This window comes from Burkholderia sp. IMCC1007 (genome assembly GCF_027257875.1).
GTDB lineage: Bacteria > Pseudomonadota > Gammaproteobacteria > Burkholderiales > Burkholderiaceae > Burkholderia.
Map to the genome: position 1 here is coordinate 1 of NZ_JAPVQY010000039.1, position 55,391 is coordinate 55,391.

The window sequence follows — 55,391 nt, forward strand, 5'->3', positions numbered from 1 at the left end:
CACCCGCGCCGCCACCGCCGCCACTGCGGCGGCCACCGCACCCGGCGCCGTCGCGCCCGCGCCGACCTGCACGGCCGACGGCGGCCCGGCCGGACGCCCGTCGGTCGGCCTCGTGCTGTCCGGCGGCGGCGCACGCGGCTATGCGCACCTCGGGGTGCTGAAGGTGCTGGAAGAGAATCGCATTCCCATCGACTGCATCGCGGGTACCAGCATGGGCGCCGTGGTCGGCGGGCTGTATGCGAGCGGGATGGCCGCCGACGAGATGCAGAAGCAGCTGTCGGAAGTGAACCTCGCGGATATCGCGTTCGACGTGACCGATCGCGCGGACCTCCCGCAAAGCAGCCGCGAGGACCAACGCCTGTACGTCAACGGGCTCACGCTCGGCTTCGGCAAGAAAGGCGTGAAGGCGCCGGTCGGCCTCGTGCAGGGCAACCGGCTGCAGGCGCTGCTCGCGAACTGGACGGCCGCCGTGCCGACCAACCAGCCGTTCGACCGGTTGCCGATTCCGTACCGCGCGGTTGCGACCGATCTGCAGACCGGCCAGATGGTCGTGCTGGATCGCGGCTCGCTGCCGCTCGCGATCCGCGCGAGCATGGCGATGCCCGGCCTGTTCGCACCGGCCGAGATCAACGGGCGCGCGCTCGTCGACGGCGGCCTCGTCAGCAACCTGCCCGTCGACACCGCGCGGCAGATGGGCGCGAACGTCGTGATCGCCGTCGACATCGGCTCGCAGCTGCGCCCGCTCGACGCGCTCGCGTCGCCGGCCGACGTGATGCAGCAGATGGTCGGCATCCTGATCCGCCAGAACGTGACGTCGCAGCGCAAGCAGCTCGACGCGCAGGACATCCTGCTCACGCCCGACCTCGGCCCGCTCGCCTTCACCGATTTCCAGAACGCGACGCAGGCGATCGCCGCCGGCGCGGCCGCCGCGACCGCGGCGCTGCCGCGGCTCAGGCACCTCGCGCTCACGCCGGAGCAGTACGCCGTGTACCGGGCCGCGCATGCGCAGCCGCTGCCGCCGCCGATCCGCATCACGCGCATCGACATCAAGACGGCCGGCGGCGTGCCGAAGCGCGTCGTCGCCGACGCGCTGCACGTGAAGCCCGGCGATACCTATGATCCGGCGACCGTCAGCCAGGACCTGCTCGGGCTGACGACCGGCGGCAATTTCGAGAGCGTGACGCAGCAGATCGTGAGCCACGGCGACGACAACGTGCTCGAGATCGACGCGCGCGAGAAATACTGGGGGCCGAATTTCCTGCTGTTCGGCGTCGGGATGTCGAGCAGCTCGACCGACGAAGGCGGCTTCCGCCTGCACGTCGGCTACCGGCGGCCGTGGCTCACCGAATCGGGCCTCGAGTTCCGCGCGGACACGACGATCGGCAGCGACCTGCAGTCCGCGCGCGTCGAGTTGCGCCAGCCGTTGTCGTCGACGTACGGCTACTACCTGTCGCCGTACGCCGAATATCAGCGCCGCTACGCGAACCTGTACGACGACAGCGGCGACGTGAAACTGAACCAGTACCTGATGCAGACGGCGCGCGCCGGGATCGACTTCGGCCTGCCGCTCGCCCGGCTCGGCGACTTCCGGATCGGCCTCGGCTACGCGACCGGCCACGGCTCGCCGAACTACAACCTGCCGTCCGCCGGCGCCGAAGACGGCGGCTCGACGCTGCTGTGGCCGAGCTTCACGTCGCAGGCGCTGACCGCCCGCGCGCGGCTCGTCATCGATCAGCTCGACGATCCGATGTTCCCGCGCCGCGGGTATTACACGGAGTTTCGCGTCGAGCGTTCGCTGCTGTCGCACAACAGCGAGTCGGCCATGCTGTTCGGCGGCGACGACAGGCCGTACACCGAGCTGTACGGCAAGGCGATGATCGCGCAGAAGTTCGGAGCGCACAGCATCAGCGCGACGATCGAGGGCGGCAAGAGCATCGGCGGCACCAACCTGATCAACGCGTTCAACTTCACGCTCGGCGGCTTCCAGCATCTGTCCGCCTATGCGGCCGACCAGCTGAACGGCAACGCGCTCGCGTACGGCAACGTCACCTACATGAACCAGCTGATGACGTTCAATGCGTCGCCGGTCAAGGCGCTGTCGATCGGCGCCAGCGCGGAACTCGGCAACGTGTGGTCGAGCGGCGAACAGATCGGCGGCGGCACGCTCAAGCAGAGCTATACGTTCTTCACGAGCCTGTCGACCGCGTTCGGCCCCGTGTACATGGGCGTCGCGCTCGCGCCGGGCGGGCGGCGCAACATCTACCTGCAGCTCGGCCGCACGTATTGAGCGATCGCGGATGCCGCCGCGGGCTGGTCACGCGTGCGGCGTATCGCTAGATCGGCCAGCTGATTTCGAACCGCGCGCCGCAGAGTTCGACCGGATCGACGACCGCGATCCGGCCGTTGTGCGCATGAAGCACCTGCCGCGTGATCGCGAGGCCGAGCCCGTAGCCGCCGGTGCGGCGATCCAGGCGCACGAATGCGTCGAAGATTCGCTCGCGTTCGCTCTCCGGCACGCCGGGGCCGTCGTCCTCGACGAAAATCGCGATGTTGCCGTGAACGATCGAGATCCCGACCACGATCCGCGACGCCGCATACTTGCTCGCGTTGCGCAGCAGGTTACGCATCGCGTACGACATCAGCCGCCGGTCCATCTTCACGCGCAGGTCGGACTCGAGCGCGATGCGCGACTCGATCGCGCGCTCCGGATACAGCAGTTGCGCGTCGTTGACCTGGTGCTCGAACCATGCGACGGGTGCGGTCATTTCGAGGTTCGACTGCAGCGAGCTGTACTCGAGACGCGCATACGTGAGGCTCATGTCGATCAGCTCTTCGAGCTCGGTCACGTCCTGCGCGATGCTTTCCAGCGCACCGTGGTATTCGGCCGCGGAGCCCGGCTCGCGCAGCATTTCGAGTGCGAAGCGCACGCGCGCGAGCGGCGTGCGCAGCTCGTGCGAAATCCCGTTGGTCAAATCGCGCTGCGCGGCGATCAGGCGTTCCATGCGCATCGCGAGTGCATTGAGCGTGCGAGCGAGCGGCCCGATGATCACGCTGTGCGATTCCCGCGCGCGCGTGTTGAAGCGCCCGCCCGTGAAGTCGATCGCGCGCTCGCGCACCATCACGAGATCCGACCACACCGGCCGCATCCACCGATACGCGGCCAGCGCCGGCGCGGTGAACACGAACGCGAGCACGATCCAGATGTCGCCCGGCAGCGCGTCGAATGCATGCCATACGACCTCCGGCGACAACACGACGCACAGCGCGAGCGCCGGCACGAGCGCGGTCAGCAGCACGAGGCTCAGCAGATGCAGGTAGGTGCGCACGTACAGGCGCGACCAGCTCGGAATGCGGTCGGCGCGCGTGTCCGTCCACGCGCGACGGAAATGCAGCCAGCGCCATTTCACATAGCGCAGCGTCGGGAGCGGCGGTGCATCGGGGTGCGAACGGGTGCGTCGGATCATCGCGGCTTCCGAATAGGGCTATTGGGCAACGCGGGCGCAGCGGCTGACGGCGCAGCACGCGGGCGGCGTCATTCCCACGCGTGCTTGCTGAACTGGTAACCCTTGCTGCGGATCGTCTTGATCCGCTGCGGGTTGCTCGCATCGTCGCGCAGCTTGCGGCGCAGCTTCGAGATGCGGCCGTCGATCGTGCGGTCGAGGCCGTCGAATTCGACTCCGCGCAGTTGCAGCATCAGATCGTCGCGGCTGACGACTTCGCCCGCATGGCAGACCAGCACCCACAGCAGGTCGAACTCGGCCGACGTGAGATCCGGCGATTCGCCGCCGGGCAGCACGACCGAGCGGTCGGTGCGGTCGATCGAGAACTGGCCGAACGTGTAGCGCTCCGGCTGCGGCGCCGCGCCCTCCGCCGCGCGGGCCGGCGCGCGGCGCAGCTGCGCCTTGATCCGCGCGAGCAGGATGCGCGGCTCGACCGGCTTGTGTACGTAGTCGTCCGCGCCGAATTCGAGGCCGAGCAGCTCGTCGAACGGCTCGTCGCGGGCCGTCACCATGATGATCACGCCGTCGTACTGCTTGCGCGCCTCGCGGCAGATCTCGAAGCCGTCCTTGCCCGGCAGGTTCACGTCGAGAATGACGAGATCCGGGCGCGTGGACAGGATCGCCGGCACGGCGGCGTCGCCATGCAGCACAGTGTCGACTTCATAGTCGTGCTTGCGCAGGTAGCCGGCGATCAGCGTGGACAGGCGGGTGTCGTCTTCGACGAGCAGGATGCGAAAAGACATGGGCAACGATCTGATCATACGGGGAGACCGCGGCGGCGGCGCCCTGCGCCGGCTGCCGGCCATCGGCCGAAACGTACCGCATGATACTGCGCCCGCCGCTCGCCTGTTCGGAGATCTGAAAAAATAAGGGCGCGATTTCTGCCGTGCTCCGCCGCGCTTGACGAATCCGCGCCGAAACGGTTCCATACGGGCTCCCTGAAATCCGGGCCGCGCGCCCACCCTGCCTCACGTGATGAACTACCAGCCGATCCTCGAACGCATCCACACCGAACTCGCCCCCTGGATCGGCCAGGGCCGCGTCGCCGACTACATTCCCGAACTCGCGAAAGTGCCCGCCGACAAGTTCGGCATGGCCGTCGTGACGCTCGACGGAAACGTTTACACGGTCGGCGATGCACACGAGCGCTTCTCGATCCAGAGCATCTCGAAGCTGTTCGCGTGCACGCTCGCGTTCCAGATGCTCGGCGACGCGCTGTGGGAGCGGGTCGGCCGCGAGCCGTCCGGCAACGCGTTCAACTCGCTGGTGCAGCTCGAAAGCGAGCGCGGCAAGCCGCGCAACCCGTTCATCAACGCCGGCGCGCTGGTGGTCACCGACGTGCTGTGCCGCCGGTTCGTGAGAGCCGAGACCGCGCTCGTCGAGTTCGTGCGGCGGCTGATCGGCGCGGTCGATATCGACTACGATTCGCGCGTCGCGCTGTCGGAGCTTCAGCACGCGGAACGCAACCGTGCGATGGCGCATTTCATGGCGAGCTTCGGCAACATGCAGATGCCGCCCGATACGGTGGTCGATGCGTACTGCCGGCAGTGCGCGATCACGATGAACTGCGTCGAGCTCGCGCAGGCCGCACTGTTTCTCGCGAACGGTGGTGTCGCGCCGGTTACCGGCGAGCGGATCGTGGACGCGAGTTCGGCGAAGCGGCTGTCGGCGCTGATGCTGACCTGCGGCACTTATGATGCGGCGGGCGACTTCGTTTATCGCGTGGGCCTGCCTGCCAAGAGCGGCGTCGGCGGCGGGATTGTCGCGGTGCTGCCGGGGGAAATGGCCGTGTGCGTGTGGGCGCCGGGGCTTGATGCGAACGGGAACTCGCTGGCGGGGACGTTGGCACTGGAATGGTTGACGACTTATACGGAGCGGTCGATTTTTTGAGGCGGCGGAGTTGGGCGCGAGTCGTCTGGCGCAGCGGTGGCCAATTCGTCTCGGGCGCGCTCAATCGGGAAATTCGGCCATCGGCGGAAACGCTCATGACGAAACGATCCGCCTTCCCGTTAGCGGACGATCAAAAACAACGATCCGGATCGATCGTTCGAGACGCGTCGACCATTGGGCTTAAATTTCCACAACGGCACATTGCTCGATGGTGGCGCTTCCGCCGGCCATCAACCGCGCAACCTTCGCGTCCTCGATATCGAGCATCACCTTGATGATGCTCGGAGACGCAGGTTGCATCATCCGCCCCTGCTCGATGAGCATGTCGGGATCCCTGGCATCCATGCGCTCATAAATGAAGCATGCCAATGGGCCGGCGGCCGTTCCAGTCGCGGATTCCTCCGCAATGCCAAATCGTGGTGCGAACATGATGTATAAACCGGCGAGCGCTGCTCCATCAGGACGCATCCGCGGTCAACCAGAATAGTCCTGCATCCGTCGACCGTTTCCTTCGTTACTTTCCCGTCACCTACCCGACCGAGCTGCCGGAGAAGTGAAAAGGTCGCAATCGTCGCATGTCCGCAATGGGCTATCTGCCGAGTCGGCGTGAAAAATTCCAGCTTGATTGTCGCGACATTCGATTTCGACACGAACGCCGTTTCAGACAAACCCACTTTCCGCGCGACCTCAAGCTTTTGTTCCGTGTCGAGCGTATCCGCGTCAATCACTACGCCAGCCGGATTACCGCCGATCTCGCCATCCGTCAGCGAATTCACGATGTGCACATCTACCTTCGTTGCCTGTCCCGCTCCAGATATCATCGCTACGTAATACTATTGAAGTTCGTGCCTGATGGACGGCAAGATACATCGACGCGAGCTATTCGACCACTTTTCCGTTCTATCCGGGGCCATCAAATCAGCCATGAAAACCATCACGCAGGAATTCGCACAAGCGTTCAGCCAGGAATGGATCGACGCATGGAATTCGCACGACCTCGATCGCATTCTCTCTCACTACGCCGACGGGTTCGAGATGTCGTCCCCGCTGATTACACAGATCATGGGTGGGCCCAGTGGAACGCTTCAGGGCAAGGACAGCGTGAGAGCCTATTGGGAAAAGGCGCTGAAAATGGTCCCCGACCTCCGCTTCGAAAGCATAGCGACGCTGATTGGAGCAGGCAGTATCGTCATTCACTATCGAGGCGCCAATGGACGGCTCGCTGCGGAAGTATTTCTCTTTGGGCCTGACAACCTGGTCCAGAAGGCGTTCGCCAATTACGCTTCCTGAGCGCGTTGCTGCGCTACTCACTCTGCCGGCGAGCGCCTTCCAGCACACTCGCGCGCGAATGGTCGACGACGTACCCGCAGCGGTCGATTTTCTGAAAACACCGAAGTGACTCATGGGAGAGCATCAGTCATGCAACCGGAACACGCTTCAGGTTTCGCAACGAACGACCACACCGGCGCGGATGGCCGCACACCCGCGCCGCTTCCACCGATCGTGCCAGCCCAAACCGCACTGATCGTGATGCACTACCAGACCGACATCCTCGGCCTCTTCCCGTCAGTCGCGCCCACACTGCTCGCCAACACACGCAAGCTGTGCGACGCGGCGCGCGCCGCCGGTATCCACGTCTGTTTCGCGAATCTCCACTTCAGCCCCGGCTATCCGGAAGTCAGCCCGCGCAACAAGAACGGTCAAGGGATCAAGCAGCTCGGCCTGTTCGTCGACGACGGCCCGTGTCCTGAACTCGGGCGCCTCGACGGCGAGCCGCTGATCGCCGCGCATCGCGCCAGCGTGTTTTACCGCACCGATCTGCAGCCGCGGCTCATTGCGCAGGGCATCGACACGCTGATCCTGGTCGGGATCGCATCGACCGGCGTCGTGCTGTCGTCGGTTGCGCACGCAAGCGATGCGGATTTCCGGCTTTATACGGTGAAGGACTGCTGCTACGACCCGGACGAGGTCGTGCACGAGCATCTATTCGCCACCGCGTTCGAGACACGCACGATAGTGCTGTCGCTCGCGGACGCACTGCGGCTGCTCGCGTAGCCGCATCACACTCACGCTGCGCCGGCCGGCGCACCGCGCATCACTTCGCGATATACACGCCCGACGTCGGGCACGTCCCCTGCGTATTGGCGTCGGCCATGAGCGACGCCGCGCTCGGAAATTGCGCGGTCTTGTTCGTCTTCACCGCGATCCATGCCGCTCACGCCCCGCTGCCGAGCTGCGTACACGCGTGCGCAGCCGACTCGGCGCGTTCGAGCGCGAGGATCTGCCACACGCCGATGCTCACGCTGTGGCGCGCCGCCGTCGACGTATCGGCCAGGAACGCCTCGACGCGTGGCGCCGCATCCGGCGCCACGTGATTATTTCATCGACGCGGCTTCCGATTCACCCGGCGACAACGCCGCACTGTCCTGCTCGCGCCACGCACGGCGCGACGCCATGATCGCCGTCACGGCCGAGCGCGCGACCTTCCACCACGCGAATGGCCGCGGATCGGCCAGCATGCTGAGCGCGCGCGCATAGTCGAGCGTGAGCCCGGGCGTCCATGCCATCGTCACCGCGCGCTTGCGGATCTGCGCGGCGACCCACAGCTCGGGCGTGAGCAGCAGCCGCACGAACGCGCCCCACCCGGCCCGCGCGCCCTTGAGCCGCCACACCGCGCCGTCGAGCGCGGCTTCGAGCGCGTTCGACACGGAGCTCGAGCAGTTCCGGTGCGTGAGGTTGTACGTCTTCGTCTGCCGATACGACGACCAGAAGGCGTCGAGCTTCGCCGGATCGTAGTTGCGGATCCGCACGCGCACGGTCGACGGGCACCACGCGTTCGACTCGGTCGCGTAGTCGGGCTGGAACAGGCCCGGCACGTCGTTTTCGCGCGTCGCGCGCAGGATCCGCGTGAACTCGTCGGGAGAACGATCGATTTCGACGGCCGGATACAGGCTGATGTAGATGCCCTCGGGCGACTCCAGCGCCGCATGGCCGGTCGAGATCACGCCGTTGACGTCCACCGCCGCGATGTAGCGGTCGATCACCGGATAGCGCTGCGCTTCGGCCTTCGACGTGCCGGTCGGCGTCCACACGTGCACGATGAGCGCACGCTCGTGATCGGCCGGCGGGCCGTCCCATTCGGATTGCGTGAAGCGCGGAACGTCGGGTGCTGCGTCGATGTCGGGCACGATCGCCGGCGCAGGCGACGTGACGAACGCCGGGTTGCGCGTGAGCCGCCGCACGCGCGCGGCAAGGCTCAGCATGTGCATCCCGCCGAACATCAGCAGCAGTCCGAGACAATACGGCACGGTGCCCGCATAGTGAGTCGGATACGGCTGGTAGAAGAAGATCGCGAGCAGGATCTCGACGACGCCCCATGCGAACGCGACGTTCCAGCGCCGGTAACGCACCATCCATGCCGACGTGCATTGCAGCAACCCGTCGACCAGGAACAGCGTGCCGAAGATCATCGAAAGCAGGAAGTGGCCGTGATGTTGCCCCGCGAACACGAGCGCGGCCGCCACCACGACGACGATCCCCTTCACGTAGCGCAGGATGCGCTGCCCGCCCACGCCGCTGCCGGCCACCGCGAGCGTCGCGAGCCCTTCGATCAGGAACAGCCACGCGAACAGCTCGATTGGAAAATGGAGCGCGCCGTCGAGCGCGTCGACGAAGATGCCCACGCCCGCGCCAACCCACAGCCAGCCCAGCACGGTCAGCCCGCGCCAGCGCGTTCGCAGATATTCGATGCCCAGCAGCAGCAAGACCAGTCGTACCATCGCGCCCTCGCATTTTTTTGGGATACGCGCTGGTCACGCGTTCCGTGTCTTGTCTCCCGCGCATCGTACGGCGCAGAAATCGGAAGGCGGCAATGCTCGCCGGCGTCATGCGTCGCATGATCGACCGCGGCCGGCGCGCGCCGCTCTGGCCGAATAATAAGATATGGAGGAGCCGGTTGAAAGGCTGCCGAACACAACGCCGACGTGCCCCGATCGTCCACGCACACGGCCGAATTCGCGGTTCGCACCACGCGCCGTTCGCTGCCGCAGCAGATTTCCCGTTCGACAACGCGCGCCGGATACGCGAGAATCGCCGCTCCGAGGGCGAAAGCCGCTTCAAACCGCAAAGACGGGACAACAAGAAATGCGTACATCGATCACGCGCCGGCGCCTGCTGGCCGCCGGCATGGCTGCGGCCTGCCTCCCGCTGTCCGGCTGCTTCACGCCGAAGCTGTACAAGGACACCCACTACCAGGAACAGGTATCCGGGTTCATGATCACCGAAGACGGCAAGAAGCTCGTCGTCCTCGGCACGGGTTACCACTACATTTTCGATCTGCCGGCGTCACTGCGGCCCGTGCTGACGTCCGGCTACCGGAAGGCGCTGCACACCGCGTTCACCGGTTTTCACGCGAGCGGCAACAGCGTGACCGGCCACTACCGGATCGTGTTGCCGAAGGAAGCATCGGCGGACGACCAGCAGGCCGCGACCGCCGACGGCTTCACCGCTGCGCAAGCCGGTCTCGTGCTTGAAGGCGACATCAGCGGCAAGCGCTACTCGACCGACGGCTTCGCCGCCAGGGGCAAGGTCAACGACCAGACGGCGCAGGCGTTCAATCAGCGCTACGTCGTGTACATCACCGAATCGCCATCCGCCGTCGGCATGGGCGTGCGGATTCTCGCGACGCCGGTTACGGTCGCGGCCGACGGCGTGCTCGTCCTGGGCGGCATCGTGCTCGTGCCGATCGCGTTCGTCGCAATCCAGGCGAGCGGCGGCCTGCGGATCATGTAACGGCCACCGGCGACGGTCGCCCGCCATGCCCGCACTCGCACCACGCACGCCAGCCGGAGCATCGCCATGACGCCGTCGCCGCTTCACACCCCGCCGCTCGGCCCGCAGCTGAAGCGCTGGCGCACGCTGCACCGCGTGAAGCAAAGCCATGCGGCCGAACTGTTCGGCGTCGCGCAATCGACGATCTCGCGCTGGGAAGCCGGTATCCAGCAGATGTCGCCCGACGAGCGCGCGACCGCCGAGCGGCTGCTTGCCGCGCGGCTCGATTCCGCGGGCGACCAGGCGCTCGCGCGGCTCATCGCGGGCAGCACGGCGCGCGTGCACCTCGTGTGCGACCTCACGCACCGGCTGCTCGCGTGCTCGCCGGCGCGCGCGGCCGAGTTCTCGCAGCCGCTGCCGATGCTGCTCGGCACGTCGCTGTGGCGCTATGCGTCGCCGGAGATCGTCCGCATGGAGGCCGCGCTCGAACCGCTCGGCTGGCACGATCGCGCCGGGCCGCCGAGCGTCGAATTCGCGACCGGCGCCAATGCGTCGCGCGTCGTGCCGATCCGCGGCAGCACCTGCCGGTGGACGCGCATGATGCTGTCGGACGGTTCCGCCGCGCGGCTCGTCGAGACGCTGTAACGCACACGCCAGCCGGGGCGGTTGGCACGCGGTACTCGGCACGCGGCACGCATATTTCATGCGTGGACGGATCGCGTCGGCACGGCGTACGCTTGGCGGCTCCGTTCAAGCAATCCTCCGGCCATGATCCTCGACACCCTCCACGCGCGGCTCGATTTCCTGCGCGAAGCCGAACGCCTGAAAGACGTGCTGCGCAGCGGCCACACGTCGTCGGGCCGGCCCGAAAGCACGGCCGAACACAGCTGGCGGCTGTGCCTGATGGCGCTCGTGTTCGCCGACGCACTGCCGAACGTCGACACGCTGAAACTGCTGAAGCTGTGCGTCGTGCACGACCTCGGTGAAGCGCTGCACGGCGACATCCCTGCGATCGAGCAAGCTGCGCATCCGGACAAGAGCACGCAGGAACGCGACGACCTGCTGACGCTGACGGCCGGCCTCGATCGCGCGCTGCGCGACGAGATCGTCGCGCTGTGGGACGAATACGAGGCGGCCGTGTCGCGGGAAGCGCGTGCCGCGAAGGCGCTCGACAAGCTCGAGACGATCCTGCAGCACAACCAGGGCAGCAACCCGCCCGACTTCGACTACGCGTTCAATCTCGGCTACGGCCGGCGCTACACCGACGCCGCGCCGCTGTTCGCCGCGATCCGCACGATCGTCGATGCGGACACCCAACGCAGGATCGACGCACGTAACGACGGCGCGTAAGCTCGCGCGGATGACGCGGAAGATTTATGACGATCGCGTCTTCTTCGAGTCGTGGGCCCGCACCGGAACGGTCAGCGCGATGCCGTCACCGCCTTTTCGAGAACATAAGCCTATAGATCTACATCGACCGCGGTTTAAAGAAATCTCAAAAATGATAGTTCGCAACAATTCTCTTTTTTAAGATACCCACCGACATCCATATTGCGCACAACATGAAACATTGATTCATCAAAGAACATTTTTACGACAAGAAGATTTCCTTCACGAGCGACCCAAGGGGCAAAGTAGAAGTACCGGATGACAGTAATCGACGTTAGCGACTGTAACGGAGAACTGAAAAAAGGCCGTGAGCGTGCTCTCGCGATGTCGCCGGAAGAACGCGAGGCACCACTGCGCAACAAACAGCGCCAGCGGGCGCTGCGTGCGCCCGTCCGCTCGCTTGAATCCATCGCAAAGCCAGCCTGGTATGAAGCATGGCTTCGCAAGGGGGACAAGACTCACGGCAGTGTTCAATTACCTTCACCCCGGCGCAACAGTAGGGAGATGGGGTTTCATCAAGGGCGTCAACTGGTACACCCTGCTCGGCGACCTGTTCGTCGAACGCCTCGGCGGCGATGCCGCACTGCGTGCCGCGCTCGATCGCGACGACATCCTCATCGAGCGAATCAATCACTGCACACTCGTGCGCGCCGGCCCGTTCCCGCGGCTCGGCGCCCCGGAGGAAGGTTTGCCCGAGCCTTACGTGTTCGTCAACAAGGTGCTGCGCGTGTTGCGCAACCCGAAGCCCGACGGTCTGCATCTCTACGAACCCGACCTGCCCAACGCCGACGCCGGAAATGCGCGTGCATGGCAAGCGCGCTTCGATCTCTGGGATGCGCCGCCAATTCCCGAACCGCCCGCGATCGTGCCGGAACCGCGTGGCACGCGACGCCGCAGTGTTCCTGGCGGCGAGCCCTGTCCCGAAGCGGGTTATTGGCGCACGCCGGCCAAGGCCGGTAGCGAGCAGTATTTCGACGTGGGCGACGTAATGCCGGTTGTAAAGGGAAGCCAATGGGGCAAGACGCATTGGTCATGGGTGCGCGGTCCGAAAGATGGCGGACAGTCGTAGTGCGAGCACGGCAACCGCATGGAGGAAACCGAGCGCCGGTTTCCACGGCCACGCGCCACGCGCCACGCGCCTCGAGCCGCACGGGCCGAACGGGGCCGAGCGGCCCGCGCATCTGCACGACGTGATCGCGCTCGGTCGTACGATCGTGGTCGTCACCCTCGAAGCCTAACTGGGCGACGGTACTCCCCGTCACTCACACACCGTCGCCCCGCCCCGCGCCGGCGCGAACGCCACCGCACTCGCGGTCGCGAGCAACGCGACGCCGGCCGCGCCGTACACCATCACCCAGCCGAACCCGTGCACGAGCGCCGCATGCAGCGCGGTGCCGCCCGGGTCGGCCTGCGCGAGCGCCGGTGCGATCGCGTGCAGCCCGTCGGTGCGCCCCGACGCAATCTCCTGCGCAAGCGCGCGCAGCGCGGCCGCATCGACGGCCCCCGCGACGCCGGCCTTCAGACTCGCGACGATCCCCGCGACCAGCACGAAGCCCATCGCCGCGATGTTCAGCGCAAGCGAGATCATCCGCGCGCTCATGTCGATGCCGGACGCCATCCCGGCCCGCGTGCTCGGCACCGCGCCCGTCGTCGTGTTCGTGACCGGCGTGTTGGTGAGCCCGAGCCCGATGCCGGCAACCACGCATCCGGGCAGCATCGTGAGCCAGCTCGCGTGATCGACGCCGCTGCCGACGCGCATCAGCGCGAAGCCGGCCGCGATCGTGAACAAGCCGCCCGGAATCACGACGCCCGGCCCGTAGCGCAGCGCGAGCCGTTCGCCGAACGGCGGCGCGACGAGCGTCGGCAGCGTATAAGCGAGCAGCGCGAGGCCGGCCGTCACGCTGTCGTAGCCGAGCGCGACCTGGAACCAGATCGGCAGGTAGATCATGAACGGCCAGAAGCTGAAGTTCATCCCCATCGAGCCGAAGATCGCGCCGGTGAACGCGCGGATCCGGAACACGGAGAAGTCGAACATCGGCCGCGCGCTCACGCGCTCCGCGACGACGAAGCCGGCCGCCGCGAGCACGGTCGCGCCGAGCACGCCGAGGCCGGCCGCGCTCGCGAGCCCCAACGCCGCGCTCTGCGTGATATAGAACGCGAGCCCGAGCACGGCGAGCGACAGCGTGACGATGCCGGCCACATCGAGCGTGCCCGCATGCGGATCGCGCGACTCCTGCACCGCGCCGCCGATCAGCACGAGTGCGACGGCCGCGAGCGGCGCATGGACGAGGAACACCCACGGCCAGCTCGCCAGCGCGACGATCGCGCCGCCGACGATCGGCCCGAAACCGAGGCCGATCCCGAACACGATTCCCCAGATCCCGAATGCGCGGCCACGCTCGCGCCCTTCGCGGAACTGGTGCGACAGCACCGCGATCTGGCAGATCAGCATCGCGCCGCCGCTCGCGCCCTGCAGCAGCCGGCCGGCAACGAGCACCGGCACGTTCGGCGCGAGCCCGCACAGCAGCGACGTCGCGCCGAACAGCACGGTGCCGATCACGTACACGCGCTTGCGGCCGAACCGGTCCGCGAGCGTGCCGGCCGCCATCAGCACCGTCGTACACGCGATCGTGTACGCGTTCATGATCCATTGCATGCCGTTGAAGTCGCCGTGCAGCACGTGTTCGAGCGTCGGCAGGATCACCGGTACGCTCGAGATCTCGAGGCCGAACATCAGCGACGTGAGACAAACGGCCGCGAGTGCGACCGCATTCCTGCGGGAGTCGGATAGCGTCATGCGTCATGCGCGACGGCCGCAAACCGGGCCGCGCGCCTCCAGGTGAGTAGGATTCGCCGCGTGCGGCCGGCGACGCACGCGGTACGGGAATCGGTACTATAGTGAGAATCCTTCTCCCCATTGACGCTTGGATTTCTCAAAACTGGGGAATCACAGGATGCAATCAACGCAATCAACGCAATTGACGCAAGCACCATGACCGACAGACTCGACGGCGTGACGACCTTCGTCCAGGTCGTGGAATCCGGCAGCTTCGCGCTTGCCGCCGAACGGCTCGACATGACGCGCTCGGCGGTCGGCAAGGCGATCGCGCGGCTCGAGAAGCGGCTGGGCGCCAGGCTGCTGCAGCGCACGACACGCAGCCAGAGCCTGACCGACGACGGCCAGGCCTACTACGACCGCTGCGTGCGCGCGCTGGCGGAGCTCGAAGCGGCCGAAGCCGATCTCGATTGCGGCCGCAACGAAGCGCGCGGCAAGCTGCGGCTGAGCGTGCCGCTCGCATTCGGGCACCACTGCGTGACGCCGATCGTGCTCGACCTCGCACACACCTATCCGCATCTGCGGATCGACGTGTCGATCACGGATCGTTTCGTGGATCTCGTCGAGGAAGGGATCGATCTCGCGGTGCGCATCGGCACGCTCGCGGACAGCACGAGCCTCGCGGTGCGGCGGCTCGGCACGCAATACGGCAGCCTCGGCGCGGCGCCATCGTATCTCGCGCGCTACGGCGTCCCGCAATCGCTCGACGATCTGAAGCACCACCGGACGATCGCGTATTCACGCTCGGGCGTCGTGCAGCCGTGGGATCTGCGCGCGCCGGACGGCTCGACGCTGCGCGTCGACATGCAGCATCAACTAAGTTTCGACGACGTGCAGGCGATCGCGGCGGCCGGCGCGTCGGGGTTCGGGATCGCGTGGCTGCCGAGCTGGCTGCTCGATCATTACGTGAAGCGCGGCGAGATGGTCGTCGTGCTCGATCGCTGCTTCGTCTGCGAAGGCGACATTCATGCAATCTGGCCGAAAACGCGCTATCTGCCGCGCAAGACGCGCTGCGTGATCGACGCGCTCGTGCAGGCGGTGCCGCCAATGATCGAGCGCCCGGAGCCGCCAAGCATCAAGAAAGCCGGTTGAAGCCGACGCGCCGCACGGGCGCGTCGGGCAATCAAGCGGCCATCAAGCGACGATCACGCCGCGCCGAGATCGGCGAGCGGATGCGTGCACACCTTCCATGGCGACGTCAGGAAATGCCGCACGCGCTCGGCGCGCAGCTCGACGAGCGATGCGGGCGCCCAGCGCGGCTTGCGATCCTTGTCGACGAGATGCGCACGCACGCCTTCGCAGAAGTCGCCTTCCTCGATTGCGCGCGCAACGATGCCGAGCTCCATCCGGAACGACTCGGCGAGCGTCATCTGCCGGCCGCGCAGCAGCGCTTCGCGCGTCACGCACAGCATCGTCGGCGAATGGCCGGCGAGCGCATCGAGCGTCGCCTGCAGCCACTGCCGATGCTCGCGCGACAGCTCGTCGCGCGCGAGATCCTGCTTCAGCGTCGCAACGATCCGCTCGACGGTCGAGCGCTTGTCGAAGTGACGGACGATCCACGGCATCTGGCTGTCGAGCGCCGCATGCGGCACGACGTTGCACGGCGGCTCGAACACCTTGCGCAGCGCCGGCAACACGTCGCCGTCCCATTTGATGCTTTCGATGCGCGTCTCGAACGTGTCGAGCCACGACGACGGCACGCACAGGTCCGCGAGCTTCGCCGTCAGCGCGTCGGCGCCCGACAGCATCGCGCCCGTCAGGCCCACGTACAGTTCGAGCTCGACCGGCATGCGCGACAGGAAATGCGTCGCGCCGACATCCGGCACGAGGCCGATGCGCGTCTCGGGCATCGCGATCTTGCTGCGTTCGGTCGCGACGCGCAGCGCCGCGCCCTGCGCGAGCCCCATGCCGCCGCCCATCGTCACGCCGTCCATCAGCGCGACGACCGGCTTCGGGAACGTATGGATCGCGTAGTCGAGCCGGTACTCGTCGACGAAGAACGGCAGCCAGGTTTCGCGCTGCGCGACCATCTTGTACAACGCACGCACGTCGCCGCCCGCGCAGAAGCCCTTCTCGCCCGCGCCGCGCAGCACGACCGCGATGATCTGGTCGTCGGTGCGGCAGCGCTCGAGCAGCGCAGCCAGCTCGCCGATCATCGGATACGACAACGCGTTGAGCGCGGCCGGCCGGTTCAGCGTGATCAGCGCCACGCGGTTCACCACGCGAAACAGCACCTCCGGTGCCGGTTGCGCGACGCTGTCATGTGTCATGGCGGGCGTGCTCATCGTTGTGCGTCTCCGTCGGTATGCCATTGCGGCGCGCGCTTGCCGAGAAATGCGGCCACGCCTTCGCGCGGATCGTTCGTGTCGAACAGGTCGACGAAGCGTTCGCGCTCGACGGCCAGCGCCGCGCCGCGCGGCACGCCGCGACGCGCGAGGCCGATCAGCTCCTTGCTGTAGGCGACCGCATGCGGGCTTTGCCGCGCGACGTTGCGGGCCAGCGCGAGTGCCGCATCGCGCGCGGCGCCGCTTTCGACCACGTCCTCGACGAGGCCGATCCGCAGCGCGGTGGCCGCATCGACGCGCGTGCCGGCCAGGATGATCTTCTTCGCCCAGCCTTCGCCGACGAGCCAAGGGAGCGTCTGCGTGCCGAGGCCGCACGGCAGCAGCCCGACCGACGGTTCCGGCAGCGCCATCTGCGCATGCGTCTCGGCGATGCGCAGGTCGCACGCGAGCGCGCATTCGAGGCCGCCGCCCATCGCATAGCCGTTGATCGCCGCGATCGTCACGACGCGTGCGTCATGCAGCGCCTCGAACGCGGCGCCGAAACGCGCGGCCATCGCGCGCGCGACGCCACGGTCGCCGTCGGCGAACGTGTTCAGGTCGGCGCCGGCGCTGAAGAACTTCGGGCCGTCGCCGGTGATCACCAGCGCGCGCACGCGCGGGTTCGCGTTCAGTTCGGCGACGGTTTGCTGCAGCTGCCGCAGACCGTCGGCGGTAAAGGCGTTCGCAGGCGGACGCTTGAGCGTCGCGCACGCGATCGCGCCGTCGTCGACGTAGTCGAGTTCGATCATGACGCGTCCTTCTTCGTGGCCGGTTGATACAGGCGGATCACCGCCGAGAAATCGAGTTGTCCGTCGCCGCGGCTGCTCATCGTCTGGTACAGCTGCTGCGCGAGCGCGCCGAGGTACACGGGTTGGCGCGCCTGCTTCGCGGCGTCGTTCGCAAGGCCGAGATCCTTCAGCATCAGGTCGGTGCCGAAGCCGCCGCTGTAGCCGCGCGACGACGGCGCCGTGGCGATCACGCCCGGATACGGGTTGTACGTGTCCGAGCTCCAGCAGCGGCCCGTCGACGTGTTGACGATGCCGGCCAGCACCTTCGGGTCGATACCGAGCGCGACGCCGAGCGACATCGCCTCCGACACGGCCGCCATCGAGATGCCGAGCACGAGGTTGTTGCAGACCTTCGCGACCTGCCCCATCCCCGTCGCACCGCAATGGACGATGTTCTTGCCCATCCCGGCGAGCACGGGCTTCACGCGCTCGAAGTCGACGTCGCTGCCGCCGACCATGAAGGTCAGCGTGCCGGCCGCCGCGCCGCCGGTGCCGCCCGACACGGGCGCATCGACGAACGCACCGCCGTGCTCGCGCACGAGCGCGCCGAACGCCTGCGCGCTCGCCGGATCGATCGTGCTCGAATCGATCACGGTGGCGCCCGCGCCGAGGCCGGCCAGCACGCCGTTCTCGCCGGCGAGCACCGAGCGCACGTGCGGTGCGGCCGGCAGCATCGTGATCACGAACGCCGCACCCGACGCGGCGTCGCGCGGCGACGCGGCCACCTGTGCGCCGGCGTCCTGCAGCGCGCGCAATGCGTCGGCGCTCAGGTCGAACGCGTGCACTTCATGACCGGCTTTCAGCAGGTTCAGCGCCATCGGCGCGCCCATGTGGCCGAGGCCGATAAATCCGATTTTCATTACGTGTCTCCCATCCCATGCTTCGCGCACGACCGGCGCGCCGCGCCGATCGCGCGCGTCGTCGTCAATGCAGCCGGATCGTCGTATTCACCGGGGCGGCCGTGGTGTCGTCGTCGAACCAGCGTGCGGTGACCGTCTTCGTCTGCGTGTAGAACTGCACGACCTGCTTGCCATAAGGGCCGAGATCGCCGAGCTTCGAGCCGCGCGAGCCGGTGAAGCTGAAGTACGGCACCGGCACCGGGATCGGGATGTTGATGCCGACCTGGCCGACGTCGATCTCGCTCTGGAATTTGCGTGCCGCCGCGCCGCTCTGCGTGAAGATGCCCACGCCGTTGCCCATCGGGTTCGCGTTGACGAGCGCGATCGCATCGTCGAGCGTGTCGGCTTCCATCACGACCAGCACCGGCCCGAAGATTTCATGCGTGTAGATCGACATGTCGGTTTTCACGCCCGAGAAGATCGTCGGGCCGACGAAGTTGCCTTCCTCGAAGCCGGCGACCTTCACGTCACGGCCGTCGAGCTCGAGCTTCGCACCTTCCTTGATGCCCGCGTCGATCAGCGACAGAACCCGCGCCTTCGCGCCGCGCGACACGAGCGGCCCGACGTCGGTGCCGGCTTCCGAGCCCGCGTTGACCTTCAGCGCCTTCGCCTTCTCGACCAGGTCGGGCAGCCAGTCGCGCGCCTGGCCGACGAGCACGACGACCGACGTCGCCATGCAGCGCTGGCCGGCCGCGCCGAAGCCGGCGCCCACCAGTGCGTTGATCGCCTGCTCGCGATGCGCATCGGGCAGCACGACGGCGTGGTTCTTCGCGCCCATCATCGACTGCACGCGCTTGCCGTGCTGGCTGCCGAGGTTGTACACGTGCGTGCCGACGGCCGTCGAACCGACGAACGAGATCGCCTTCACGAGCGGATGCGTGCAGATCGCATCGACGACTTCCTTGCCGCCGTGCACGACGTTCAGTACGCCTTTCGGTACGCCGGCCTCGATCGCGAGCTCGACGAGTTCCATTGTCGACAGCGGATCCTGCTCCGACGGCTTCAGCACGAACGTGTTGCCGCACACGATCGCCATCGGGAACATCCACAGCGGGATCATCGCGGGGAAGTTGAACGGCGTGATGCCCGCGCACACGCCGAGCGGCTGGCGCAGCGTGTAGGTGTCGACGCCGCCCGCGACGTTCTCCGCGAATTCGCCGAGCTGCAGCGTGCCGACCGAGCACGCATGCTCGACCACTTCGAGGCCGCGGAAGATGTCGCCTTCGGCGTCGGGAATCGTCTTGCCCTGCTCGGCCGTCAGCGTCTTCGCGATGCGCTGCTGGTTCGCGCGCACGAGATCCTGGAACTTCAGCATGATGCGCATGCGCGCGGCGATCGGCGTGTTCTTCCACGTCGCAAACGCGGCGTGCGCGGCCTGCACGGCCGCGTCGACTTCGGCGACGGTCGCGAACGGCACGCGCGCGAGCACCTGCTGCGTCGCCGGGTTGACGATGTCGCGCCACTCGCTCGTGGTGGACTCGACGAAGGCGCCGTCGATCAGCAGCTTGACCGTCGGCACGTCTTGCCCCGAACGGGGCGTCGGATTCGCGTTCATCGGTGAACTCTCCTTGCAGTGAGCCGCGTGGCGTCAGGCGACGCGCGGCCGGTTCGGTTCAGTCAGGCTGCGGGCCGCCGCCGCGGCATGCGGCGCGCACGACCCGCGGCCGGTCATTTCAGTTCCGCGGCAAAATCTTCTTCCCAGTACTCGCCGGGCATGCGCTCGGTTGCGTCGTCGCCGCGCTCGATCTCGCGGCGGCGCAGCTCGACGCGGCGGATCTTCCCGGAGATCGTCTTCGGCAGCTCCGCGAACTGCAGGCGGCGGATGCGCTTGTACGGCGCGAGCTTGTCGCGCGAGAAGCGGAAGATCTCCAGCGCGAGCGCCGGGCTTTCCTCGTAGCCCTGTCGCAGCGTGATGAACGTCTTCGGCACCGCCAGTCGCACCGGGTCCGGGCTCGGCACGACGGCCGCTTCCGCGATCGCCGGATGCTCGATCAGCACGCTTTCCAGTTCGAACGGGCTCAGCCGGTAGTCGGACGACTTGAACACGTCGTCCGCGCGGCCGACATACACGTAGTAGCCGTCGTCGCCGCGCATCGCGATGTCCGACGTGCGGTAGTGGCCGTCGCGCATCGCATGCGCGGTTGCGTCGGGGTTGTTCGCATAGCCGGTCATCAGGCCGACCGGGCGCGTCACGTCGGGGCCGATCGGCAGCGCGATCTCGCCTTCGCCGACGGGCGCGCCGTCCGGGTCGAGCAGCGCGATCCGGTAGCCGGGCAGCGGCCGGCCCATCGAGCCCGCCACCACCGGCTGGCCCGGCGAGTTGCCGATCAGGCAGGTCGTCTCGGTCTGGCCGTAGCCGTCGCGGATCGTGATGCCCCACGCCTTCTTCACGCGCTCGATGATCTCGGGATTCAGCGGCTCGCCCGCACCGACGATCTCGCGCAGCTTCACGTCGAACGACGCGAGCGGCTGCTGCACGAGCATGCGCCACACCGTCGGCGGCGCGCACAGCGTGGTCACCTGGTATTTGACGAGCGCATCGAGCACGACCTTCGGCTCGAAGCGCGCGTAGTTGAACGCGAACACGCACGCCTGTGCATTCCACGGCGCGAAGAAGCAGCTCCACGCGTGCTTCGCCCAGCCGGGCGAGCTGATGTTCCAGTGGATGTCGCCGGGCTGCAGGCCGACCCAGTACATCGTCGACAAATGCCCGATCGGGTAGGTGCGATGCGTATGCTCGACGAGCTTCGGCTTCGACGTCGTGCCCGACGTGAAATACAGCAGCATCGGATCGTTCGCGTGCGTGACGGCATCCGGCTCGAACGCGGCGCCCGCCGCGTAGCCGTCGTTCATCGCGAGCCAGCCTGCGCGCGGTGCGCCGGCGACGATCCTCTGCTTCAGACCGAGATCGGCCTGTTCGAACTTCGCGGTTTCGCTCTCGTCGACGATCGCGTATTTCGCACCGCCGATCTGCACGCGATCGCGCACGTCGTCGGCCGACAGCTGCGTGGTCGCCGGCAGCACGATCGCGCCGAGCTTCATCGCGGCGAGCATCGCGTCCCACAGCTCGACCCGGTTGGGCAGCATCAGCAGGATCCGGTCGCCGCGCACGACGCCGATCGAACGCAGCCAGTTCGCGATGCGCGACGAGCGCTCGGACATCTGCGCGAACGAGTACGGATCGCCCGTACCGGTTGCCGCGTCGACGATCCATAGCGCGGGTTTGTCGTTGTCGCGCGCCATCGGGTCGAAATAGTCGAGCGCCCAGTTGAACGCGTCGAGCACCGGCCATTCGAAATCGCGGTAAGCGGTTTCGTAGTCGGTGCGATGGCGCAGCAGGAAGTCGCGTGCGTCCAGGAATGCCTGTACCGTCATCGTGTCGTCTCCGTCTCCAGTCTCCAAACCCGGCGGTCAACCGGCGCATGCGCTGCAGCCCATGCCCGGTTCCCTGTCGCGCGGCGCACGGTCACGTCGTTGCGTGCCGCGTTCACCGCGCTGCCCTCGTGCGCTGCTCGTTCATATCGTTGTCTGCGCAACGAACGCCGCGACTCAAAGCTGTCGCGCGATCACCATCCGTTGCACTTCGCTGGTGCCCTCGTAGATCTGCGTGATGCGCGCGTCGCGATAGTGACGTTCGACTTCGTAATCGGCGAGATAGCCGTAGCCGCCATGAATCTGGATCGCATCCGAACACACGCGCTCCGACATCTCGGATGCGAACAGCTTCGCCTGCGACGCTTCCGACAGACACGGCAGCCCGGCCGTGCGCAGCTTCGCCGCGTGATGCACGAGCAGGCGTGCGGCGTTGATCTGTACGGCCATGTCGGCGAGCTTCTGCTGGATCGCCTGATGCTCGGCGATCGGCTTGCCGAACTGCACGCGCTCGCTGGCGTAGCGGCGCGCCTTGTCGAACGCGGCGCGCGCGATGCCGAGCGCCTGCGCGGCGATGCCGATGCGCCCGCCTTCCAGGTTCGACAGCGCGATCTTCAACCCTTCGCCGCGATTGCCGAGCAGGTGGTCTTCCGGAATCGCGCAGTTATCGAGCGTAATCGGGCACGTGTCCGATGCGCGGATGCCCATCTTCTTCTCCGGCTTGCCGACGATGAAGCCCGGCGTGTCGGTCGGCACCAGGAACGCGGAAATGCCGCGCTTGCCGGCTTCCGGGTCGGTCATGGCAAAAACGATCGCGACCCCGGCACGCTGCCCGTTGGTCACGAACTGCTTCGCGCCGTTCAGCACCCACTTGCCGTCGCGCAGTTCCGCCCGCGTGCGCAGGTTGTTCGCTTCGGAGCCCGCTTGCGGCTCGGTCAGGCAGAACGCGCCGATGATGCGGCCGGCCGCCATCTCGGCGAGCCAGCGATCCTTCTGAGCGGGCGTGCCGAAGCCGAGGATCGGCCCGCAGCCGACCGAGTTGTGCACGCTCATCATCGTCGCGCACGCGGCGTCGCCGGCGGCGATCTCTTCCATCGCCAGCGCATACGCGACGTAGTCGGTATAGGCGCCGCCCAGCTCCTGCGGCACGATCATCCCGAGCAGGCCGAGCTCGCCGAGCTGCGCGACGACGGCATCGGGCAGATGCGCGTCGTGGTCCCACTGCGCGGCGTTCGGCGCCAGCACCTCGGTGGCAAACGCGCGCGCGGCGTCGCGGATCATCCGCTGGTCTTCGGTGTAAAGCTCGTCCATGGCGCTGCTGTCTCCTGCGGCCGCGTGCGGCGACCGGCCTTCTGTTTCGATGCAACAAGTGTAGGCAAGCACGCGCGACTGTTCGATGCTCGCGCCGCTCATTTACACTGAGCGTTTTTGCCATAGCGGCAACACCGATGAAGCAGGAAGACAAGGGAACCGTCGCGATCAGCCTCGTCGCGTACAGCGTCGCGCTCGCCACCCGGCGCGGCGTCGCGGCCGAGCCGCTGCTCGCGCAAGCCGGCATCACGCCCGCGCTGCTCGCGCAGCCGCGTGCGCGGGTGTCCGCGCAGCAATACGGCGCGCTGTGGAACGCGATTGCGCGCGCGCTCGACGACGAGTTTTTCGGGCAGGATCGCCACCCGATGCGCAGCGGCAGCTTCATCGCGATGAGCCAGGCCGCGCTGTCCGCGCAGGACGGGCTCCACGCGATGGCACGCGCGGTGAATTTCATGCACTGCGTGCTCGACGACCTGCACGCGGAGCTGGACGCCAATCCACAGCGCGTCCGGCTGCGTTTCGTGCACCGCAACAGCGCCGCGTCGCCCGCGATGTTCACGTACGCGACGTATTTCATCATCGTCTACGGGCTGACCTGCTGGCTGATCGGGCGACGCATCCCGGTGCTGCATGCGAGCTTCCGCTGCGACACGCCGCCCGCCGATCACGAATACCCGTCGATGCTGTGCGACGACATGCGGTTCAACCAGCCCGATTCGTATGTCGATTTCGATCCCGAATTCGCGACGCTGCCGGTCGTGCAGAACCCGAAGACGCTGAAGGCATTCCTGCGCAACGCGCCGGCCAGCTTCATCGTCAAGTACCGCAACCCGAACGCGCTCGCGCAGCGCGTGCGCACCGTGCTGCGCGGCATGCCGCCCGCGTCGTGGCCCGGCGCGGGCGGGATGGCCGCGCGGCTGCACGTGGCCGAAGCGACGCTGCGCCGCAAGCTGCATCAGGAAGGCCACGCGTACCAGTCGATCAAGGACACGCTGCGGCGCGACCTCGCGTTCGAGGCGCTCGCCGATCCGTCGCGGACCATCGCCGACGTCGCCGCCGCCACCGGTTTCGCGGAGCCGAGTGCGTTCTACCGCGCGTTTCGCAAGTGGAGCGGGCGCAGTCCGGCCGAGTATCGCGAAGAAGCGCTCGGGCGCGGGGGCGGCAGCGCGGGCTGAGTGCACGGCCGGCGGCCCCGCCTTCGCGCTTTCCGCCGAAACCGCCTAATCTTCAAGCATCGGGCCAACGCCCTTTCCGCGAGAGCCGGATGGCGTGCGTCCGCGCGCCGCCCGGACGCCCCGATGCGCATTCACCGTCATGGGCCGCCGCCCGCTTCCGCCGGAGGCCGCCCCCGTCACCCGCTTTCCGCGCGGGTCGCGCGCGCCGCGCTGTTCGCGGCGCTGCTCGTCGTATGCGCGGCGCTCGCCGCGCCGCCAGCGTCGGCCCCCGCCGCTCCCGCCGCCGCCACGCCGCCGGTCGTCGTGATTCCCGTCAACGGCGCGATCGGGCCGGCCAGCGCCGACTTCATCGTCCGCTCGCTCGAGCGCGCCGCGCACGAACACGCGCCGCTCGCGATTTTGCAGCTCGATACGCCCGGCGGGCTCGACACGTCGATGCGGCAGATCATCAAGGCGATCCTGGCGTCGCCGGTACCGGTGGCCGCGTTCGTCGCGCCGGGCGGCGCACGGGCCGCCAGCGCGGGCACCTATATCGTCTATGCGAGCCACGTCGCCGCGATGGCGCCCGGCACGAACCTCGGCGCGGCATCGCCCGTGCAGTTCGGGATCGGCGGCGGCGCGCCGGGCGGCCCGGGCGCGACGCGGCCATCGGCTGCCGGGGCGTCGGGGGCGGCGGGTGCGTCCGGCGCATCGGCGACGCCAGCCGCCGAGCTGCCGAACGACACGCAATCCACCGAGATCCGCAAGGCGACGCAGGACGCCGCCGCGTACATCCGCGGCCTCGCGCAGTTGCGCGGCCGCAATGCCGACTGGGCCGAGCGCGCGGTGCGCGAAGCCGTGAGCCTGTCGGCGAACGAGGCGCGCGCGCAGCACGTCGTCGACCTGATCGCGCAGGATCCGGCCGACCTCGCGCGCCAGCTCGACGGCCGGACCGTGACGACCACCGCCGGCACGCTGCACGTTGCGACCGCGCACGCGCCGCTCGTCGTGCTCGCGCCCGACTGGCGCAGCCGCTTCCTGTCGATCATCGCCGATCCGAACGTCGCGCTGATCCTGCTGACGATCGGCATCTACGGCCTCTTCTTCGAATTCGCGAACCCCGGCTTTGTGCTGCCGGGCGTCGCCGGCACGATCTGCCTGCTGGTCGGGCTGTTCGCGATGCAGTTGCTGCCGATCAGCTATGCGGGGCTCGGTCTCGTGCTGCTCGGCCTGGGCTGCCTCGTCGCCGAGGCGTTCCTGCCGACCTTCGGCGTGCTCGGCTTCGGCGGGATCGTGTCGTTCACGATCGGCGCACTGATGCTGATCGACACCGACGTGCCCGGCTACGGGATTCCGTGGCCGGTCATCGCGGGCCTCGCGGTCGGCGGCGGGTTGCTGGTTGCCGGCGTGTCGAGCGTCGCGCTGCGCGCGCGGCGGCGTCCGGTCGTGACCGGCGCCGAGGCGATGCTCGGCAGCATCGGGGCAGTGCTCGACGACGGCCTGCATCCGGATCAGCCGCCTGGCGCCGCCGGCCCCGCGCCGTCGGCCGCCGGCTGGGCGCTCGTGCACGGCGAACGCTGGCGCGTCGCGAGCAGCGAGCCGCTCGCCGCCGGCTGCCGCGTGCGCGTCACCGGCCGGCACGGGCTGATGCTCACCGTCGCGCCGCTGTACGACGCGCGACCGCTCGAACCCCATCACGGAGAAACTTCATGATCGGTTACACGTTCGGCTTCGGCAGCGTCCTGATCGTCTTCGTCGTCGTGCTCGCCGCGTCGTCGATCCGCATCTTCCGCGAGTACGAGCGCGGCGTCGTGTTCATGCTCGGCCGCTTCTGGAAGGTGAAGGGGCCGGGGCTCGTGCTGATCATCCCGATCGTCCAGCAGGTCGTGCGGATCGACCTGCGCACCGTCGTGTTCGACGTGCCGGCGCAGGACGTGATCACGCGCGACAACGTGTCGGTGAAGGTCAATGCGGTCGTGTATTTCCGCGTCGTGGATCCGGAGAAGGCCGTGATCCAGGTCGCGCGCTTCTTCGAGGCGACGAGCCAGCTCGCGCAGACGACGCTGCGCGCGGTGCTCGGCAAGCACGAACTCGACGCGCTGCTCGCCGAGCGCGAGCAGTTGAACGCGGATATCCAGAAGACGCTCGACGCGCAGACCGATGCGTGGGGGATCAAGGTGTCGACGGTCGAGATCAAGCACGTCGACCTGAACGAGACGATGATCCGCGCGATCGCGCGGCAGGCCGAGGCCGAGCGCGAGCGGCGCGCGAAGGTGATTCATGCGGAAGGCGAGCTGCAGGCGTCGGAAAAGCTGCTGCAGGCCGCGCAGCGGCTCGCGCAGCAGCCGCAGGCGATGCAGTTGCGCTACCTGCAGACGCTGACGACGATCGCGGCCGACAAGAATTCGACGATCGTGTTTCCGCTGCCGGTCGATCTGCTGGGGGCGTTGCTGGAGCGGTGGGGCGCGAAGCGCGAGCCCTGAGATGCGCATGTGCCGGCCCGCACGACGTCGCGGGCCGATGCCGATGGGCGCGGGGGCCGTGACGGCCGGCGCCCGTCGCGCGGCGCCCCGACGCCCCGCCGCCCCGCCGCCCCGCCCGCGTCAGGCCAGCAGCTTGCGCTCGGCCTTGCCGTACTTGATCGACTTCTCGTCCGGGATCATCAGGCCCGTGTGCTCGTCGCGGCCCTGCAGCAGGAAGCGCGCGTCCGGGTTGCCGATCTGTTCGGCCGCGAGCTTGCTGTCCGCGCCGATCTCGCCCTTCTTCATCCGGTTGACGATCACGCCGGCCGCGGTGTCCTTGAAATCGCGCAGCATCCACGCGTCGCCGTCGCTGTCGCCGAACACCAGCAGCGGGCCGTAGCCCTTCTTCGACGCGAGGACGTTGCGGATCCCCACCGTCTTGCCGGGCCCCCAGTTGAAATGCCAGCCGGCCGGATAGGTGCTCGTGTACTTGCCGTCCTGCATGTCGAGACGCAGGCCGATCACGTTCTCGGGCGGCACGCCGTAGCCATAGTTCGGATTGCCGGCGAATACGCGCACGACGTCGTCGAGCGACGCGGTGCTCACGTACACGTCGATGCCGTTCGCCCGCAGCGTATGCATCACCGCGCGGATTTCCTCGTGAATGCGGATGCCGTGGAAATGCGTATCGGCCACCACGCCGGCCTTGCCCGGCAGCGTCTTCGGGCTTTCGTAGCGGACCTTGCGCAGCGCGTCGCCGATCCCGTAGTTGTTCGACGCTTCCGCCATTGCCTGCAGCTCGGCGGTCGTCATGTTCTTGTAGAAGTAGATGATCCACTTGTAGCCGACTTCGAGCGGATGCGTGTCGCAGATCGCGTCGTACATGAAGTACAGCTTCGCGCGGAAATCCTTGAACTGGTCGGTCTCGCGGATCTCGTCGAGGCTCTTGTCGCCGCCGAGGCCCTTGTAGTTCGCATGGAGCCAGCGGTAGTCGGACTCGACGTCGGCGGCGAGGTCCTCCATCGTCACCGGCTTGCCGTCGACGGTCGTGTAGTCCTTCATGAACGCGCCCTTCGGCACGTCCTTCCACATCACGCCGACGAACTCGTCCGGCGTCAGCTTGTACTGCAGATGGTTGATCTGGTACATCAGCAACGCCTCTTCGCAGTCGTTCATGATGCACGTGTTGTCCCAGTCGAACACCGCATACGGGCGGCGCTTTGCGTCGTAGCGCGCGCTCGCGACGCCATGCCGGTCGAGCACCGCCTGCAGGCGCGCGGCGTTGAACGGCGACCAGCGGCCCGGGTCCAGCGCGTCCGGCGCGGTGGCGCTCTTCGCGCCGGCAATGCCGGCCTTGAGCATCAGCGGCGTCGCGGCGGTCGCCGCGGCAAGGGTGTTCATGAACCGGCGGCGTTGCATGGTCTCTCTCCGTGGAAATGTCGAATCGGCTTCGGTCGCCCCGCGCGACGCGCGGCACACCGGCCCCGCGAAGCCGCAAAGGCTTCGAATTCGGGGCGGATGATGTGACGAAATTATTTCGGCAATTTGACAGCGTCGCGCCGTGACGCGACGGGGAGTTGATCCGGCGCGACATTCCAGACCCGCGCCTGCACCCCGCGTGGCGCTCCGGGCCTGCTCCCCCGCTTGGGACGCGTGAGCAGGCGTCGACCATCCGGCCCCGACCGCCGCAAACCTAGAGCTTCCCCTCCATTTCGGCCCTTCATTAGGAGAAGCCCTCATCTCCGGGGGCTGGCGCGCGACGTCGAACCGGCTATGATTGTTACATCGCACAATGGCACATTAAATGATGGCTGAATAATCCGCGTCCGAATCACCAACGGATACGTTCCGGATCAGCACCCAGCCTTGCACAAGGACCCGCGTCGCGCCGACACGCAAACGCGGGCCGACACATGGAGACGCATCATGACCGACCACCACCCGCTGCCGGAAGTCCACCTCGACGAGCTGCCGCAATTCCGCGCGGTCCAGCAGCTTGCCTACCGCTGCGTCGAAACGGTCGGCGCGATGCTCTACCCCGGCATCACCGAGAAGGAGGCCGCACGCCTGCTCACCGAGTGGCTGCGCGACCACGGCGTGCACGACTGGCTGCACAAGCCGTTCGCATGGTTCGGCGACCGCACCGCGTTCGACGGCTTCTCGGGCCTCAAGCACATGGGCGGCTTCAACCTCGCGTTCTTCCCGAGCAACCGCCAGCTCGAAACCGACATGCCGGTGATCCTCGACGTCGCGCCGGTGCTCGACGGCATCGTCGCCGATGTCGGCTATGCGCACTGCCTCGGCCGCAACCCGATCCTCGAGCAGTTGCAGGACGACCTGATGGACCATCGCGACATGATCGTGCGGCTCGTGAAGGCGCGCCGGTCGATGGCGGAAGTCGCGCAGGAAGTCGACGCGCTGTGCCGCCGCCAGGGCGTCGAGCCGCGCCACAAGGCGTATCCGTTCAAGGTGCTCGCGCATCGCGTCGCGAAGATCCACAAGCTGTCGAAGCCGCGCTTCGTCGCGCGCTTCGGGCTGAACGCGACGCGCAACCTGTTGCTCGACCAGGGCCGTGCGGCGAAACGGCAAGGCTGGTCGCCGCTGTGGTCGATCGACCGCCGCTCCGAGCACGCGCCCGTGCCGGGCCTATGGGCCGTCGAGCCGCATCTCGGCTTCGCCGGCGTCGGCGCGAAGTTCGAGGAACTGCTGGTGATCACCGACGACGACGCGTACTGGCTCGACGACGACCTGCCGCACGTGCGCCGCTGGCAGCGCCGCCAGGCCGAGCACGTGCAGGCCGCGGCGAACGTTCCGGCCGCCGCCTGACGCATCCGCGCCCTTCCCCGAACCCCTGAACGACGGACTCACGATGCAGCCTCTTTCCGACGAAGCGCCGCTGGCCCTGTTCGAATCGGTCCATAGCGAGACGGCCGTCGCCTCCGGCGACCTCACGCTCGCGGTCCGGACCTGGGGCGACCCGTCCCGCTCGCCGGTCGTGCTGGTGCACGGCTACCCCGACGACAGCAGCGTGTGGCAGCAGGTCGCGCCGCTGCTCGCGCGCAAGCACTACGTGATCGCTTACGACGTGCGCGGCGCGGGCCTGTCCGCCGCACCGAAACGCACGGCCGACTACCACCTCGCGAAGCTGACCGACGACTTCGTCGCGGTGATCGACGCGCTCTGTCCGGGGCGCGCGGTGCACCTGATCGCGCACGACTGGGGCTCGATCCAGGGCTGGGAGTTCGTCACCGATCCGCGCCTGGCCGGCCGCATCGCGTCGTACACGTCGTGCTCGGGGCCGTGCCTCGATCACGTCGGCTTCTGGCTGCGCGAACGCGTGCTGCACCCGACGCCCGCGTCGCTGGCCAAGCTCGGCGGCCAGCTCGTGCGCTCGTGGTACGTGGTCCTGTTCCACCTGCCGTTCCTCCCCGAGCTCGGCTGGCGGCTGTGGCTCGGCCGCGCATGGCCGGGCCTGCTGCGCCGGGTCGAGAAGACGCCGGCGGCCGCGCGCGCGACGCAGGCCGACGACGGCGCGCGCGGCGTGCGCCTGTATCGCGCGAACTTCATCCGCTGCCTGCTCGCGCCGCGCGAACGCTACGCGCATGCGCCGGTGCAGACGCTCGTGCCGCTCGGCGACAAGTACGTGAGCCCCGCGCTGTCCGAGAACCTGTCGCGCTGGGTGCCGCAGTACTACCGCCGCGAAGTCGCGGCCGGCCACTGGCTGCCGCTCGCCGCTCCGGAACGCTTCGCAGCCCTCGCCGAACAGCTGATCGATGCGGTCGAATCGGACGAGGAGCCGCCCGCGCTCGCGAACGCACGCCGCCGCGCGACGAGCGGCCGCTTCAGCGGCAAGGTCGCGGTCGTCACCGGCGCGGGCAGCGGCATCGGCCGCTGCGCGGCGCTGGCGTTCGCCCGCGAAGGCGCGACGGTCGTCGCATGCGACATCGATCTCGCGAGCGCCGAGCGCACCGCGCTGCTGCTCGGCCTGACCGGCGCGCAAGCCCACGCGAAACGCGTGGACGTCGGCTCCGCGGACGAAATGGAAGCGCTCGCGGCGTGGGTCGGCAGCGAACTCGGCGGCGCGGACATCGTGATCAACAACGCGGGCATCGGCATGGCCGGCGGCATTCTCGACACAAGCACGCGGCACTGGGAGCGCATCCTGCGCGTGAACCTGTGGGGCGTGATTCACGGCTCGCGGCTGTTCGCGCAGCAGATGGCCGCGCGCGGCAGCGGCGGCCACATCGTCAATACCGCATCGGCCGCCGCGTTCGGGCCGTCGCGCGACCTGCCCGCCTATGCGACGACGAAGGCCGCCGTGCTGATGCTCAGCGAATGCATGCGCGCCGAACTCGCGGAGCGAGGCATCGGCGTGACGGCCGTGTGCCCGGGTTTCGCGGAAACCGGAATCATGGCGTCGACGCACTACGCGGGCGCCAACGCACAGGACGAAGCGCGGCTGCGCAAACGCGCGACGAAGCTGTACCAGATGCGCGGCCTGAAGCCCGAGACCGTCGCGCAGGCGATGATCGACGGCGTGCTGCGCAACCGGCCGGTGGTCGCGGTGGGCACCGAGGCGCATGCGCTGCGCTTCGTCGGCCGCTTCATGCCGTGGCTTGGCCGGATGCTGGCCCGCATCAGCATGGCATCGCATTGACGGCGCAGGCCGCCGCCCAGCAACGGAGACACAGATGACCGAAACCGCCGACTATCACAAGATCAAGGCCCGGCACGTGAAGTTCGACTTCAGCGACACGCCGATCACATGGGTGCCGGACGACCCGGGCAGCACGCACATCATCAACACGCTGAACCTGCTGTTCCCGGAAGGCGAGCTGTGGTTCTGCCGCGTGTACAACAAGGCGCTGCCGCTGATCACCGATGCGCGCCTGCGCGACGAAGCCGACGGTTTCCTGCGTCAGGAAGCCGTGCATTCGCGCTCGCACGGCGGCGTGCTCAAGCACTACTACGACCGGCACGGCATCGACACGAAGCCGTTCACGCGGAAGCTGAACTGGCTGTTCACGCGCGTGCTCGGTGAAGCGCCGTTCGGGCTGAAGATCGGCCACACGCGCTTCTGGCTGCGACAGCAACTGGCCGTGATCGCATCGCTCGAGCATTTCTTCGGCTATCTCGGCAACTGGGTACTGAATGCGCACGGTCTCGACGAAGGCGGCGCCGATCCGACGATGGTCGACCTGCTGCGCTGGCACGGCGCGGAGGAAGTCGAACACCGGACCGTCGCGTTCGACATCTACAACCACATGGGCGGCACCTACCTGGAGCGCTGCGCGCACATGGCGTTCGTGATCGCGCTGCTGCTTTACTTCATCACGAGCGGCGCGCGGTTCATGTACCGGCGCGACCCCGCGGCGGGCCGCTATCCCGGCTTCGTGCTGTCGTGGTGGAAAGGTTCGCGGCGCGGGCACCTGCCGTCGTTCTGGAAAGTGATCGGCGCGGCGCTGCGCTATTTCAAGCCGGGTTATACGCCGCACCACGAAGGCTCGACCGAGCAGGCGCTCGCGTATCTCGCACGCTCGCCGGCCGCTCAGGCGGCTGCGCACGGCGGCAACTGGGGCACGGCGAAGGGCACCGAATCGGCCGCGTAGCGGGTTGCATGATCCGTTGTGTAATCGCGTTGATGACGGTTCCGGCGGGCGGCGCCCGCCGAAATGCGTACAATCGCGGCTTCATTTCCCGGAGGTGCCGCGATGGCCATGAAGAAAACCGATCTAGAAAAGAACAAGGCGCTCAAGCTGACGCACTCGATGAAGCAGTCGAGCTCCGCGCGCTTCGGCAAGGGCGTCGACGAAGCGGCGAAGCTCGATCGCCGCGCGCAGCGCAAGCTCGACCAGGAACAAGGCCTCGTGCCGTTCGCGTGCAAACTGAACGCCGACCTCGTCGAACAACTGAAGGCACGCGCGGCCACGCATCCGAACGGGATGACGGGCCTGCTGTCCGAACTGCTCGTCAACGGGCTCGCCCAGCGCGACGCGTGATCGCCGTCCGTTTCCAAAATAGTCGTTGACAACGCCGAACGACATCGACAAACTCGTTCGCATGCCTACGTTCAAGCACATCGCCATCGCGAATCATCACCCGATGAACATTCGAAAGAATGGTTCACGGGAGGCGCTTGTGCGTTAGCATCCGAGCAGTACCGCATGTCACACAAGGCCTCACCGGAAACGGATGAGGCCTTTTTGTTCTGGTGCACGTCATCCGTCCGGCTCAATGAATGGAGATGACGATGGACCAGGCAAGCCCGTTGTTCGACTGTCCCGATCTGCGCCGCACCGGCACGATCGCGTTACCGACCGTCGTGATCCGTTTCGCGGTTGCGCCGCGCACGACCCTCCCCTGGCGTGCACCGCGCGATGCGGAAATTCGTGCGCACGGCGCGCCGCTGTGGGTCACGCGTCCGCCGAGCGTCGACGACTACTGGGTGCAACCCGGCGACGTGCTGCGCATCGCACGCGGCGATCGCATCTGGCTCAGCACCGGTGACGCGCGACCAGCCGAAGCGTCGATCACGCTCGCCTACGTGCGGCACGGCTCACGGCTCAAGCGCATGCTCGCGCGAGTGCAACGTTTGCTCGTCGGACGATGGCGAAGAACGGAGTGACGATGCGCGCTCACGCGCAGAACGGGTGTCACGCCATGCTCGTGATCACGGCCCGCCGAAACGGACGCACCCGCGGCGCAACGCGTCGCGGGTGCGCATCGAATGACGCGGCACGCGAATGCGTGCCGCGCGCGATCGCGCGCCGCGCACGACCCTTGGATGCATCGAGGGTATCAGGTGCTGGCGGCGAGACGCGGGCCCGTGCTGCGAGGCGTGGAATCGAGGTCGGGGCGTAGCGCCGCCTGCGAGGTCACCCACGGGTCGATGCCTTGCTTCTGCACCTCCTCGAGAAATGACACACGTGTGCGCCAGTAATCCGCTTGTAATTTCGCATCGATGACGCGCTGTTCGGCCGCGAACAGTTCCATACGCGCCGTCACGAGCATCGATGCAGCGGTTTTTTCCGGCGTGGGGGCGTGCCGCATCGCCCAACGGCTGATCCAGTTCAACATGCTGACCTCCGTGATTACGGACGAACCCGCATCGGGCAATCGCAATCGGTCGCGCCTGCCCGAATGCGCCGCGACCGTCACCGCACTTCACCGCCTGACCCGCACGGACTGCGACTCCCCCGCGTCGGCAACAACTGGCCGGCGTGTGTGCGCGCTGTATCTATCCTAGAAAGAGTTGCCGGTTTACGCGATGGGGTCTTGCAATCTTTTACACAGAAACCACAGTCGCACCCGCGTCGCAAAATGACAGTTGCGTACGGGACGGGTTCGGCGCACGATAGCCCGATTCCTGCACCGCCCCGGCTGACGAATGGCCGATGCACGCCGCTGCGCATGCGCCGCGGCCATGCTCGCGCGTTCACGCGCCCGTCGCATGCGCACCGCGTTCACCGAGCATGCGGGCGTTGCGTTTCAGTCGCATGTCACCACGTGGCAGCCGCGCCACATGCGCGCACCATCCCGTTGCGTCCGCATCGGCCTGTATCGGCCTGTATCGGCCGACATCGGCCAGCCGCCTTCGAACCGTTTCCATCGTTTCCGCCTGCCCGCTTCCCGCGAACCGGTAAAATGCGCGCCTTCGTCGCGCGGCACGGCTGCCTGACCGTCCGCGCGAGCGCAGCCGATCGAGCGTCGCGACTATATCGTCCGAGCTATCCGCGCTATTACAATCCGCCGATAGCCCGACAATAGTGGCTGGTTACAGTACGCCGGCCGCGCTGCCCTTACAACAATTCGGCGCAAACAACAAGCAACACGACAACCCGACCGGAGAAACGTCTTCATGGAATCCATCAAGCGGTATTTCGGCTTCGCTGAAGCCGGCACCGACTTCCGCACCGAAATACTCGCGGGCGTCACCACGTTCCTGACGATGGCTTACATCATCTTCGTCAACCCCGCGATCCTCGGCGACGCCGGCATGCCGAAGGAATCCGTGTTCGTCGCGACCTGCCTCGTCGCGGCGCTGGCGTCGATCATCATGGGGCTGTACGCGAACTACCCGATCGCGTGCGCGCCCGGCATGGGCCTGAACGCGTATTTCGCGTACACGGTCGTCAAGGGAATGGGCTTCACGTGGCAGGCCGCGCTCGGCGCGGTGTTCATCTCCGGCTGCCTGTTCCTGCTCGTCACGCTGTTCCGCGTGCGCGAGGCGATCGTCAACGGCATTCCGAAGTCGCTGCGGATTTCCATTACCGCCGGCATCGGCCTGTTCCTCGGCATCATCTCGCTGAAGACGTCGGGGGTGATCGTCGGCAGCCCGGCCACGCTCGTCACGCTCGGCGATCTGCACAAGCACGAGACGATCCTCGCGATCGTCGGCTTCTTCACGATCGTCACGCTCGACCACCTGCGCGTGCGCGGCGCGATCCTGATCGGCATCATCGGCGTGACGATCCTGTCGTTCTTCTTCGCCGGCAACCAGTTCCACGGCGTGTTCTCCGCGCCGCCGTCGATCGACGCGACGCTGTTCAAGCTCGACATCGGCGCCGCGCTGTCGACCGGCATCATCAACGTGATCCTCGTGTTCTTCCTCGTCGAGCTGTTCGACGCGACGGGCACGCTGATGGGCGTCGCGAACCGCGCGGGCCTGCTCGTCGAAGGCAAGATGAACCGCCTGAACAAGGCGCTGCTCGCCGACAGCACGGCGATCGTCGCGGGCTCGGTGCTCGGCACGTCGTCGACCACCGCGTATATCGAGAGCGCATCGGGCGTGCAGGCCGGCGGCCGCACCGGCGTGACGGCCATCACCGTCGCGGTGCTGTTCCTCGCGTGCCTGTTCATCGCGCCGCTCGCCGGCGTCGTGCCGGGCTACGCAACCGCGCCCGCGCTGCTGTACGTGTCGTGCCTGATGCTGCGCGAGATGGTCGAGGTGCCGTGGGACGATGCGACCGAAGCCGTGCCGGCCGCGCTGACCGCGCTGCTGATGCCGTTCACGTACTCGATCGCGAACGGCGTCGCGTTCGGCTTCATCGCGTACGGCGGCCTGAAGCTGCTGACGGGCCAGGCCCGCACGGTCAAGCCGATCGTGTGGATCATCGCGGCCGTGTTCCTGTTCCGCTTCTTCTATCTCGGCAGCGAGTGATGCACGCGCCCCGGCGCGATGCACGATGAAACGACGCCACCTCCGGGTGGCGTTTTCGTTTGGCTACGCGTGCGGCGCACGATGCCCGGTCACACATCCGCCTCGCCGAGCACCCAGCGTGCGAAGGTCTGCAGCGGCCCTTCGCCGAGTTCGAGCGCGTCCGGCAGCACGAGACAGAAACGCTTGACCACGTCCCGACCGTCCGGCCAGGGCGCCGCGAGCAAGCCCTGCGCAATCTCGGTGTCGACGTACAGCAGCGGCACCAGCGCGACGCCGAGCCCGGCCATCGCGGCCGCGATCAGCATCGAGTAAAGATCGTAGCGCGCGCCGGCGGCCGGATTGCTCACCGGCAACCGCGTCTCGTGGACATACGCCGACCACGCATCTGGCGTCTGGCGCTTGTGAAGACGCGGCAGCGTGCCGAGCAGCGCGTCCGGATCCCCGCCGGCGAGCAGCGACGGGTGGCAGACCGGCACGAGCACCTCTTCGCATAACCGGTACGTATGCATGCCGGCCCATGCCGGATGCTCGAAGTGAATCGCGGCATCGAAACCGCTGCCGGCCAGCACGAACGGCTCGGCGCGATCGGCGAAATGCACGGTGATGTTCGGATGCCGCGCCTGAAACCGTTTGAGCCGCGGAATCAGCCAGCGCGTCGCGAACGTCGGCGTGACCGCGATGTCGATGCTGCCGCCGTCGCCGGGCTGCCCCATCATGTACTGGCTGTCGCGCTCGAGCCGGTCCAGCACTTCGCGAACCTGCGCCGCGTAGCGCACGCCGTTCGGCGCCACCCGCACGCGGTTGCCGACCCGCTCGAACAGCGTGACGCCCAGGAACGCCTCGAGCCGGCCGATCTGCCGGCTGATCGCGCCTTCCGTCAATGCGAGTTCGTCGGCGGCGCGCGCGAAGCTGCCGTGCCGCGCCGCGGCCTCGAATGCCATCAATGCCGAATTGCTCGGAATCCTGCGTCGCGTCACGGTTATGGGCTGTTGGAAAGAATGTCCTTGGCCACGGATATTCTCGGGAAAGTTGTCTTGGGGAATGTTGCAGGCGCTGCCTGCGTGCCTCAGCGAAATCTGGCGGCAAGCGGCGCCATTGAAATGCGCTTCAGCGTCCAGCGGCGTCAACGATGCTTGTGCGATGAACGTGCAAATAGTGTGCTGCAATCTATCACGGAACCCGAGCAGGTCCCCCGCTCAACGCCACCTCGCGGTTTCGACCAGCGCGCGTTCACACGATCGAAGGCCCGCCGTTGCGACGAACTTGCGACAGGTTCCATCGATTTCACGACGACTGGCACGCCATCCCGACGCGAAGCCGACGGACGGATGCCAAACAGAATCAGTCGGGACGAGTTCGTTCATTGCGGTTCGTCAAAAATTGACGTTGTCTCGCCCTTTCAGGCCCAACATTGCGCGCGCGTCGTCCGGCGTTGCGATTTCGAGTCCCAGTTCGGTCAGGATGCGGCTGATCTTGGTGACCTGCTCGGCGTTCGAAGTGGCGAGCTGGCCTCGTCCCATGAACAGGTTATCCTCCAGGCCGACGCGCACGTTGGCGCCCATGACCGCGCCCATCGTCACGAACGGCATTTGCTGGCGGCCTGCGGCGAACAGCGACCAGACGTAATCCTTGCCGAAAAGGCGGTCGGCCGTCTGCTTCATCAGCAGCACGTTTTCCGGGTCGGCACCGATGCCGCCCATCACACCGAACACCGACTGGATGAGGAATGGCGGCTTGACCAGGCCGATCTCGACGAAATAGGCCAGGTTATACAGGTGGCCAATGTCGTAGCACTCGAATTCGAACCTGGTGCCATGCGTGTTGCCCAGCGTTTCCAGGATGTAGCGGATGTCGCGGAAGGTGTTGCGGAAGATGCCGTCCTCCGTATTCTTCAGATAGGGCACCTCCCAGTCATGCTTCCACTCGCGGCCTTTTTCGGCCATGCGGAACATGGCGAAGTTGATCGAGCCCATGTTCAGCGAAGCCATCTCCGACGACGCGCGCAATGCGCCTTCGAGCCGCTGCTCCAGCGTCATCGTCACGCTACCGCCCGTGGTGATGTTGAGGACGGCATCCGTCTGCTCGGCGATGCGCGGCAGGAACTGCATGTATACGTCGGCCGACGATGAAGGGCTGCCGTCGACGGGGTTGCGCGCGTGCAGGTGGATGATGGCAGCGCCCGCCTGGGCCGCGGCGATGCTGTGCTCGGTGATCTGGTCGGGCGTGCACGGCAGGTACGGCGACATGGTCGGCGTATGCACGGAGCCGGTGATCGCGCAACTGATGATGGTCTTGCTCATGGATGTTCCTCGTCGTGTGGTGGAGGGAAAGCGAGTGAATCAGGCGGCTGCGGCCAGCCTGTCGTCGAAGATGGCGACCGCGCGCGTCCAACCGGCCGACGCGTTGCGGATCTTGTGGGGGAAGCAACTGATGAAGAAGCCATCCGGTGGCAGCGCCTCCAGGTTGTGCAACTTCTCCAGGTGGCAGTAGCCGATGTCGCGGCCGGCCTTGTGCCCCTCCCAGATCAATCCGGCATCGCGGCTCTCTGCGTATTTTTCGGCGGTATGGACGAAGGGCGCGTCCCAGCTCCACGCGTCGGTGCCGGTCAGGCGTACGCCGCGCTCCAGCAAGTACATGGTGGCGTCGTAGCCCATGCCGCAGCCGGCCGACACGTAGTCATCGTTGCCATAGCGACTGCCGGCCCGCGTGTTGACGACCACGATCTCCAGCGGCTGCAACGTGTGACCGATGCGCTTGAGTTCCGCATCGACGTCGGCGGCGTTGACCACGTAGCCATCGGCGAGGTGGCGAAAGTCCAGCTTCACGCCGGGCTGGAAGCACCACTCCAGCGGCACTTCGTCGATGGTCCACGCGCGCTTCTGTTCGCCCAGCGCCTTGTCCATGGTGCTGTGGAAGTGAAAGGGTGCGTCCAGGTGCGTGCCGTTGTGGGTCGAAAGCGTGACCTTCTCCACTGCCCAACCCTCGCCGTCGGGCAGGTCCTCCTTCTTCAAGCCGGGGAAGAACGGTTCGATCTGGTCGACCGTGTGCTCATGGGTGAAGTACTGGATCTCGGGCCTGAAGGCCGGCGGATCGGAGACGACGTCATTCTCCAGGTAGATGGACAAATCGACGAAGCGGCGTGTCATAAAAACCCTTGTTCTCGAGGTGCAGGTGGATGCGGCGGAATTCAATGCGCGGTGACCGCTTCTTCCGCGGGCAGCGCTTCTCCGGTCGGCAGCATCAGCACGGCCATCGCGGCGACCACGAACACGCCACCGCACACGGCAATGCTCGGGCCAAAGCCGAAGGCGCTGGACATCGAGCCCAACAGCAGAGGCGCGAATGCGGAGAAGCCGCGTCCCACGTTGAAGCAGAATCCCGTGCCTGTCGCGCGCACCTGAGTTGGAAACAGCTCCGCGAAATACGAGCCCATCAGCCCCGCGAAGGCCATGAAGAACGCGAACACCGGACCCAGCAACAGCAGGAGCGTCCGGTCGGAGGCTTGCACATAGAAGGGCAGCAGCAAGCCCGAGCAGGTCAGCGAAACAAGCAACGCCTTTTTCTTGCCGATGCGGTCCGCGATGTAGCCGAAAACGTTGTAGCCGACGAACATGCCGACGTTGAGCAGAGCCAGGAAGCGCGCCATCGTGCCCATTTCCAGCCCGCGTTCCTTCACGAGGAAAGTCGGCAGCCACGTGCTGGCGCCCCAGTAAGCGGCAAGCGCGAGCGCCGACGTCAACGTTCCCAGTAACGTCACGCGCAGAAGGGCCGGGGTGAACAGTGACGTCACGCCACTGCCGTTGCGAGTTTGGGTCGGCCCGCTCCCCTTGTGCTGCCGCTTCGCCTTCCACGCTTCGGACTCGGGCACTCGCAACCAGACGTAGACCATCGCGATCGAGACCGCTGCACCGCAGACGAAGAACAGCACGCGCCAGCCGTAGGTCGGGAGAACATAGGCGGCCGCGGCCGAGGCGACGGCTGCGCCGATGGAGAACGAACTCAGCACAAAGGATGTGGCTCGCGCGCGTTGGTCCGCCGGCCATGTCTCGTTCACGTGCGATGCGGCAAGGCTCCAGACGCTGCCCAGACCCAACCCTGAGAGAAAGCGCAGTACCAGCACTTCGCGCCAATCTGTCGCTGCGGCAATCGCCATCGTGAGCAGGCCGAAGCTCCCGAGCGACAACAACAGCACGGTGCGGCGCCCCCACCGGTCGGCCACAGGGCCCATGACCAGGCCACTGAGGCCGACGCCGAGCAGGGTTGCAGTGACGAGCAGCCCCGCTTGTGCCGGGCCGATCTGTAGCGATGCCCTGATTGCCGGCATCGCAATCGCCAGGATGATGATGTCCACGGCGTCGAACACGTAGCTTAAAAAGTATCCGATCAGCACGCGCCATTTCAAGTTGGCTGGGGAGTGAAGCATGGTGGTTGTCTCCTGGAGCCGCCGCAGCGCGGCGCTGACTGTACAGTCGTATAGTTTTCTCTACGATGTGAACTATACGTCCAGTCAGTCGGTAATTTTCCTAGGGGAAACCATGAGATGCTGCTGTTCTCCAGGCTCCCGCTCTTTGATGAATGGTCATCCCAACACAACGTCAAACGGCCCCGGTTGCGAAGAGGAAGTGGGATCCGGTGGCGGGCACGGCAAAACCGCTGCTTGCGAATGGCGGCGACCATGGCGCGGCCATGTATCCGCTTAAGACATCGCTGTGCGGCGTCAGCGTTGCAGCGTGGTTCGCTCACCTACAACCCACGCCCACATTGCACATACAGGCGCGTGAAGGTCCCCGTCCCACCTCTGACCGCAACAGATCAAATCAGTAATGCGAACCATCTCGCTCGCAACCGCTGAAGTCCGGGCGACGATTAGAAGCGGTGTCGAAGCCCTACTCCGAAGGTGTTGCCGGTGCCCGCGGTGCTGAGCTTGTCGTACAAGTAGCTCACATAGGTGTCGGTGCGCTTCGAAAGCGGATAGCTGTAAGTCAGGCCGGCGGTGTCGCGGTGCTGCTGCGTCGTCGCAGCAGACACGACAGTACGAGCCCATGAAGCGCCGATGCTGGACACACCGATCGTGATCGAGAAGCCGGTTTGCCAAGTTTTCGTTGAAAGGCCCAACGGATACGTCAACGTGCGGTCGAACGACGCCGACAGAGATAAGTACTGGAACTTGTAGGCGCCACCAACAAAATAGACGTTCTGATGCGAGGTCGCTGCGGTGAAGCCGGGCCCATACCCCGTGCGCTGCGCGACGGCGGACGCATAAAGCGGCCCCTGATCGTAGACGACGGCCGCGGAGATATCGTGCGCGCCGGTCCCGGGGATGCCGTATTGCACGGTGACTTTCGCGCCGGCTATGGCGGGCGATTCGTAAGAAACAGCGCTGTCCCAACTGGTGTCCCCTGCCACAGCTCGTCCGAAGTCTGCCATCCAGGTCTGGACCATGAGCGGGCTGAAGCGCGTGGAGCCTCCCAATGGATTCGTTCGGCCAGTGATGAAGAAAAGAGGATTGATGAGCCGTCCCGCCCGGATTTCACCCCATTGGCCCGAAAGCCCGACATAGGTGTTCCGCGAATAGGCGTTATCTCCCACGAACCGGCCAGCCTGCCCGGAGTTCAACAGCAGATAGCCCTCTATAGCAAAGTTGGCGCGGAGACCGCCGCCGAGATCTTCAGAGCCCCGGATGCCATAGAACGACGTGGTTTGGCCGCCACTCAGCATCGCCAGACTGCTACCGCTTGCTCCACTTGGTTTGAAGGATCCGGCAACCGCATCGAGAATCCCGTAGATCTGCACCGAAGACTGCTGCGCTATCGCCGCGGTAGAGATGCAACTGCCGAAAAGGAACGCAGCTCCTTTTAACTTCGTGGTCCTGATCATACCGATGTCTCCTCTTCCAATATTTCTATTGAGTCCGACTATGCCGCCGGGATGGCTGCCGATTGTTTTGTTGGCCAGTCGCGGCCCACGATCGCCACGGTTCGTTTCAAGCGAGCCGCTGTCACCCGATACTTGGGAGGCAGCGTCGAGAAATTCGTCGCCCCATGGTCAAGCACGGAGCTGACTGTACGTGTGTCTAGTTTTTTGTGCCACGTAGGATTAGTACCTATGCGAAGGGCACACGCTCCGGCCTGACTGAGCGTTCGTTTCCTACCCTGAAGTACAATCGGAGCCGATAACAACGGAACGAATACCTATGAGTCAGACGATGTCGCGCGACACGCAGCGTGGGCGTGGAAAATCCGACAAGAAGCCGGAAATGGACAAGCGCGAACGGGCGATTCTTGCGGCCGAGCGGCTTTTCGCTCGCGAGGGATATCACGGAGTTTCAATGCGTGATATCGCAAAGGAAGCAGAAGTAGGTCTTCCGCTTATTGTCTATCATTTCGAAACGAAGCTTGGGCTGTATAAATCAATTTTCGAATACCGAAAGGGGCTGGTTGAAGAGCGCCTGGCTCAGCTTGAGCAAATCACCGATTTTGATCAACCCGACATCTTGTTGAAGGTTGCGATGGCGTGGGTATCACCGATCGTTACGAGCTATGCAACCCCAGAGGGCCGGGAGTACGCGCAGCTTGTCGCGCGAGAGTTGTCCGATCCGCAGGAAGCCACGCGCGGCATCGTTGAAGAGTATTACGACCCACTTGCCAAAGCATACATCTCGGCGCTGAGACGAGCGCTGCCGAAGGCCTCGGAAGAGTACCTGTGCTGGAGTTATTTGTTCGCGGTTGGCGCGCTCGTTATGGGCGTATTCGATCATCGAATTGGACGACTTTCTGAAAACAAATTCGAATCAACCGATGTTGAAACAAAGACAAAAATGCTTGCTACATTCATTGCAGACGGAATTGGAGGCGGCGCTGATAAGTTTGAATGACTTGCAACGCTCGATATGAACTGACAAGTAAAGAGCATCGAAATCCGACGACCCAGCGAGCGTCGGGAAGCTGCGGAACGCCGTCGCGGCTCGCATCACGGGCGTCCTGAAGTCAACCTTGACCAAAGGTCAATGAACGGTGACGAATCATCGTTTTTCGGTCGTTCCTCGGCTAATTATCATGACAAAAACTCAACCACTCGAGCGTCGGCCGATACCGGAGGCCCGCGCCACCCCGTTGGAGATGTCATGATCTATGCCGTTGAATGCAGCTACGCCGATCCCGCTACCGAAGCCGAATGGAACGACTTCTACACCCGGATCAAGCTTCCCGCGCTGATCTCCGTGCCGGGGTTCCGCACGTCGCAACGCTTGCGCGCCGTCGGTGGCGACGGCCCCGTCTACCTCGCGCTGCACACGATCGAAAACGCCGACGTGCTGGCGTCGGTCGCGTATCGCGACAACGGCGGCGGCAACTTCGCGCGCTGGCAGCCGCACATCGTCGCGTGGCGACGCAACGTGTACGACAGCGCGGCCCCGGCACCGGCCGCCGCCGGTCATCAATGGCTGGCCGTTTCCGAAGATGCCGCCCCGTTCATGCAAGCAGGTATCGCCGCCACGGCCATTCATGCCGTCGCGCTGGACCGTCAGCCCGCCTCCCGATGGCTGGCCGTCCTTGACCGCGATCGGACACCGCACATGTCCGAGAAGTCCGCGGTGTCCGGCGCCGCGATCCGGCTCTATGAACCGATGGGCGAGCAGCTCGTCAGCGCGGCTGCACGCTGACGGAGCCGGCCATGCCCAGCGTCACGATTTTCATCGCGGAGGCGAACATGCCGTCGAACGCCGCGCTCGACGCGCTGACGTCCGCCTGCGCGACCCTCTGCACCGACGTGTTGCAGGCCGCACCCGGCACGGTCCACGTCATCCACGTTCCGGTCCGGCACGGCTGCGGACATCCCGTCAGCGCCGAAATCCGCTATCGCAGCCAACCGTTTCGCACCACTGAATTGATGGACCGCTTCATGGTCTCGCTGGATCGCGAGATGCTTCGCCACACCGGATGCGTCGCGCGCATCCGCTGCTTCGGCTACGACGCCGACCACCTTCACGCCCGACATTGAGCCATGAGCGAACCCCTTCCCCGCCTTTCGTATCCGTGCCGCCGAATCGGCGACTTTTCGGTCGTCGCGATCAGCGACGGCACGCTGACGGCCGGCCTCGACCTGCTGTCGAACATCGACGTGGACGACGCGACCGGGATCATGCAACGCGCAGGCATCGCCGCGCCGTCGAGCGTCAATATCAACTGCTACGTGATCCGCGGGAACGGCCGAACCGTGCTCGTCGACACCGGTGCCGGCGGCATCCGGAACTGGGGCGGCCTGCTGATGCCGTCGCTGACGCAAGCCGGCATCGACGCGCACGACATCGACACGATCCTGCTGACGCACGCGCACCCCGACCACATCGGCGGCCTGCTCGACCCGCACGGGCAACCGGCCTTCCCGCACGCGGAGGTCCTCATTCACGAACGGGAACTGGCATTCTGGCTGGACGACGCAGCGTTCGAGCACGCGAACGAACGCGCGCGCGGCAATTTCCGGATCGCGCGGCGCGCGTTCGATGCGTGTCGCCGCCGGCTGCGCAGCTTCGAAGCGGGCGCGGTGCTGCCCGGCATCGTCGCGGTGCCGCTACCGGGACATACGCCCGGTCACACGGGGTATCGGATCGAATCGCATGACGAGCGGCTGCTGATCTGGGGCGATCTCGTGCATTTCGCGCCGATTCAGGTCATGCGGCCGGACGTGTCGATCGCGTTCGATCACGATCCGGCGCTGGCCGTCGCAACGCGCGCGGCCATGCTCGCCGAAGCGGCTTCGGACAACCTGCTGATTGCGGGCATGCATCTCGCCGAAACGGGCTTCGCGCGGATCGCGCGAGCGCACGGCGAAACCGGTGGCGTGTATGCGCTCACCGGTGCGGCCTTCCGGGCATAGCGGGTAGCGACGCGCATCGTCGCGCGTGCGCGCGACCGGCACGCATGCGCCGATATGACACGGGCGCCGGTAACCGGCGCCCGCTCAGTCGCTGCCCGGTCGTCCGGCTCAGCGCCCGTTCGCCTCGTAGAAGCGCACGTAGCCGCTACGCAGCGTCACGCATTGCGCGCGCGTTTCGGACAGCAGCCGCCGTGCGGCCGCCTCGATACGTTCGCGATGCTGATCGTACGCATCGACCATGTCCTCGAAGCGCGGCGATGCCGCACCGAAATGGTCCTCCAGCGCCTCGGCCGTGATCTGACATTGAACACGCTCGCCATTGACCAACGCCATGAACCCGAGCATGAGGTCGCGCCCCGAATATTCGGGCTTCTCGTTCGTGAAATGGATCTGCATGGAAGCCGCCTATCGCCGGTAGAAAGCAAATGACCGCGTGCGTCGTCCGCTACCGGCCGGACGAGAATGTACGCGGGCTCGCCGACAGAGACACCGTTCGCGGGGGTATGGCGCGAACAATGCGTGCCGGTTGCATTCCACTTTAGACGGTTTCACGCAGGAGGCAACATTTCCGATGCGCGTGGTTCCGACGCGCATTTCGTCTGACCTGCGCGGCATCGGGCACCATGACGCATGGCGGCGTCAGTGAGGGTCGGTCGGCCAGATATTCAGCGAGATCGCTGCGGTCGTGGCGCCTACCGCGATGGCGGCAGCGCCGTATTGCACCGCGCTGGTCAGATCGAACAGCAGACCGTGGATCGCCACGGCGATGCCGCCCAGCATGATGAAGGTGGCGATGGCCGCCAGTACGACTCTCAGTTCCGTTCGAACCATGATGCGTCTCCCGAACGGATGCATGTCACGTCGCATGCGTGTTGCGATGCGGAACACGGCGCGTGCGTGCTCCCCTTCAATCATTGCAGGCACGTGCTCAAAATCAAGGGGTTTTTGTCCCCGGTCGCGTAACGCGCGCGGCGCTTGTATGATGGTGCGATATCGAGGCGGCGGCCGGGTTTGTTGCAGTGCGCAAGCGCAAGTCGGGATCGAGTGCCGGGCGTCGAGCCGGGTGAATGCTGAAGCGTGCACCGTGGTCGACAGTGACGCATGGGGTCCCAGTCCGCGTTGAAGCACCCGTCGAGGCCGACGTGAAGCAGGCGCCCAAGCAGGCGCTGAAGTGCTAGCCCGAGCCGACCGAAAAGGATGGGCCCGGGCAAAGCGCCGAAGGGCTCACGCCAGGCCGACCGCAAAGCATGGGACCGGAGCAAGCGCTGAAGCGCCAACTCGGGCCGACCGCGAAGCATGGGACCCAGGCAAGCGCTGAAGCGCCAACTCGGGCCGACAGGAGACAAGACATGCCTCAATCTTTCGTGCTGCCCGCCACCGCGGGCCGCACCGATCTGCTCGCGCAGGCGCATGCGCGTTCGACCGCGGTCGGCCTGCGCGCGAACGAGCGCCCGGATTTCTCGCCGCTGTCGCGGCTCGCACTGCGCGAGCTGCTCGACACGAACCACGCACTGTTCGCACACGCGCGCCCGGTGATGGAGGACCTCCACGCACAGATCGCCGACACGCAAAGCCTCGTGGTGCTCACCGATGCCGACGGCGTGATCCTGCACAGCATCGGCGACGCCGACTTCATCGAGAAAGCGAACCGCGTCGCGCTATGCAACGGCGTGTCGTGGGCCGAAGGCACCCGCGGCACCAATGCGATCGGCACCGCGCTCGCGTCCGGCCAGGCCGTCGCGGTACACGGCGCCGAACACTTCCTACGCGCCAACCACATCCTCACCTGCTCGTGCGCGCCGATCATCGACCCGTTCGGCCGCACGCTCGGCGCGCTCGACGTGAGCGGCGACCCGCGCGGCTTCAGCTCGCATACGCTCGCGCTGGTGCGGATGTCCGCGCAGCTGATCGAGAACCATCTGTTCGCGAACCAGTGCGCGCAGGCGCTGCGGCTGCGTTTTCACGCCCACGAGGATTGCGTCGACTCGCTGTTCGCCGGGCTCGTCGCGTTCGGCCCCGACGGCGCGCTGATCGCCGCGAACCGCAGCGCGCAATTCCAGCTCGGCGCGACGTTCGATACATTGCAGCATCAACGCTGCGATGCGCTGTTCGGCATGCAGTTCGGCCAGCTCGCCCAGCAGGCGGCGCGCGCGCCCGGCGCATCGTTCCGCCTGATGCTGCCGACCGGCGTGCGCGTGCTCGCGCGCTGCGAATTCGCGGAGGCGCACAAGACGACCGTCGCCGTCACGCCGCCCGCGCCTGCCGCGCGCGTGCGCGCGCCGGATCCCGACGCGATCACGTTCGCGACGCTCGACACCGGCGATGCGCGGATGGCCGCCGTGCTCGAACGCGTCGCGAAGATCCGCGGGCGCGACCTGCCGCTGCTGATCCTCGGCCAGACGGGCACCGGCAAGGAATGGCTCGCCCGCGCGCTGCACCACGCGTCGCCGCGCTCGGACGGCCCGTTCGTCGCGGTGAACTGCGCGGCGCTGCCGGATTCGCTGATCGAAGCCGAACTGTTCGGCTATGAGGACGGCGCCTTCACCGGCGCGCGCAAGCGCGGCAGCCCCGGCAAGATCGCGCAGGCCGACGGCGGCACGCTGTTTCTCGACGAAATCGGCGACATGCCGCTCGCGCAGCAGGTCCGGCTGATGCGCGTGCTGCAGGAACGCGCGGTGATGCCGCTCGGCGGCGCGCGCGCGGTGCCGGTCGACGTGCGCGTGGTGTGCGCGACACACCGCGACCTGCGCGCGATGATCGCGGAAGGCACGTTCCGCGAAGACCTGTTCTACCGGATCAACGGGCTCGCGGTCACGCTGCCGGCGCTGGCCGACCGCACCGACCTGCCGGCGCTGGTCGAACGCATCCTCGCGCGGCTCGCGCGCAGCGAGCCGATGCCGTGCCGTCTCGCGCCCGACGTGCTCGACGCATTCCTGCGCCACCGCTGGCCCGGCAACCTGCGGCAAATGACCAACGTGCTGCGCACCGCGGGCATGCTCGCCGAAGAGGAAACGGAGATCGCGCTCGCGCATCTGCCCGACGATTTCTGGCTCGACTGCGACGATGTCCCGGCGGCGCCCGCCGCACCGGCCCACGCGAGCGAAACGGCGACACTGCAGAGCCACCAGGCCGCGGTGATCGATGCGGTGGTCGCACGGCACGGCGGCAACGTGTCGGCGGCCGCGCGGGAACTCGGGCTCGCCCGCAATACCGTGTACCGCTACCTGCGCCGCCATTGACGTCGCCGGCCGGCTGCCCGACGGGCGCCGGCCGCGTCCGGCATCAGGTATGCTTCGCGCTTGCCTTGCCGCCGCCCGCTTCGCGCCATGACTGATCCCGATCACCCGCCTCTCGTGCGCATCGAGCCGCTCGGCGCGACGTTCGACGCACCCGATTCGCTGACCCTGCTCGAAGCCGCCGCGTTCGCGCACGTCAGGCTGCCGCGTTCGTGCCGCAACGGCACGTGCCGCAGCTGCCTGTGCAGGATCGTCAGCGGCAGCGTACGCTACACGATCGAATGGCCGGGGCTGAGCCGCGAGGAGAAGGCCGACGGCTATACGCTGCCGTGCGTGGCCGTCGCGACGTCGGATGTCGTGCTTGACGTGCCCGACGCGGAGATGATCGACTAGATGATCGCCTGAACGCGACGCGCAGTGGCGCGCCGTCCCGCAACCGTGACGGGCAAGCCCGTCGGGAGAATGTGATGACCCAGTCAACCGATCGCATCGAGAAAGAAGCCGTGCTCGCCGCCCCGCCGGCACGCGTGTGGGAAGCCATCAGCAATGCCGCGGAATTCGGCACGTGGTTCGGCGTCACCTTCGACGGGCCGTTCGAGGAAGGCCAGCCGCTGTTCGGCCGCATCACGCCGACGCGCGTCGACGACGACGTCGCCAAGGCCCAGGAGCCCTATGCGGGCGCTGTATTCGAAATCGTCGTCGAGCGCGTCGAGCCGAAGCAACTGTTCTCGTTCCGCTGGCATCCGTTCGCGATCGATCCGAACTTCGATTACTCGACCGAGCCGATGACGCTCGTCACGTTCTCGCTCGCCGAGCAGAACGGCGGCACGCGGCTCACGGTCACTGAAACGGGGTTCGACGAACTGTTCGAAGCGCGCCGTGCAAAGGCACGCGAAATGAACGATCACGGCTGGGCCGCGCAGATGATGCTGATCACCAAATATCTCGCGACGCACGCGTAACCGGCCGTTGGCCGGCATCGCCTGTTCACGCTTGTGGGCGGCGGGGATCGCCTGGATGACGCGGCCCGTCGCGATCGATGCGCCGTCGATCGCCGCCTGATGCGTGCGCGACGCGCGTCGATGCAGCGCATCGCGGTGAGCCGCGCCGTGGCATCATGCGCGGTGTCATCCTCGATCGCATAAACCGTCTCCCGGAGCACCGCATGACCATTCAGACCTGGATGCTGTTTGCCGCAGCCTATCTCGCGACGACGCTGTCGCCGGGCCCCAACGTGCTGCTCGTGATCCGCAACACGGTGCGCTACGGCACGCGCGGCACCGCCGCGACGATCGCCGGCAACCTCGTCGCGCAGGGGGTGGTGGTCATGCTGGTCGCGCTCGGCGTCGGCGCGGTGCTCGCCGCCGTGCCGCCGCTGTTCGTCGCGATGAAGATCGTCGGCGCGGCGTATCTGATCGTGATCGGCATCCGGCAACTGCGCGGCAGCCGCAGCCAGCGTTCGCCGGACGGCACCGCGGCGAGCGTCGAGCCCGACCGCAGGAAGCTGTTCCGTGAAGCGCTGTTCGTGTCGGGCAGCAATCCGAAGACGATGATCTTCCTGTCGGCGTTCATGCCGCAGTTCATCTCATACGATCGTCCGCTCGCGATGCAGTTCATCGTGATGTACGCGACGATCGCCTGCACCGTCGTCATCGTGCACAGCGTCTATTCGTTCGGCGTGCGCCGCCTCCATCGCGGCTTCGGCGTCGGCCCGTGGGTGCGCGCGGCCAAGCGCGCGAGCGGGCTGCTGTTCGTCGGACTCGGGATCAAGCTGCTGACTGCGCGGCAGGCGTAAGCGCCGCCACGCATGCGATTCGTCAGCGCTTCGATACAGCCAGTGAAGCGGCAATCGCGTCGAACGACGGACGCGCATCGACGTCCTCGTTCAGACACGCGGCCGCAAGCGCTTCAAGTTCGCGCGACCCTTCCCACGCGCGCGGCTCGCATCGCTCGAGCAGCTCGCCGAGCAGATAGCCGAACGCCCTGACTTCCAGCCGTTCGAGCCGCGCTGCGTGCGCGCGATCGCTTGCGTCGTAGACCGACGCCGCGCCGCAATCGCCGAGCAGCGCGCCGCCTTCGCCGTCGTGCAGGATGTTGTGCGCATACAGATCGCCGTGCATGATGCCGCGCGCATGCAGATGCGCGGCGACCGACGCGATGCCGTGCGCGATCCGCGCCGCGGCCGCCGGTGCGAACCGCACGTCGTCCGCATACACGTCGCGCGTGCAGGTCGCGAAGCTCGGCGGCCCGGCGAGGTTCGTCAGTATCGGGTCGACCAGTTCCATCACGAGGCCGTGCGTGCCGTCCGGATGACCGCGCACCTTGCCGATCACCGGGATCATGTTCGGGTGGCGTCCCGCGTGCAGGCAGGCGGCCATTTCGCAATCGGGCAGGCCGTCGCTCGTCACCGCGCCCTTGAACAGCTTGACCGCGACCGCGCGCGGCGCGTGACCGTCCGCGTGCCATTGCGCGCGATAGATGACGCCCGATGCGCCTTCGCCGAGCTTCCGGTCGCACGTGAGCGACGTCCACTCGATGTCCGCGACGCCCGGCTCGGCCGATGCGATCGCCTCCGGCGCAGCGCCGAGCGGATTGCCCGCGGCCGCGAGCCACGCGAGACGCGGCAAGCGCAGCAGCCAGTCCGGCAGCGCGTCGAGCCGGTTCGCCGACAGACGCACCAGTTCGAGCGCGCGGCATGCGGCCATTTCAGCGGGCAGCGCGCGCAGCCGGTTGCCGGCGAGCATCAGCTTCTGCAAGCGCGAGCAATCGCCGATTTCGGCGGGGAGTTCGTCGATTTGGTTGTCGGTCAGGATCAGCCAGCGCAGCGCGCGCGGCAGCGAATGGCGCGGCACCGTGCGAATCCGGTTCGCCTTGAAGCCGATCATGTCGAGTTGCGCGCATGTGCCGAGCACTTCCGGGAATGCCGTGAAGCGGTTGGACGACGCGAACAGGATGCGCAGGCGATGCAGCCGCGACAGGTCGTCCGGCAGCGCGGACAGCGCATTGCCGGACAGGTCGAGCACTTCGAGCGTGTCCGCGAGATCGAAGATCTCGCGCGGGAATTCGGTGAGCCCGCACGCGAGCTTCAGGTGCCGGGCGCCCGACAGTTGGCCGGTCTGCAGGTGTTCGAGGGTGGTCGTCACGGGGCGGGAAAACGGGTTGCGATTGCGATGATCGGCGGGTGGATCTGACGAATTTTACGGGATCGCTCGCGGCCTCATGACAATCGTGTCATGCCCCCTTCACAAACGCGAAATGTGACGCTACAATTGCGCCCCTTGCAGTACTGAAGTGCCGACGTGGTGAAATTGGTAGACACGCTATCTTGAGGGGGTAGTGGCGAAAGCTGTGCGAGTTCGAGTCTCGCCGTCGGCACCAGAACACGGTTATCCGTGTGACCGGAATGCTCAAGAAAAACCGCGACAGCGTCAGGCTTCGCGGTTTTTTTGTTTCTGCAGGGATCCGCTGAAGGCGACATCCGTGCCGCCGCACGGGAACCTCGCCGCCGCATCACGCGCGCGTGCCGACCTCCGCCTCTTCAGCCGTCCACTCCGCGACGCGATCGCTGAGCGTCAGCCCCAGCCCCGGACGCGTCGGCACGATCATCCTGCCGTTGCGCGTCTCGAGCCGTTCGTTGAACAGCGGTTCGAGCCATTCGAAATGCTCGACCCACGGCTCGCGCGCATAGCACGCAGCAAGATGCACGTGCAGTTCCATCGCGAAGTGAGGGGCGAGCATCAGCCCCGCATGATCGGCGAGCGCGGCCACCTTCAGGAACGGCGTGATGCCGCCGACCCGCGGCCCATCCGGCATCAGGTAGTCGGCCGCGCGCAGGCGGATGAACTCCCAATGCTCGGACACGCTCGTCAGCATCTCGCCGGTCGCGATCGGCGTGTCGAATTGCGCGGCCAGCGCCGCATGGCCTTCGGCATCGTAGCAATCGAGCGGCTCCTCGATCCACACCAGGTCGAACTGCTCGAACGTGCGGCACATGCGCTGCGCGGTGGGCCGGTCCCACTGCTGATTCGCATCGACCATCAACGGGAACGCGTCGCCGAGATGCTTGCGCACGGTCTGCACGCGATGGACGTCGAGCGCGCAATCCGGCTGGCCGACCTTGAGCTTGATGCCGCCGATGCCTTTCTCGCGCGACGCATCCGTATTGACCAGCAACTGATCGAGCGGCGTATGCAGGAAGCCGCCGGACGTGTTGTAGCAGCGCACCGAATCGCGGTGCGCGCCGAGCAATTTGGCGAGCGACAGATTCGCACGCTTCGCCTTCAGGTCCCACAGCGCGACGTCGAACGCACCGATCGCCTGGGCCGCCATGCCGCTGCGCCCGACCGACGCCCCCGCCCATGCGAGCTTGTCCCACAGGCGCGCGATGTCGCTCGGGTCTTCGCCGAGCAGCGTCGGCGCAATCTCCTTCGCATGAGCGAACTGGCCGGGGCCGCCCGCCCGCTTCGAGTAGCTGAAGCCGAGGCCGCGGTGACCGTCGGCCGTTTCGATCTCGACGAACAGGATCGCGATTTCCGTCATCGGCTTCTGCCGTCCGGTCAGCACCTTTGCATCGCTGATCGGATTGGCGAGCGGGAGAAACGTCGACGCGACGCGAACCCATTTGATCCGGTCGTTCGACGCGCCGGTGACGAGGGAGGACGAGGTATGCATGAAGAGGCCTTTGGCGAAAGAAATGCGATACGTGGTTTCGTCAGCTGCTGCGCGTCGGCTTCAGCGAGGCCGGTGCGGCGGCGTCTTCGGCCTCGGCGCCGGACCCGGACGCAGGGCCCTCGATCCGCGCGAGCTTGCCGACGATGAAGAGATACGAGAACGCGCCCAGCAGCGAGAGCGCCGCGACATACGTGAGCGCGACTTGGAACGTGCCGGTGCGCTTGATCATCCAGCCGATTGCAAGCGGCGTGACGATGCTCGCGAGGTTGCCGCACAGGTTGAAGATGCCGCCGCTGATACCCATCGCGTGCTTCGGCGACACGTCGCCGACGATGCACCACCCGAGGTTGCCGACGCCTTTCGCGAAGAACGCGACGGACATCACCAGAATGACGATCGTGGTCGAGTGCACGTAGTTCGCCGTCACGACGCCGGCGCGTCGTCCCCCTTCACCGCAGACGCCGCATCGCGCCGCCGCCGCTTCATCGCGATCAGCACCGCGAGCATCGAGAGCGCGACGGCGGTGAAAAACCCGCCCGTATAACAGACTTCGCGGCCCGCGACGTGCGGTCGACTGGATTCGCGTCGACCGTCAAAGCAACGGCAGCGTTTGCCGGATATGGTCGGCGAACGCCGCCGTCAGATGCGACGGCCGCTTCCGGTCGAACCTCAACGTAATCCCCACCGCCGGCAACGGCGGCAACCCGCGATCGCCGGCGAGAATCGCGAGATCCGCCGGCACTGCCGTTTGCGTCATCACCGCGAACGCCTGCCCCGAACGCACCAGCGCGATCAGCCCCGCAAGGCTGCTGCTCGCATACGCGACGCGGTAATCGCGCCCCGCTCGATCCAGCGCCTCGCGAGCCGCGATGTGATCGAGCGTATCGGGATCAGACAACGCGAGCGGGAACGGATCGAACTGCGCGGCATCGAGCCCGGGATAACCGATCCACACCAGTTGCTCGCGACGAATGAAGTCATCGGTCGAACCGTCGTCCTGCAACGAGATCATCGCAAGATCGACCGCCCGCTTGTCGAGCTGCTCGAGCAAGCGCGGCGTCGGCCCGCACACGACTTCGACGATCGCCTGCGGATGCTGGCTCGAGAACTGCCGCAGCAGTGACGGCAGCCACACTTCGGCGTAATCGTCCGGGCAGCCGAAGCGGATGGTCCCCGACAACCCCGTGCCGCACAGGTCGGCCATCGCCTCGTCGTGCTGCCGCAGTATCCGCTGCGCATGCGCGAGCAGCCGCTCGCCGGGATGCGTGAGCAGCACGCCGCGCCCGGTGCGCTGGAACAGCGGCTGATCGACGACCTCCTCGAGCCGCCGCATCTGCTGGCTCAGCGCGGACTGCGTGCGGCCGACCCGCGCCGCCGCGCGGCTGAGCGAGCGCACTTCGGCGATCACGACGAACGAGCGCAGCAGGTCGATGTCGAGCGAGCGTCCCAAGGTATTAGCTCCTTTTCTACCTTGCATAAGAACTATTCGTTTCCATCAAACCAGACCCGCGCCTAGACTGCAAGCGAACCCTGCCCTCGCCCGGAGAAGCCCATGTCCCTGAACGACGACGCAACCTTCTGGCGCAACGCCAGACAGCACCTGGTCCGCTACGGCGGCACGTTCGAGCCGATGATCATCGAGCGCGCGCAAGGCAGCTTCGTCTACGACGCGGACGGCCGCGCGATCCTCGACTTCACGTCGGGCCAGATGAGCGCGGTGCTCGGGCACAGCCATCCGGAGATCGTCTCGGTGATCGGCGAATACGCGGGCAAGCTCGACCACCTGTTCAGCGGAATGCTGTCGCGTCCGGTCGTCGATCTCGCGACGCGCCTCGCCAACATCACGCCGCCGGGGCTCGACCGCGCGCTGCTGCTGAGCACCGGCGCGGAATCGAACGAAGCGGCGATCCGGATGGCGAAGCTCGTCACCGGCAAGTACGAGATCGTCGGCTTCGCGCAGTCGTGGCACGGGATGACGGGTGCGGCAGCGTCCGCCACGTACAGCGCCGGGCGCAAAGGCGTCGGCCCGGCCGCCGTCGGATCGTTTGCGATTCCCGCGCCGTTCACGTACCGGCCGCGCTTCGAGCACAACGGCACCTACGACTACCTCGCCGAACTCGACTACGCATTCGATCTGATCGATCGTCAGTCGAGCGGCAATCTCGCCGCGTTCATCGCGGAGCCGATCCTCAGTTCGGGCGGCATCATCGAGTTGCCGGAAGGCTACATGGCGGCGCTCAAGCGCAAGTGCGAAGAACGCGGAATGCTGCTGATCCTCGACGAAGCGCAGACCGGCGTGGGCCGCACCGGCACGATGTTCGCATGCCAGCGCGACGGCGTGACGCCCGACATCCTCACGCTGTCGAAGACGCTCGGCGCGGGGTTGCCGCTGGCGGCCATGGTCACGTCCGCGCAGATCGAGGAACGCGCGCATGAACTCGGCTACCTGTTCTATACGACGCACGTGTCCGACCCGCTGCCGGCGGCGGTCGGCCTGCGCGTGCTCGACGTCGTGGAGCGCGACGGCCTCGTCGCGCGCGCGAACGTGATGGGCGACCGGCTGCGGCGCGGCCTGCTCGACTTGATGGAACGTTTCGACTGCATCGGCGACGTGCGCGGTCGCGGCTTGCTGCTCGGCGTCGAGATCGTCAAGGACCGGCGCACGAAGGAACCGGCGGATGGCCTCGGCGCGAAGATCACGCGCGAATGCATGAATCTCGGGCTCAGCATGAACATCGTGCAGTTGCCCGGCATG

The 55,391-nt window shown here is 66.7% G+C and carries 53 protein-coding genes, 1 tRNA gene and 3 pseudogenes (1 of these 57 running past the window's edge); 30 read left to right on the top strand and 27 right to left on the bottom strand.

All coding sequences use genetic code 11. The features are described 5' to 3' along the window. Positions 1-2,287 (top strand): patatin-like phospholipase family protein (locus O1Q03_RS27105; protein WP_269507115.1); only part of this gene is annotated, 2,287 nt, incomplete at its 5' end. Between the two features lie 46 nt (positions 2,288-2,333). Here O1Q03_RS27105 and O1Q03_RS27110 read toward each other — a convergent pair. Beyond that, on the bottom strand, positions 2,334-3,464 hold the full coding sequence (locus O1Q03_RS27110) for an ATP-binding protein (protein ID WP_269507116.1): 1,131 nt from the start codon (positions 3,462-3,464) through the stop codon (positions 2,334-2,336). 68 nt (positions 3,465-3,532) lie between these two features. Further along, a complete protein-coding gene (locus tag O1Q03_RS27115) occupies positions 3,533-4,243 on the bottom strand; it encodes a response regulator (protein WP_269507117.1) in 711 nt (236 codons plus the stop codon). Between O1Q03_RS27115 and O1Q03_RS27120 the strand changes: the two genes are divergently transcribed. Further along, positions 4,242-4,370 (top strand): hypothetical protein, encoded by a 129-nt coding sequence (locus tag O1Q03_RS27120; RefSeq protein WP_269507118.1) that lies wholly within the window; start codon positions 4,242-4,244, stop codon positions 4,368-4,370. The two genes, O1Q03_RS27115 and O1Q03_RS27120, sit on opposite strands and share 2 nt — an antisense overlap. A gap of 105 nt (positions 4,371-4,475) precedes the next feature. Further along, positions 4,476-5,390, top strand: coding sequence for a glutaminase (locus O1Q03_RS27125; protein ID WP_269507119.1), 915 nt, complete (start codon positions 4,476-4,478; stop codon positions 5,388-5,390). 180 nt (positions 5,391-5,570) lie between these two features. On the opposite strand, the gene O1Q03_RS27130 is transcribed toward O1Q03_RS27125, so the two are convergent. Both O1Q03_RS27130 and O1Q03_RS27135 read right to left on the bottom strand, forming a co-directional pair. Beyond that, a complete protein-coding gene (locus O1Q03_RS27130) occupies positions 5,571-5,819 on the bottom strand; it encodes a PhzF family phenazine biosynthesis protein (protein WP_269507120.1) in 249 nt (82 codons plus the stop codon). 53 nt (positions 5,820-5,872) lie between these two features. Beyond that, positions 5,873-6,211: pseudogene (locus O1Q03_RS27135) on the bottom strand (PhzF family phenazine biosynthesis protein); the annotation flags it as partial. A gap of 103 nt (positions 6,212-6,314) precedes the next feature. Here O1Q03_RS27135 and O1Q03_RS27140 point away from each other — a divergent pair. Further along, on the top strand, positions 6,315-6,680 hold the full coding sequence (locus O1Q03_RS27140) for a nuclear transport factor 2 family protein (RefSeq protein WP_269507121.1): 366 nt from the start codon (positions 6,315-6,317) through the stop codon (positions 6,678-6,680). A gap of 129 nt (positions 6,681-6,809) precedes the next feature. Further along, positions 6,810-7,445: an isochorismatase family cysteine hydrolase gene (locus tag O1Q03_RS27145; RefSeq protein ID WP_269507122.1), complete on the top strand. Its 636-nt coding sequence runs from the start codon at positions 6,810-6,812 to the stop codon at positions 7,443-7,445. Between the two features lie 40 nt (positions 7,446-7,485). On the opposite strand, the pseudogene O1Q03_RS27150 reads toward O1Q03_RS27145, so the two are convergent. The 3 genes and pseudogenes from O1Q03_RS27150 to O1Q03_RS27160 form a co-directional block, all read right to left on the bottom strand. Next, positions 7,486-7,602 (bottom strand): annotated as a pseudogene (locus O1Q03_RS27150) (ribonuclease T2); the annotation flags it as partial. Positions 7,603-7,605: 3 nt separating this feature from the next. Continuing rightward, a complete protein-coding gene (locus tag O1Q03_RS27155) occupies positions 7,606-7,761 on the bottom strand; it encodes a hypothetical protein (RefSeq protein ID WP_269507123.1) in 156 nt (51 codons plus the stop codon). 4 nt (positions 7,762-7,765) lie between these two features. Next, complete coding sequence (locus tag O1Q03_RS27160; RefSeq protein WP_269507124.1) at positions 7,766-9,169, bottom strand: HdeD family acid-resistance protein; 1,404 nt, start codon at positions 9,167-9,169, stop codon at positions 7,766-7,768. A gap of 364 nt (positions 9,170-9,533) precedes the next feature. On the opposite strand from O1Q03_RS27160, the gene O1Q03_RS27165 reads away from it, so the two are divergent. From O1Q03_RS27165 to O1Q03_RS27185, 5 genes and pseudogenes are all read left to right on the top strand, one after another. After that, positions 9,534-10,181: a hypothetical protein gene (locus tag O1Q03_RS27165; RefSeq protein ID WP_269507125.1), complete on the top strand. Its 648-nt coding sequence runs from the start codon at positions 9,534-9,536 to the stop codon at positions 10,179-10,181. A gap of 66 nt (positions 10,182-10,247) precedes the next feature. Next, entirely contained in the window at positions 10,248-10,805 is a 558-nt protein-coding gene (locus O1Q03_RS27170) for a helix-turn-helix domain-containing protein (protein ID WP_269507126.1), read from the top strand. A gap of 123 nt (positions 10,806-10,928) precedes the next feature. Beyond that, positions 10,929-11,510: an HD domain-containing protein gene (locus tag O1Q03_RS27175; RefSeq protein ID WP_269507127.1), complete on the top strand. Its 582-nt coding sequence runs from the start codon at positions 10,929-10,931 to the stop codon at positions 11,508-11,510. A 508-nt stretch (positions 11,511-12,018) separates the two neighbouring features. Continuing rightward, positions 12,019-12,618 (top strand): annotated as a pseudogene (locus O1Q03_RS27180) (type VI immunity family protein); the annotation flags it as partial. After that, positions 12,602-12,787, top strand: a complete 186-nt coding sequence (locus O1Q03_RS27185) for a hypothetical protein (protein WP_269507129.1) — start codon at positions 12,602-12,604, stop codon at positions 12,785-12,787. The pseudogene O1Q03_RS27180 and the gene O1Q03_RS27185, both read left to right, overlap by 17 nt. Before the next feature lie 20 nt (positions 12,788-12,807). Here O1Q03_RS27185 and O1Q03_RS27190 read toward each other — a convergent pair whose 3' ends face one another. Next, the gene (locus O1Q03_RS27190; protein WP_269507130.1) at positions 12,808-14,346 is read right to left on the bottom strand and encodes an MFS transporter; all 1,539 of its coding nucleotides are present in this window, start codon (positions 14,344-14,346) and stop codon (positions 12,808-12,810) included. A 195-nt stretch (positions 14,347-14,541) separates the two neighbouring features. On the opposite strand from O1Q03_RS27190, the gene O1Q03_RS27195 reads away from it, so the two are divergent. Continuing rightward, on the top strand, positions 14,542-15,477 hold the full coding sequence (locus O1Q03_RS27195; protein ID WP_269507131.1) for a LysR family transcriptional regulator: 936 nt from the start codon (positions 14,542-14,544) through the stop codon (positions 15,475-15,477). A 53-nt stretch (positions 15,478-15,530) separates the two neighbouring features. Here the strand turns inward: O1Q03_RS27195 and O1Q03_RS27200 are convergent, their stop codons facing one another. The 6 genes from O1Q03_RS27200 to O1Q03_RS27225 all read right to left on the bottom strand — a co-directional run bounded on the left by O1Q03_RS27200 (position 15,531) and on the right by O1Q03_RS27225 (position 23,079). Beyond that, complete coding sequence (locus O1Q03_RS27200) at positions 15,531-16,670, bottom strand: enoyl-CoA hydratase/isomerase family protein (RefSeq protein ID WP_269507132.1); 1,140 nt, start codon at positions 16,668-16,670, stop codon at positions 15,531-15,533. Continuing rightward, positions 16,667-17,458: an enoyl-CoA hydratase gene (locus O1Q03_RS27205; RefSeq protein WP_269507133.1), complete on the bottom strand. Its 792-nt coding sequence runs from the start codon at positions 17,456-17,458 to the stop codon at positions 16,667-16,669. Before O1Q03_RS27205 ends, O1Q03_RS27200 begins: the two co-directional genes overlap by 4 nt. Then, a complete protein-coding gene (mmsB, locus tag O1Q03_RS27210) occupies positions 17,455-18,357 on the bottom strand; it encodes a 3-hydroxyisobutyrate dehydrogenase (protein WP_269507134.1) in 903 nt (300 codons plus the stop codon). Before mmsB ends, O1Q03_RS27205 begins: the two co-directional genes overlap by 4 nt. 64 nt (positions 18,358-18,421) lie before the next feature. Further along, positions 18,422-19,951 (bottom strand): CoA-acylating methylmalonate-semialdehyde dehydrogenase, encoded by a 1,530-nt coding sequence (locus O1Q03_RS27215; protein ID WP_269507135.1) that lies wholly within the window; start codon positions 19,949-19,951, stop codon positions 18,422-18,424. Between the two features lie 113 nt (positions 19,952-20,064). Further along, positions 20,065-21,771 (bottom strand): AMP-binding protein, encoded by a 1,707-nt coding sequence (locus O1Q03_RS27220; protein WP_269507137.1) that lies wholly within the window; start codon positions 21,769-21,771, stop codon positions 20,065-20,067. A 174-nt stretch (positions 21,772-21,945) separates the two neighbouring features. Further along, positions 21,946-23,079 (bottom strand): acyl-CoA dehydrogenase family protein, encoded by a 1,134-nt coding sequence (locus O1Q03_RS27225; protein ID WP_269507138.1) that lies wholly within the window; start codon positions 23,077-23,079, stop codon positions 21,946-21,948. Between the two features lie 137 nt (positions 23,080-23,216). Between O1Q03_RS27225 and O1Q03_RS27230 the strand changes: the two genes are divergently transcribed. The 3 genes from O1Q03_RS27230 (at position 23,217) to O1Q03_RS27240 (ending at position 26,716) form a co-directional block, all read left to right on the top strand. Next, positions 23,217-24,254: an AraC family transcriptional regulator gene (locus O1Q03_RS27230; protein ID WP_269507140.1), complete on the top strand. Its 1,038-nt coding sequence runs from the start codon at positions 23,217-23,219 to the stop codon at positions 24,252-24,254. Positions 24,255-24,377: 123 nt separating this feature from the next. Further along, the gene (locus O1Q03_RS27235) at positions 24,378-25,946 is read left to right on the top strand and encodes an NfeD family protein (RefSeq protein WP_269507141.1); all 1,569 of its coding nucleotides are present in this window, start codon (positions 24,378-24,380) and stop codon (positions 25,944-25,946) included. Then, positions 25,943-26,716: a slipin family protein gene (locus O1Q03_RS27240; RefSeq protein ID WP_269507142.1), complete on the top strand. Its 774-nt coding sequence runs from the start codon at positions 25,943-25,945 to the stop codon at positions 26,714-26,716. Before O1Q03_RS27235 ends, O1Q03_RS27240 begins: the two co-directional genes overlap by 4 nt. A 120-nt stretch (positions 26,717-26,836) precedes the next feature. On the opposite strand, the gene O1Q03_RS27245 is transcribed toward O1Q03_RS27240, so the two are convergent. Then, positions 26,837-28,114, bottom strand: coding sequence for a haloacid dehalogenase-like hydrolase (locus O1Q03_RS27245; RefSeq protein ID WP_269507143.1), 1,278 nt, complete (start codon positions 28,112-28,114; stop codon positions 26,837-26,839). Positions 28,115-28,621: 507 nt separating this feature from the next. Between O1Q03_RS27245 and O1Q03_RS27250 the strand changes: the two genes are divergently transcribed. The 5 genes from O1Q03_RS27250 (at position 28,622) to O1Q03_RS27270 (ending at position 33,320) form a co-directional block, all read left to right on the top strand. Beyond that, positions 28,622-29,521 (top strand): M24 family metallopeptidase, encoded by a 900-nt coding sequence (locus O1Q03_RS27250; protein WP_269507144.1) that lies wholly within the window; start codon positions 28,622-28,624, stop codon positions 29,519-29,521. Positions 29,522-29,564: 43 nt separating this feature from the next. Beyond that, positions 29,565-31,352 carry an SDR family oxidoreductase gene (locus O1Q03_RS27255; protein WP_269507145.1) on the top strand — a complete coding sequence of 596 codons (1,788 nt, stop codon included), beginning with the start codon at positions 29,565-29,567 and terminating at the stop codon, positions 31,350-31,352. 34 nt (positions 31,353-31,386) lie between these two features. Then, the gene (locus O1Q03_RS27260) at positions 31,387-32,304 is read left to right on the top strand and encodes a metal-dependent hydrolase (RefSeq protein WP_269507146.1); all 918 of its coding nucleotides are present in this window, start codon (positions 31,387-31,389) and stop codon (positions 32,302-32,304) included. Positions 32,305-32,406: 102 nt separating this feature from the next. Then, positions 32,407-32,694: a hypothetical protein gene (locus O1Q03_RS27265; RefSeq protein ID WP_269507147.1), complete on the top strand. Its 288-nt coding sequence runs from the start codon at positions 32,407-32,409 to the stop codon at positions 32,692-32,694. A 251-nt stretch (positions 32,695-32,945) separates the two neighbouring features. Continuing rightward, entirely contained in the window at positions 32,946-33,320 is a 375-nt protein-coding gene (locus O1Q03_RS27270) for a DUF2917 domain-containing protein (protein WP_269507149.1), read from the top strand. Positions 33,321-33,493: 173 nt separating this feature from the next. On the opposite strand, the gene O1Q03_RS27275 is transcribed toward O1Q03_RS27270, so the two are convergent. After that, entirely contained in the window at positions 33,494-33,772 is a 279-nt protein-coding gene (locus O1Q03_RS27275) for a hypothetical protein (protein ID WP_269507150.1), read from the bottom strand. Between the two features lie 781 nt (positions 33,773-34,553). On the opposite strand from O1Q03_RS27275, the gene O1Q03_RS27280 reads away from it, so the two are divergent. Further along, entirely contained in the window at positions 34,554-35,855 is a 1,302-nt protein-coding gene (locus O1Q03_RS27280) for an NCS2 family permease (RefSeq protein ID WP_269507151.1), read from the top strand. Positions 35,856-35,944: 89 nt separating this feature from the next. On the opposite strand, the gene O1Q03_RS27285 is transcribed toward O1Q03_RS27280, so the two are convergent. The 5 genes from O1Q03_RS27285 to O1Q03_RS27305 all read right to left on the bottom strand — a co-directional run bounded on the left by O1Q03_RS27285 (position 35,945) and on the right by O1Q03_RS27305 (position 41,732). After that, positions 35,945-36,796, bottom strand: a complete 852-nt coding sequence (locus tag O1Q03_RS27285) for a LysR substrate-binding domain-containing protein (RefSeq protein WP_269507152.1) — start codon at positions 36,794-36,796, stop codon at positions 35,945-35,947. A gap of 432 nt (positions 36,797-37,228) precedes the next feature. Further along, positions 37,229-38,155 (bottom strand): 3-keto-5-aminohexanoate cleavage protein, encoded by a 927-nt coding sequence (locus O1Q03_RS27290; protein ID WP_269507153.1) that lies wholly within the window; start codon positions 38,153-38,155, stop codon positions 37,229-37,231. Between the two features lie 39 nt (positions 38,156-38,194). Continuing rightward, entirely contained in the window at positions 38,195-39,001 is an 807-nt protein-coding gene (locus O1Q03_RS27295; protein WP_269507155.1) for a cyclase family protein, read from the bottom strand. Positions 39,002-39,042: 41 nt separating this feature from the next. Then, positions 39,043-40,278: an MFS transporter gene (locus tag O1Q03_RS27300; protein WP_269507156.1), complete on the bottom strand. Its 1,236-nt coding sequence runs from the start codon at positions 40,276-40,278 to the stop codon at positions 39,043-39,045. A gap of 443 nt (positions 40,279-40,721) precedes the next feature. Next, a complete protein-coding gene (locus O1Q03_RS27305) occupies positions 40,722-41,732 on the bottom strand; it encodes a porin (RefSeq protein WP_269507157.1) in 1,011 nt (336 codons plus the stop codon). 316 nt (positions 41,733-42,048) lie between these two features. Here O1Q03_RS27305 and O1Q03_RS27310 point away from each other — a divergent pair, with 316 nt between their 5' ends. The 4 genes from O1Q03_RS27310 (at position 42,049) to O1Q03_RS27325 (ending at position 44,729) form a co-directional block, all read left to right on the top strand. After that, the gene (locus tag O1Q03_RS27310) at positions 42,049-42,729 is read left to right on the top strand and encodes a TetR/AcrR family transcriptional regulator (RefSeq protein ID WP_269507158.1); all 681 of its coding nucleotides are present in this window, start codon (positions 42,049-42,051) and stop codon (positions 42,727-42,729) included. A gap of 249 nt (positions 42,730-42,978) precedes the next feature. Then, entirely contained in the window at positions 42,979-43,515 is a 537-nt protein-coding gene (locus O1Q03_RS27315; protein ID WP_269507194.1) for a sugar ABC transporter, read from the top strand. 11 nt (positions 43,516-43,526) lie between these two features. Continuing rightward, the gene (locus O1Q03_RS27320) at positions 43,527-43,853 is read left to right on the top strand and encodes a hypothetical protein (RefSeq protein ID WP_269507159.1); all 327 of its coding nucleotides are present in this window, start codon (positions 43,527-43,529) and stop codon (positions 43,851-43,853) included. Positions 43,854-43,856: 3 nt separating this feature from the next. Further along, on the top strand, positions 43,857-44,729 hold the full coding sequence (locus tag O1Q03_RS27325) for an MBL fold metallo-hydrolase (protein WP_269507160.1): 873 nt from the start codon (positions 43,857-43,859) through the stop codon (positions 44,727-44,729). Positions 44,730-44,837: 108 nt separating this feature from the next. Here O1Q03_RS27325 and O1Q03_RS27330 read toward each other — a convergent pair whose 3' ends face one another. Together O1Q03_RS27330 and O1Q03_RS27335 are read right to left on the bottom strand one after the other, a co-directional pair. Then, positions 44,838-45,125, bottom strand: coding sequence for a DUF1488 domain-containing protein (locus tag O1Q03_RS27330; RefSeq protein WP_269507161.1), 288 nt, complete (start codon positions 45,123-45,125; stop codon positions 44,838-44,840). A gap of 243 nt (positions 45,126-45,368) precedes the next feature. Continuing rightward, positions 45,369-45,560: a DUF2964 family protein gene (locus O1Q03_RS27335; protein WP_269507162.1), complete on the bottom strand. Its 192-nt coding sequence runs from the start codon at positions 45,558-45,560 to the stop codon at positions 45,369-45,371. 518 nt (positions 45,561-46,078) lie between these two features. On the opposite strand from O1Q03_RS27335, the gene O1Q03_RS27340 reads away from it, so the two are divergent. The 4 genes from O1Q03_RS27340 (at position 46,079) to O1Q03_RS27355 (ending at position 49,760) form a co-directional block, all read left to right on the top strand. Beyond that, entirely contained in the window at positions 46,079-47,968 is a 1,890-nt protein-coding gene (locus O1Q03_RS27340) for a sigma-54-dependent Fis family transcriptional regulator (RefSeq protein WP_269507163.1), read from the top strand. An 87-nt stretch (positions 47,969-48,055) separates the two neighbouring features. Further along, complete coding sequence (locus O1Q03_RS27345; protein WP_011659384.1) at positions 48,056-48,358, top strand: 2Fe-2S iron-sulfur cluster-binding protein; 303 nt, start codon at positions 48,056-48,058, stop codon at positions 48,356-48,358. A 74-nt stretch (positions 48,359-48,432) separates the two neighbouring features. Further along, positions 48,433-48,927, top strand: coding sequence for an SRPBCC family protein (locus O1Q03_RS27350; RefSeq protein WP_269507164.1), 495 nt, complete (start codon positions 48,433-48,435; stop codon positions 48,925-48,927). Positions 48,928-49,130: 203 nt separating this feature from the next. Next, positions 49,131-49,760, top strand: coding sequence for a LysE family translocator (locus tag O1Q03_RS27355; protein ID WP_269507165.1), 630 nt, complete (start codon positions 49,131-49,133; stop codon positions 49,758-49,760). 22 nt (positions 49,761-49,782) lie between these two features. Here O1Q03_RS27355 and O1Q03_RS27360 read toward each other — a convergent pair whose 3' ends face one another. Beyond that, positions 49,783-51,108: a leucine-rich repeat-containing protein kinase family protein gene (locus O1Q03_RS27360; protein WP_269507166.1), complete on the bottom strand. Its 1,326-nt coding sequence runs from the start codon at positions 51,106-51,108 to the stop codon at positions 49,783-49,785. Between the two features lie 150 nt (positions 51,109-51,258). Here O1Q03_RS27360 and O1Q03_RS27365 point away from each other — a divergent pair. Then, positions 51,259-51,343, top strand: a tRNA-Leu gene (locus O1Q03_RS27365). A gap of 132 nt (positions 51,344-51,475) precedes the next feature. Here O1Q03_RS27365 and O1Q03_RS27370 read toward each other — a convergent pair. From O1Q03_RS27370 to O1Q03_RS27380, 3 genes are all read right to left on the bottom strand, one after another. Continuing rightward, a complete protein-coding gene (locus O1Q03_RS27370; protein ID WP_269507167.1) occupies positions 51,476-52,636 on the bottom strand; it encodes an L-talarate/galactarate dehydratase in 1,161 nt (386 codons plus the stop codon). 40 nt (positions 52,637-52,676) lie between these two features. Further along, entirely contained in the window at positions 52,677-53,063 is a 387-nt protein-coding gene (locus O1Q03_RS27375; RefSeq protein ID WP_269507168.1) for an MFS transporter, read from the bottom strand. A 165-nt stretch (positions 53,064-53,228) separates the two neighbouring features. Beyond that, complete coding sequence (locus tag O1Q03_RS27380; protein WP_269507169.1) at positions 53,229-54,113, bottom strand: LysR family transcriptional regulator; 885 nt, start codon at positions 54,111-54,113, stop codon at positions 53,229-53,231. Positions 54,114-54,188: 75 nt separating this feature from the next. On the opposite strand from O1Q03_RS27380, the gene O1Q03_RS27385 reads away from it, so the two are divergent. Further along, a protein-coding gene (locus O1Q03_RS27385; protein ID WP_269507170.1) for an aspartate aminotransferase family protein crosses the window boundary here: on the top strand, positions 54,189-55,391 show its 5' portion. It continues 99 nt past the right edge of the window; the window shows 1,203 of its 1,302 coding nt (coding positions 1-1,203); the start codon lies at positions 54,189-54,191; its stop codon lies off the right edge, out of view.

Excerpts from the sequence above, each read along its gene's own strand:
- O1Q03_RS27110 (WP_269507116.1), bottom strand. The coding sequence starts at position 3,464 with ATGATCCGACGCACCCGTTCGCACCCCGATGCACCGCCGCTCCCGACG.
- O1Q03_RS27120 (WP_269507118.1), top strand. The coding sequence starts at position 4,242 with ATGGGCAACGATCTGATCATACGGGGAGACCGCGGCGGCGGCGCCCTG.
- O1Q03_RS27115 (WP_269507117.1), bottom strand. The coding sequence starts at position 4,243 with ATGTCTTTTCGCATCCTGCTCGTCGAAGACGACACCCGCCTGTCCACG.
- O1Q03_RS27125 (WP_269507119.1), top strand. The coding sequence starts at position 4,476 with ATGAACTACCAGCCGATCCTCGAACGCATCCACACCGAACTCGCCCCC.
- O1Q03_RS27130 (WP_269507120.1), bottom strand. The coding sequence starts at position 5,819 with ATGTTCGCACCACGATTTGGCATTGCGGAGGAATCCGCGACTGGAACG.
- O1Q03_RS27140 (WP_269507121.1), top strand. The coding sequence starts at position 6,315 with ATGAAAACCATCACGCAGGAATTCGCACAAGCGTTCAGCCAGGAATGG.
- O1Q03_RS27145 (WP_269507122.1), top strand. The coding sequence starts at position 6,810 with ATGCAACCGGAACACGCTTCAGGTTTCGCAACGAACGACCACACCGGC.
- O1Q03_RS27160 (WP_269507124.1), bottom strand. The coding sequence starts at position 9,169 with ATGGTACGACTGGTCTTGCTGCTGCTGGGCATCGAATATCTGCGAACG.
- O1Q03_RS27165 (WP_269507125.1), top strand. The coding sequence starts at position 9,534 with ATGCGTACATCGATCACGCGCCGGCGCCTGCTGGCCGCCGGCATGGCT.
- O1Q03_RS27170 (WP_269507126.1), top strand. The coding sequence starts at position 10,248 with ATGACGCCGTCGCCGCTTCACACCCCGCCGCTCGGCCCGCAGCTGAAG.
- O1Q03_RS27175 (WP_269507127.1), top strand. The coding sequence starts at position 10,929 with ATGATCCTCGACACCCTCCACGCGCGGCTCGATTTCCTGCGCGAAGCC.
- O1Q03_RS27185 (WP_269507129.1), top strand. The coding sequence starts at position 12,602 with ATGGCGGACAGTCGTAGTGCGAGCACGGCAACCGCATGGAGGAAACCG.
- O1Q03_RS27190 (WP_269507130.1), bottom strand. The coding sequence starts at position 14,346 with ATGACGCTATCCGACTCCCGCAGGAATGCGGTCGCACTCGCGGCCGTT.
- O1Q03_RS27195 (WP_269507131.1), top strand. The coding sequence starts at position 14,542 with ATGACCGACAGACTCGACGGCGTGACGACCTTCGTCCAGGTCGTGGAA.
- O1Q03_RS27200 (WP_269507132.1), bottom strand. The coding sequence starts at position 16,670 with ATGAGCACGCCCGCCATGACACATGACAGCGTCGCGCAACCGGCACCG.
- O1Q03_RS27205 (WP_269507133.1), bottom strand. The coding sequence starts at position 17,458 with ATGATCGAACTCGACTACGTCGACGACGGCGCGATCGCGTGCGCGACG.
- mmsB (WP_269507134.1), bottom strand. The coding sequence starts at position 18,357 with ATGAAAATCGGATTTATCGGCCTCGGCCACATGGGCGCGCCGATGGCG.
- O1Q03_RS27215 (WP_269507135.1), bottom strand. The coding sequence starts at position 19,951 with ATGAACGCGAATCCGACGCCCCGTTCGGGGCAAGACGTGCCGACGGTC.
- O1Q03_RS27220 (WP_269507137.1), bottom strand. The coding sequence starts at position 21,771 with ATGACGGTACAGGCATTCCTGGACGCACGCGACTTCCTGCTGCGCCAT.
- O1Q03_RS27225 (WP_269507138.1), bottom strand. The coding sequence starts at position 23,079 with ATGGACGAGCTTTACACCGAAGACCAGCGGATGATCCGCGACGCCGCG.
- O1Q03_RS27230 (WP_269507140.1), top strand. The coding sequence starts at position 23,217 with ATGAAGCAGGAAGACAAGGGAACCGTCGCGATCAGCCTCGTCGCGTAC.
- O1Q03_RS27235 (WP_269507141.1), top strand. The coding sequence starts at position 24,378 with ATGCGCATTCACCGTCATGGGCCGCCGCCCGCTTCCGCCGGAGGCCGC.
- O1Q03_RS27240 (WP_269507142.1), top strand. The coding sequence starts at position 25,943 with ATGATCGGTTACACGTTCGGCTTCGGCAGCGTCCTGATCGTCTTCGTC.
- O1Q03_RS27245 (WP_269507143.1), bottom strand. The coding sequence starts at position 28,114 with ATGCAACGCCGCCGGTTCATGAACACCCTTGCCGCGGCGACCGCCGCG.
- O1Q03_RS27250 (WP_269507144.1), top strand. The coding sequence starts at position 28,622 with ATGACCGACCACCACCCGCTGCCGGAAGTCCACCTCGACGAGCTGCCG.
- O1Q03_RS27255 (WP_269507145.1), top strand. The coding sequence starts at position 29,565 with ATGCAGCCTCTTTCCGACGAAGCGCCGCTGGCCCTGTTCGAATCGGTC.
- O1Q03_RS27260 (WP_269507146.1), top strand. The coding sequence starts at position 31,387 with ATGACCGAAACCGCCGACTATCACAAGATCAAGGCCCGGCACGTGAAG.
- O1Q03_RS27265 (WP_269507147.1), top strand. The coding sequence starts at position 32,407 with ATGGCCATGAAGAAAACCGATCTAGAAAAGAACAAGGCGCTCAAGCTG.
- O1Q03_RS27270 (WP_269507149.1), top strand. The coding sequence starts at position 32,946 with ATGGACCAGGCAAGCCCGTTGTTCGACTGTCCCGATCTGCGCCGCACC.
- O1Q03_RS27275 (WP_269507150.1), bottom strand. The coding sequence starts at position 33,772 with ATGTTGAACTGGATCAGCCGTTGGGCGATGCGGCACGCCCCCACGCCG.
- O1Q03_RS27280 (WP_269507151.1), top strand. The coding sequence starts at position 34,554 with ATGGAATCCATCAAGCGGTATTTCGGCTTCGCTGAAGCCGGCACCGAC.
- O1Q03_RS27285 (WP_269507152.1), bottom strand. The coding sequence starts at position 36,796 with ATGGCATTCGAGGCCGCGGCGCGGCACGGCAGCTTCGCGCGCGCCGCC.
- O1Q03_RS27290 (WP_269507153.1), bottom strand. The coding sequence starts at position 38,155 with ATGAGCAAGACCATCATCAGTTGCGCGATCACCGGCTCCGTGCATACG.
- O1Q03_RS27295 (WP_269507155.1), bottom strand. The coding sequence starts at position 39,001 with ATGACACGCCGCTTCGTCGATTTGTCCATCTACCTGGAGAATGACGTC.
- O1Q03_RS27300 (WP_269507156.1), bottom strand. The coding sequence starts at position 40,278 with ATGCTTCACTCCCCAGCCAACTTGAAATGGCGCGTGCTGATCGGATAC.
- O1Q03_RS27305 (WP_269507157.1), bottom strand. The coding sequence starts at position 41,732 with ATGATCAGGACCACGAAGTTAAAAGGAGCTGCGTTCCTTTTCGGCAGT.
- O1Q03_RS27310 (WP_269507158.1), top strand. The coding sequence starts at position 42,049 with ATGAGTCAGACGATGTCGCGCGACACGCAGCGTGGGCGTGGAAAATCC.
- O1Q03_RS27315 (WP_269507194.1), top strand. The coding sequence starts at position 42,979 with ATGATCTATGCCGTTGAATGCAGCTACGCCGATCCCGCTACCGAAGCC.
- O1Q03_RS27320 (WP_269507159.1), top strand. The coding sequence starts at position 43,527 with ATGCCCAGCGTCACGATTTTCATCGCGGAGGCGAACATGCCGTCGAAC.
- O1Q03_RS27325 (WP_269507160.1), top strand. The coding sequence starts at position 43,857 with ATGAGCGAACCCCTTCCCCGCCTTTCGTATCCGTGCCGCCGAATCGGC.
- O1Q03_RS27330 (WP_269507161.1), bottom strand. The coding sequence starts at position 45,125 with ATGCAGATCCATTTCACGAACGAGAAGCCCGAATATTCGGGGCGCGAC.
- O1Q03_RS27335 (WP_269507162.1), bottom strand. The coding sequence starts at position 45,560 with ATGGTTCGAACGGAACTGAGAGTCGTACTGGCGGCCATCGCCACCTTC.
- O1Q03_RS27340 (WP_269507163.1), top strand. The coding sequence starts at position 46,079 with ATGCCTCAATCTTTCGTGCTGCCCGCCACCGCGGGCCGCACCGATCTG.
- O1Q03_RS27345 (WP_011659384.1), top strand. The coding sequence starts at position 48,056 with ATGACTGATCCCGATCACCCGCCTCTCGTGCGCATCGAGCCGCTCGGC.
- O1Q03_RS27350 (WP_269507164.1), top strand. The coding sequence starts at position 48,433 with ATGACCCAGTCAACCGATCGCATCGAGAAAGAAGCCGTGCTCGCCGCC.
- O1Q03_RS27355 (WP_269507165.1), top strand. The coding sequence starts at position 49,131 with ATGACCATTCAGACCTGGATGCTGTTTGCCGCAGCCTATCTCGCGACG.
- O1Q03_RS27370 (WP_269507167.1), bottom strand. The coding sequence starts at position 52,636 with ATGCATACCTCGTCCTCCCTCGTCACCGGCGCGTCGAACGACCGGATC.
- O1Q03_RS27380 (WP_269507169.1), bottom strand. The coding sequence starts at position 54,113 with ATGCAAGGTAGAAAAGGAGCTAATACCTTGGGACGCTCGCTCGACATC.